We start from the raw sequence: 57,671 nt of genomic DNA on the forward strand, positions 1-57,671 counted from the left end.
GGAAACCGCCAGAACGCCACAGGGCTCTTAAGGGTCTGTGGGATCAGCCAGCAAAAGAACCCAGCGCTGGTTATTATCAGGCCCGGCCTTTGCGATGCCAAAATGCTCAAAATCGGCAAGGTTAATGTTGTTCGACGCCCCATTGTCATTATCGACACTGAAGTCGGCACCGGCACCACCGGCTTCCCACGCGTCCAACAGCTGCTGAAGGGTCAGGTTGTTGCCGCGACCAATGCCCTCGTAAAACACTTTCCAAGTATAGCCTTGGTCCAGCAGACGTTCACCAGCGTCGCAGGGGTCTCCACAATCGGCAAGCGGATCTATCACATCGTCATGACCGAAGTACCCGTCCCTGACCATATCCCGTGCGTGGAAGTCTGCCGCGTTGGCGACACGTATGTCAAAATCAACCTCACCAGCGCCATTGCTCATGCGGGCGCCGTTCAGCAGGGTGCCAAAGTCAGTGTTGAGCTGTGTTGTCGGGGCCGATGGTCCGTCCGACCCGCCACCCATACATGCTGGCAGCAGGCAAAGGGCCACCAAAGAAATTGCGTACTTCATCTATCATCTCCTGGGCCCCCAGACAGAAGTGGTAGACACAACATCATCATCTCGTAAGCGGTCAGCGTTACGCATTGATTTTACGGCGATATTTCGCTCACATCACGCGTTTCACGGCCATGTTTTGGCCACAATTGCGGGATGCCTTGCCCATGTCACAATTGTCGGTAGTTTCGCGCATTCCAGCGGCGTTATGATGTAAAAGGCCTTGCGATTATGAACTTTCTTTGTCGTCTCAGCGGTGCCATCGCGCTGTGTGCCACGACGGCGTTTGCGCAAACCGCGACCGACCAGATCGTGCTGGACGCGGAAACGGCCCTGACCGGGGGTGATCCGGCAACCGCGCTGACGCTGAGCGATGCCGCCCTGGAACAATCCCCCAACAATTTCGCCGCACTCTTCTTGCGGGCTTTAGCCCTATCGGAGCTGGGACAGCATCCAGAGGCCGCCCGAACTGCTGGCCAGGCTTACCGCATCGCGCAAACCCGGGAGGAAAAGCTGCAATCGGCCCGTCTGGCTGGCGGGGCACGGTTTGCGGCACGGCAATATGTGCGGGCCGAATGGTGGCTGCGGCAGGCGGCCAACCACATCAACTCAAGCGAGGACGCGGCGACCATCGTCACCGAATTCAGCCGAATCCGCGAAGAAAACCCGCTTTCCGCACAGTTCAATTTCAACGCAGCACCATCCGATAACATTAATAACGGGGCGGACAGCGACACGTTCAGGCTCGAAGGGCTGGACATCGAATTCGGACTGCCCCCCAGCAGCGTGGCGCTGTCGGGGATCGAGTATTCAGGCGATGCGCAACTCTCGTACAGGATTGCCAGTTCCGACCGGCAACGCACGTCTCTGGGCCTCTACGTGTTCGGGCGGACTTACACCCTGTCGGAAGATACGCAAGATCGGGTGCCTGACCTGTCAGGCAGTGACTATGCCTTGGCGCTGGCCGATATCTCGATCAATCAGGAATGGCTGGTCTCGCCCGAAGGACCGACAAGCCTGTCACTGGGGCTGGGCCGGGTGTGGTATAGCGGGGACCTGTTGTGGAACAACTGGCGGGTGTCACTGCGACAGGATATGAAGATGGGACCGTCCGCCGTCTTAGGTGTCATCGGGCAACTGGAAGAACGCAAACTGATCGACGACAGATTTCCTGACCGGTTCATCTACACGCTCGGGCTGCTATACACCCAGACACTTCCCAATAATGACCGGCTGGATGTATCCGTGACAGGGCTGTTCAACGACGCCAACGATATCGAAGAAAACTTCACCGACACCCAATTGACGCTGGGCTACGGTTTCGATCAGGCGATACTGGGGACCAAATGGTCTTTCTCCCTCGGCGTGGGGCACACCGAATACAAGGAATTCTCGCTCTCACTCGACGGTCGCCGGGACGATTATGCGAGCATCGGCGGCACGGTTATCTTTGAGGATATCAGCTATTTCGGCTTTTCGCCCAGCGTGTCGGTCTCCGCACGGCGAACCAAATCCAATGTGGACCAGTTCACCAGTTCACAACTGCAGGCACGGGTCGGGATTTCATCGAACTTCTAACGCTCGGTCGCCAGCACCAGAACCCAATACTTGTTTGACCCGGACCCGGCCTTGGCCAGACCAAATTCCTCGAAATTCGGGTTTAGATTGTTACGCCGGTGCCCACTGGAATTCTGCCAGGAACGAAAAACATCCGCCTCGGTCTGCTGACCACGGGCGATATTCTCGCCATAGGTCCGCCAGTTATAGCCCTGCGCCCTGATGCGATCGCCAGCGCTCGACCCGTTGCGCCCGGTATGACTGAAATAGTTATTGGCCAGCATGTCATTGGCATGGCCCTGGGCAGCCGCACCCAAACGGGCATCATAGCTGACGGCACCGGCGCCATTGCCGGCCCGGGCATTGTTCAGCAGACCCGCAAAGCTCTGATTGGTGGGCGCGCTGGGCACGGAGGGCGTAGCCTGCAAATTCGATGCACCCATCGTTGACGTGCTGGATCCACCGCTGCTGCTCCCGCAGGCTGCGAGGGCGCAGACCGCCAGGACCGAAAGATGATATTTCATTGTGTCTCTCCAAGCGCCCCGGAGACTCTTGTAGGCAGCCCATGCACCGCGGGCAAAGGGGACTGACGCGGACCCAGTTTCAGGGCGATAAGGCGCTGATCACTGCCAGATCGGCAGGCAAAAAATTGCTACAACCCAAAGGATCAGCCGGTCACAATGAACGCGTGTTCGGCAAACCCACTGGGATAGCCCCCAGAGACCCGTCATCCATCGTCGGCCACCCACCCTTGCGCGCGCCACAGGCTTACCACTATGCACCTCCAATGACAAACAGGTTCGAAATTTTCATGACCGCGACCCCGGGGCTCGAACAGGCCTTGCTGGCAGAGGCGCATGAAAACGGCTTTGCCGATGCGAAAGTCACACCCGGCGGGGTCACGATCACCGGCACATGGGCGGATGTCTGGCAGGCCAACCTGACCATGCGCGGGGCCACACGGGTACTGGCGCGGATCGGGTCCTTCATGGCTTTCCACCTGGCCCAGCTGGATAAGCGGGCGCGTAAATTTCCCTGGGGCGACGTGCTGCGGACGGACGTGCCCGTGCGGGTCGAGGTCGCGACATCCCGCAAATCCAAGATCTACCACGCTGGCGCCGCCACCCAGCGGATTGAAAATGCGCTCAAGGCGCAAGGCTACCAGATCAGCGCCGACGCCCCTATCGCCATCAAGGCGCGGATCGACGACAACCGGGTCACACTCAGCGTCGACACATCCGGCGAAAGCCTGCACAAGCGCGGGCACAAAGAGGCTGTGGGCAAGGCCCCCATGCGCGAAACGCTGGCAGCACTGATGCTGCGCGAATGCGGCTACACCGGGCGCGAACCCGTGCTCGACCCCATGTGCGGCTCCGGCACCTTCGTCATCGAAGCGGCAGAGATCGCGGCAGGCCTGCACCCCGGCCGCACCCGGTCCTTCGCCTTCGAACAGCTCGCCAGCTTCAACGCCGGCACGTGGCAAGACCTGCGTAGGGTGGGTGAAACCCACGCACCGGGCATCCACTTCCACGGCTCCGACCGTGACGCAGGCGCGGTGCGCATGGCGACCGCCAACGCCGAACGGGCGGGCGTCGGCCACCTGATCACCTTCCAGAACCTCAACGCCAGCGACATCCAGCGACCCGAAGGGCCCCCCGGCCTGATCATCTGCAACCCGCCCTACGGCGGACGGATCGGCAATCCGAAAATGCTCTACAGCGTCTATGCGGGGCTGGGGGAAACGCTCAAATCACGGTTCACAGGCTGGCGGGTCGGGATCGTCACCAACGACGCCAGCCTCGCCAAAGCCACCGGCCTCCCCTTCGGCCCCAAAGGTCCAGCCATCCCGCACGGAGGGCTGAAAGTGTGGTTGTTCAAGACCAGGCCATTGTGATGCACTTGTTCGACTACATCCGACCTAGAACAACCAGGAAATGACGGCGATCCGCTGACGTCGTAGATCATGATCATGCTGACGCACATGGAATCGTTAGGAACAACGGAGCCGCAAACCATGCATGGCCCAAAAGAAGGGAAATCATAAATGCCTTGGCAACTGACGGCAGAGATCACTGATAGTCGCGAACTGCACTGGGGGGACATGCTGACGGAAGAAGAACAGAATCAGCTTCCTGAAAAATATAGTCATTTGGGAATGGAGCATGGTGTTCCCTTCCATCCAGATCTTCCGCCAATTCCCTATGGCCTGACGATAAACAACAGAAAAAGACACACAACTGTTCCCGCAATTTGCAGCGGGCGCTTCGCCTATGATATTTTCTTTGATGAGGGCATGAAGGCGCTGATTGAAGAAATGGAGCCTGGCGTACATTTCTTTCATCTGGTCTCGCTGTATTCGCAGTCGGAAGAGTTGTTTGACACCAAGCATTTCCTGTTCCGCGCGGATCAGTTGATTGATGGAATCATCCCCGAACAATCGGAGGTCGTTCCAAAGCACATGAATGGAACCTTGCGTCGCTACCTTGAAACCGCTGTATGGCCAAAGATTACCTGGGCCGAGGACGCTATCGCGGGACGCCATCTTTGGATGGACAAGTATTTCAAACGCAGCCTGTACTGCTCGGATGCATTTCTGGAGCAACTGCAAAAACGCAATGTCGGCCACTATCGCACATTTCCATCATTCACGGCCCACAGACTGCATTAGAACGTTTCCACAAAACATCAGGATTGATGATCTCATCCATGTCGAATCCCTAACACCCGTTAACAAACCCCACCGCACGCACCGTTAACCCCACCAAACGCCGCCAAAAGGTCCGACGTTTTGCCGACGCAAATCCGACGCGATGCCGACCGGGCATTTCACAGCAAAATAAGGCGTTAACCCATGATTCGCGCTTAATCGCGAAAACAACCGAACGGTGAGGGATGAGCGGCGTCTTTGAAACGGTCCACTGGACCGTTTCCGCCTTGAACGGGCGGAGCCCAGGTCAAGCAATCCTCGCGCGACACCCCGTTCCGATTAGTAAGGCTGCCGGTGCGCCACTATCTGACCCGCCAAAATGAAGGAGGTACCATGAGTGTCACCGTCAAAAAAAACACGCCGATGCCGGACGATATCCGCGCCAGCGAGGGCTTCGAGAATTTGCGCGATCTGGGGCGTATCCTTACCCGCGTTTGCGTGATCCTTCTTCAGTCTTATGATGGTTTTTGATCTTATCCTTAGGCTTGCATAGCGCGGAAAGGCGGGAACAAATCCTCTTCTTCGTCCCGCAGATGCAACGGCATTTCATTGGCTAAAACCGCAATGCTGTAGAAAGTCCTGTCGAGCCGGGGGCCTAGCCCTGAGCGATTTGATTAGCCTTTTGACAAATTTGACGCGCGCGCAGTTAGTCTTCGTGGGTGAACTTTAGCGGTTCAGCCAACCGCGAAACCGCTGTTGGTTCAAGGCAATCCCCCCTGTTCAGATGTCATGTATGTTTACCCATTATCTCGCCCTTCTTGGGGCTAGACGGATCGGAGGTCCGCGCCGGTGATTTCGGCAGACGCGACCAGTTTTTGCACGAATTTCTGGGCTTGCCGTGCCCATGATGCTTTTTCCATGGCCTCGGCGATTTTTGGTTTCACTGCCGCAAAAGGAAGCACGGCCCCAAGGGCCACGGCATCCATGCGCACGATATGCCAGCCATGCCGCGTCAGGATCGGTTGGGGTGTGACTTCGCCCTCGTCCAGATGGCGCAGGATCGCCTCGAACTCGGGCACGGTGTCGCCCGGTCCAAGCTGGCCCAGGGTGCCGCCGGATGATTTGGACCCGCAATCGCTTTCACGCGACGCAATCACGGCAAAGCTTTTGGCGTCTTTGCCGACGAGCGGGATCAGAGCTTCGGCCCGGTGCATCGCATCGTGCTTGGCCTTTTCATCGCGAGGATCGCACGCGCACAGGATATGGGAGACCTCCCACAAAGGTGGCGCGCGAAAACGGCTAGGGTCTTTCTTCCACTCCGCATAGATCGCGTCGTCTTCCGGTAATTCCGGATCAACGACCATTTCAAGAAGGCCCCTGATTTGAGCCTCCTCATCTGTTTCGAACTTGTCCGGCGCCACCTCTTTACGCTCAGGTTTCAGTCCGCGCGCCCTTGCCTCTTGCAACAGAAGGGTGCGGATCGCCACGGCGTTTGCGGCCTTGCGCCAGGCGATGCCCGGCTTTCCAGCCGGGGCATCGTGGTTTTGGGTTTCCGCTGCCACCAATGTGTGCGGCACGGTTTCACCATTGACGATCAGATCAGGGAAGAGTGCTGCGTTCATCTGCTTTACTCCGCCGGTGTTGTCTTGGGGGCGCTGCGCTTGGGCAGTGCCTTGCCGCGACGCGACCGCACGATCTGATAGCCGGGACGCGTCAGATACTTCACGGGTGCCGCGAAACCCGAGATCATATGGACCAACCGCGAGAACGGGAAGAGTGCGGTGATGATCAGGCCCAGGAAGATATGCAGCTTATAGAGCCAGTGCACGTCAACCACAGTCACCCAGGCGTTGATGTTCCATGTCACGATGCTTTGCGACCAGCTCATAAAGCGGACCATTTCGGAACCGTCCATATGTTGCAGGGTCTGCGTGATTGTCAGCAGGCCGATGGCCAGTTGCAGCCAGATCAGCACCATGATGGTGATGTCCATCCAGCTGGATGTGGCGCGGATACGTGGCTCAGTCAGGCGGCGGTGCAACAGCAACGTGCCTCCGATCAGCGCAGCGATCCCTGCAGGCCCCCCTATGATCACGGCCATCCACTGCTTGAGCGCATAAGGCACGCCAAGCGCATCAAGCACCCAAACCGGGGTAAACAAGCCCACCAAATGCCCAAAGAAGATGGTGATGATCCCAACATGGAACAGGATGGACCCCCACATCAGCTGCTTGCGGCGCAACAACTGGCTGGAAGAGCTTTTCCACGTGTACTGATCACGGTCGTAGCGGGCGATGGAGCCGATAACCAGAATGGTCAGCGCGGCATAAGGCATGATGCCGAAGATGATGAAGTCGATATCGAAATTCTCAAGCATTTCGGTGTCTCCTTATTCTGCCGCGTGTTGCGGTGGTGGGTTGATGGGCAGGTCCATTTGGGCGAGCATCTCGCGCGCCTGCGGACAACCTGCATTGGGGTCAGGGCCGAACAGCACTTCGCTTTCTTCCCAGACCTCATCAAGGGCTTCCAAGTCCGTTGGATCATCGTCAGGCTGGGCCAGCATTTCTGCGACCGCTTCCTTGTCGGCCTTCACACCTGCCAGCTGAAGAAGGCTGGCGAATACGGCACTGTAAGGGCTTTCCCGCCGGATCAGCCGGGCGTTCAAGGCTTCAAAGATATGTGCCGCATCCGCCAGAGTGTCCTGCGCGACCATAGGGGAGCGGGTGGACAGGAATTCCAGCAAAACAGGCAAGTGATCCGGCAATTCAGATGTCACAGGATCAAAACCACCTTCGCGGTAGGTTTCGACCAGTGACACCATTGCCCCGCCCCTATCCCGGCTTTCGCCGTGAACATGTTCAAACAGGTTCAATGACAGGGTGCGCGATCGGTCGAAGAGCAGCACATACTGCTCTTCAAGGTCATAGATGTCGCGCCCGCTTAGCGCCTCCACCAGCGGGCGCAACGCCCGACGGGCTGTTGCTGTCAATCGCGTGTCCGAGGCCAGAATGGCGCTAATCTCGGGCATGGCATGCTGCAACGCGCAGGTCGGGTAACTGAGAAGAAGTGAGAATGCTTTGAGAGTACGATCTACTATTGGCTGGCCCATATCACATTGCCTCCGTTGGCATTTTCAGGGGTTTTTTGGAGCCGCCGAATAGCGATCCCTTCGATGAACCGCCGCCGCACCCGTTGGTATCGGTAAAGCCGCAGCCGCCGCGCAGGTCGTAAGCTTCCTCGACCTGTTCGCGGTGCGTTGTCGGAATGACAAAGCGGTCCTCATAATCGGCAAGGGCCATGATCTTGTACATGTCCTCGATCACGCGGCCCGACAGGCCGACGCGTGCGGCGATCCCTTCGTCGATAACGCCCTCGATCGTTTTGGAGCGCATGTAAGACCGCATCGCCAGCATCCGTTCCAATGCTGTGACAACCGGGGCTTCATCGCCAGCAGTCAACATATTGGCGAGGTATCTGACCGGAATGCGCAGGTCCTTGACGTCCGGCATGCCTTCGCTAGTGCCAATCGCGCCCGCCTCAGCGGCATTCTGGATTGGCGACAACGGCGGGATATACCAAACCATCGGCAGCGTCCGGTATTCCGGGTGCAGAGGGAAAGCGACTTTCCACTCCATCGCCATCTTCCAGATCGGGCTTTCCTGAGCGGCTTTGATCCAATCCTCTGGGATACCGTCCGCGCGCGCTGTTTCGATCACGACGGGATCATTAGGGTCAAGGAACACACCCAGTTGCGCATCATAGAGGTCCTGTTCATCCTCCATGTTCGCCGCATCTTCGATCTTGTCGGCGTCATAGAGCATGACGCCCAGATAACGGATGCGCCCCACACAGGTTTCCGAACAGACCGTTGGGTTGCCGCTTTCAATCCGGGGATAACACAATGTGCATTTCTCGGATTTGCCGCTTTCCCAGTTGTAGTAGATTTTCTTGTAGGGGCAGCCCGAAACACACATGCGCCAGCCACGGCACTTTTCCTGGTCAATCAGAACGATGCCATCTTCTTCGCGCTTATAGATCGCGCCTGATGGGCAGGACGATGCGCAAGCCGGGTTCAGGCAGTGTTCGCAAAGCCGGGGGAGGTACATCATGAATGTATTCTCGTATTCCCCATAGATTTCTTTCTGGATGCCTTCGAAGTTGTAATCGCCAGAGCGTTTGGAAAATTCGCCGCCAAGAATTTCTTCCCAGTTCGGGCCCTTTTCGATCTTCTCAATCCGCTCGCCGGTGATCTTGGAACGCGGGCGTGCCGTTGGGAACGCCTCCATCTCGGGGGCGGATTTCAGGTGGTCATAGTCGAAATCGAAAGGTTCATAATAGTCGTCGATTTCGGGCATGGAGGGGTTGGCAAAGATGTTGGACAGGATGCGCCATTTGCTGCCCTGTTTAGGCTGCAATTTCCCGGATTTCGTCCGTTCCCAGCCACCTTTCCACCGTTCCTGATTTTCCCAGTCAGTCGGGTAGCCCAAACCGGGTTTGGTTTCCACGTTGTTGAACCAGGCGTATTCAACGCCGTCGCGACTCGTCCAGACATTCTTGCAAGTGACAGAGCATGTATGGCACCCGATGCATTTATCGAGGTTCAGCACCATGCCGATTTGTGCGCGGATTCTCATGTCTCTGCCTCCTGTGCAGGTGCTTTCCAGCTTTCTTCTTTGTCGAGCCAGTCGACCTTCTTCATCTTTCGGACCACGACGAATTCATCCCGGTTCGATCCAACGGTGCCGTAGTAGTTGAAGCCGTAGGATTGTTGGGCGTAGCCGCCGATCATGTGGGTGGGTTTCAGGACCGCGCGGGTGACCGAATTGTGGATGCCGCCCCGGTGTCCGGTCTTTTCCGATCCGGGTGTATTCACGATCTTTTCTTGCGCGTGATACATGAAGGTCGTGCCTTCCTTGATCCGCTGGGACACCACCGCCCGCGCGGTCAGCGCGCCGTTGGTGTTGTAAAGCTCGACCCAGTCGTTATCGACGATGCCCGCGCTTTTGGCGTCCACCTCCGATATCCAGATCACCGGCCCGCCCCGGTTGAGCGTCAGCATCAACAGGTTGTCGGAATAGGTGGAGTGGATGCCCCATTTCTGGTGTGGCGTAATGAAGTTGAGCACAAGGTTGTCGCCATCATCCTGCACGTCCTTGGTGATGGTTTTCAGATCAATCGGCGGACGGTAGGACATGAAGCCTTCGCCAAACGCCAGCATCCACAAATGGTCCTGATAAAGCTGTTGTCGCCCGGTCAGGGTGCGCCACGGGATCAACTCATGCACATTGGTGTAGCCCGCGTTATAGCTGACCTTGTCGCTTTCAATCCCCGACCATGTGGGGCTGGAAATGATCTTGCGTGGCTGCGCGGCAATATCGTGAAAGCGGATTTTCTGGTGATGCTCACCTTCGGCCAGATGCGCGTGTTCACGTCCTGTGGCTTTTTCCAGCGCCTCCCATGCTTTTACGGCGACGTTGCCGTTTGTCTCGGGCGCGAGCATCAGGATGACTTCGCAGGCGTCGATGGCAGTTTCGATCTTGGGCCGGCCGGCCGCAGCGCCATCCAGTTGCACGCCGTTCAGGGCTGAGAGATTGTCGATCTCCTCCTGTGTGTTCCATGTGATGCCTTTACCGCCATTGCCCAGCTTGTCCATGAGCGGACCAAGAGCAGTAAATCGGTCATAGATCGCGGTGTAGTCGCGTTCGACCGCCACATAGGCCGGGGCCGTCTTGCCGGGGATCAGATCGCATTCGCCTTTCTTCCAGTCCTTGACCTGATCCTGCGCAATCTCCGCCGGGGTGTCGTGCAGGATCGGCAATGCGACGATATCGGTTTCCTTCTCCAGATAACCTGGTGTGATCTCCTGGAATTTCTTCGCGATGGATTTGAAGATTTCCCAGTCGGATTTGCTTTCGTACGCCGGATCAACCGCCGCCTGCAGCGGGTGGATGAATGGGTGCATGTCCGACGTGTTCATGTCGTCCTTTTCGTACCAAGACGCTGTTGGCAGAACGATGTCGGAGTAGACCGCAGTGGTCGACATACGGAAGTCGATGGTCACCAGCAGGTCCAGCTTGCCGCGTGGGGCATCGGGGTGCCACTTGGCTTCTTTCGGCAACTGGCCACCATCTTCGCCGAGATCCTTGCCCAGCACGCCGTGATCGGTGCCAAGCAGGTGCTTGAGGAAGTATTCGTGACCCTTGCCCGATGATCCCAACAGGTTAGACCGCCAGACAAACAGGTTGCGCGGCCAGTTGGCGGGGTTGTCGGGGTCCTCGCAGGACATTTCCAGATCGCCGGACTTGAGGTTCTCGGCCACATATGCCGAGATTTCCTTGCCTGCTTCTTTCGCAGCCTTCGCCACCTCCAAGGGGTTTGTTTTCAGCTGCGGAGCAGATGGCAACCAGCCCATGCGTTCGGCACGAATATTATAGTCGATTAGGCTCGCATCCCAATCACCTTCGGGCGCTGTAGGTGACAAAATCTCCTCGGCTTTCAGTGTCTCATAGCGCCACTGATCGGTATGTGCGTACCAAGCGGAAGTGGAGTTCATATGCCGTGGTGGACGGTTCCAATCCAGCGCAAAGGCCAGCGGCTGCCAGCCGGTCTGCGGCCGCAGCTTTTCCTGCCCCACATAGTGCGCCCAGCCACCGCCCGATTTGCCCACGCAGCCGCACATGACCAGCATGTTGATGACCCCACGATAGTTCATATCCATATGGAACCAGTGGTTCATCGCAGCGCCGATGATGATCATCGACTTGCCTTGGGTCTTTTCGGCATTGTCCGCGAACTCACGGGCCACATGGGCGATCTTGTCAGCTGGCACGCCGGTGATCTTCTCGGCCCAGGCAGGTGTACCAGGCATATCGTCGGCGTAGTCGGCTGTGACCCAATCGCCGCCCAGACCCCGGTCAAGGCCGTAGTTGGCGCAGAACAGGTCAAAGACGGTCGCTACTTTGATGTCGCCCTCGGCAGTCTTGATTTTTTTGACAGGAATGTTGCGGGTCAGCACGTCGGGATGGTCGGCATCGGTCGCGAACTGACCGTAGGCCTGACCGCCAAAATAGGGGAAATCGACTCCGACGATATCATCCTGGTCTTCTTCCAGAACGAACGACATCTTCAGCTTGGTGTCAGCCTCTTTCGCCTTTTCCTCAAGGTTCCATTCGCCGTCCTCACCCCAGCGATATCCGACCGAACCGTTGGGCGCGACCAGCCCGTTCGAAATCTCATCAAAGGCGACTGTCTTCCATTCGGGATTGTTGTCTTCGCCCAGCTTGCCGTCCAGATCATCGGCTCGCAGGAAACGGCCGGGCACTAGCTTACCGTCCCTTTTTTCCAGCTTCACCAGCATGGGGAAGTCGGAATACTTGCGCGTGTAGTCCTCAAAATACTCGGCCTGACGATCAAGGTGGAATTCGCGCAGGATCACGTGACCAAAAGCCATGGCGAGCGCGGCGTCCGTCCCTTGTTTGGCATTCAGCCAGACATCGCCGAATTTTGCGGCCTCAGAGTAATCGGGGCAGATGACCGCAGATTTAGTGCCTTTATAGCGGGCCTCTGTATAGAAGTGCGCATCAGGTGTCCGTGTCTGCGGGACGTTGGAGCCCCAAAGCAGCAGGTAACCGGAGTTGTACCAGTCTGCGCTTTCCGGCACGTCGGTCTGTTCGCCCCACGTCATGGGCGATGCTGGAGGAAGGTCGCAATACCAATCATAGAACGACATGCAGACGCCACCCATCAGCGACAGGTAACGCGAGCCTGCGGCGTAAGAGACCATCGACATCGCAGGAATGGGCGAAAAACCAAAGACGCGGTCAGGACCATAGGTCTTGGCGGTGTAAGCATTGGCCGCCGCCGTGATCTCGGTCGCCTCGTCCCATGTGGCGCGCACAAACCCACCCTTGCCGCGCGTCTCCACGTATGACGCACGCAGGATCGGATCGGCTTGCAATTTTGTCCAAGCCTCGATTGGCTCCATGGTCTCGCGCATCTTGCGCCAGACCTTCATCAAACGGCCCCGAACCAGCGGGTTCTTCACGCGGTTGGCACTATACAAATACCAGCTATAGCTTGCACCTCGGGCACAGCCGCGCGGTTCGTGATTTGGCAGGTCAGCGCGGGTGCGTGGGTAATCTGTTTGCTGGGTTTCCCACGTTACGATCCCGGACTTGACGTAGATTTTCCAGCTGCATGAACCTGTGCAATTCACCCCGTGGGTCGACCGCACAACTTTGTCGTGCCGCCAGCGATTGCGATAGGTGTCTTCCCAGTCGCGGCTTTCGTTGGTGGTCTTGCCGAAGCCATCAGAGAACTCTTCAAGGTTCTTTGATTCCAGAAAGTTCAGTTTGTCGAGCAGGTGGCTCATGTCTTTTCTCCTGTCAGGGTGATCCTGCCCCGGCGCGAATGCCGGGACAGGCAGGCATCAGGTTTATGGGTTCTGGACGTAGGCATTGGGCCGCAGATAAAACCACCAGTTGATTGCGATACAGACGGTGTAGAAGACCGCAAAACCATACAGCGCGTATTCCGGGTGCCCTGCGCTCAGCTGTTCGCCGAACACTTTGGGGATAATGAATGCGCCATAGGCAGCAACCGCAGCGGTCCAACCCAAGGCAGGGCCAGCCTGCTCTCTGTTGAAGACCACGGCGATGGTGCGGAATGTCGATCCGTTGCCGATGCCGGTTGCTGCGAACAAGATCAGGAACAGGCCCAGGAATGGGTAGAAATACTGTTCCGGTGTCGCAGAGGCATAGGCCGCTTGAATGAAGTAGGCGACACCCAGGGCAGAGGCGACCATGATGATCGAAATCCACTGCGTCACACGTGCACCGCCCAGTTTGTCGGCCATCATCCCGCCAATCGGACGGATCAGCGCGCCGATGAATGGCCCCATCCAGGCGAACATCAAGGCCGATGGGCCGTTGGGGTTCACGGTGTCATGGGTCATCAAACCATCCACTTCGAGGTGACTGAAGCCGAAGACGACCTTGATGGTAAGTGCCAGAGCAGCCGAATAGCCGATGAACGAACCAAAGGTCATGGTGTAGATCACAGTCATGGCCCAAGTGTGTTTGTTGCCAAAGATCTGGTACTGGCGGCTCAGGTTCTGGCCTACGGCACCGGGGATCATCTTCAGACCCAAGACGGTCAGCGCGATGACGATGGGCAGCACGATCCATTTCGACAGGCCAATGCCGGATGTCGGCAAACCCGCCTCGGTCCCTGGCAGCAGCAACCACAAACCGAAGGCAGCGGTTGCAAAGCCGATCAATAGCATCCCGGTGATGGTCGCAAAGGCACCCAACGGGTTCGGGATGTTTGGCGAGACATGCTCATCACGGATATTGTTCATGCCGAACCAGCCGATGATGACCAGCGGGATCAGGAACACCAGCCAGATCAGGCCCGCGTTTTGAATGTAAGTCTCGGTCCCCGCGGGGATCTTACCGATCAGGGTACCGGATGTGTTGACCAAAGTGCGGCTCTCGCCGCCAAAGATGCCCATTGTCATCGCCAATGGGATCAGGATTTGCATGGTGGTCACGCCAAAGTTACCCAGACCGGCATTCATGCCCAAGGCAAAACCTTGGATCTTCTTTGGGTAAAAGAAGCTGATATTGGACATCGAGGACGAGAAGTTACCGCCGCCGATGCCCGACAGGAATGCAAGGATCTGGAAGTACCACAATGGTGTGTTGGGGTCTTGCAGAGCCAGCCCAGTGCCCAGAGCGGGGATGATCAGCAAGGCGGTGGTAAAGACGATTGTATTACGCCCACCCGCGATGCGAATAAAGAACGTGGATGGAATACGCAGCGTTGCTCCGGTCAGACCGGCGATGGCACCTAGGGTGAAGAGGTCGGATTTTGCGAACTCAAACCCAAGGTTAAGCATCTGCACCGTGATGATGCCCCAATACAACCAAACCGCAAAACCGCACAGCAACGATGGGATCGATATCCACAGGTTGCGCGTGGCAATCGATTTGCCGGTAGAGGACCAGTAACTGTCGTCCTCGATGTTCCAATTTGTCAGATCTTGTCCCACTTGATTTCTCCAAGTTCAGGGGTGGGACGGGCCATGTTCTGGCCCGCCTTGTTCAGCACTATTCGGCAGCCTGTGCGCCATTTTTCTTGGCGACCGCTATCAGGCCCTCTTCAAGTGCCGCATTCGCCTTGAGCGCGCGCAAGCGCAGGGTCTCGATGTTGGCGGCGGCAAAGTTCGCGCGCTCTTCGTCTTCCTGCCGGGTCGAGAACCGGACAAAGAAGGCCAGGAATGATGCGCAAGTCACCACGATGCCAAGGATGAAAAAGGCCTGCGACCAGTCGATGACGTTCTTGAACAGAAAACCCGCCAGAACCGCGCCGGCGTTACCGCCTGCACCGACCACACCGGCAACCGCGCCAAGGGCCTTCTTGTTGATGAACGGCACGACAGAGTAGGTGGCGCCCTCGGCCATCTGGGTGAACAGCGAGAAGACGATCAACGAGGGTAATGCCAAGAACAGCACACTCATCTGGCTGAACACCATCAAGGCGCAGCCTTCAAAGAACAGGCAGATAAAAAGCCAGAATGCCCGTCCCTTCAGACCCCAGAGAGAACCGAAATTGTCACCGAAGAGACCACCCAAAGTACGCGCAAAGAGGTTCATCAGACCAAAGGACGCGGCCACAAAACCGGCTGTCACGAGGTTCAGGTCAAAGTAATCCATGAAGTAAAGCGCGGCGACGTTATTCACCGTCAGCTCAATGCCGAAGCAGGCACCGTAAATCACGAACAGCACCCAGACGCGCGGGTCCTTCAGGGCATGCATATAGTTGCCAGTGACCTTCGCCTTCTCTTCCATCTTGCCCGCAGCACGCAGGTCATCAAAATTGCCGTCAGGCGCATCCTGGGTCAGGAAGTAATAAGCGATACCGGTCAGGAAGATGATGATACCCACCACCACCATCGACAAACGCCAGCCAACTGCTTCGGAAAAGCCAAACCCGATCACCATGACCGAGAAGAGCAGCGGCATGACAAATTGTGTGACACCACCACCAAGGTTCCCCCAGCCGGCAGATGTGGCATTCGCCTGACCCACCACATTGGGCGCGAACATCACGGATGTGTGGTATTGCGTGATGACGAATGCGGCCCCGATCCCACCGATCAGGACGCGGAACAGCAGGAATGTCTCAAAGCTTTGCGCAAGGCCGATGCCCATCACAGGCAATGAGCCGATCAGCAGAAGCCAAGTATAGGCTTTCCGTGGCCCGATCCGGTCACATAACCAACCGATGAACAGGCGCGCAAAGATTGTCATTGAGACCGAGCCGATGATTGCCCAGCCGATTTGATTTGGTGTCAGCCCCAACTCATCCCGGACCACGCTCATCAGCGGTGCGATCCCAAACCAAGCAAAGAAACACGAAAAGAACGCAAACCACGTCATGTGGAAGGTCCTGATCTGCACCATCTTTACATTGAAAAAGTTTGACCACAGGGCGGTGGCCTTGTTTTGTAGTTCCATCAACTGTCCCCTTCGGCTTTTGCGCTCGGACAGAGTTGCGAGCGCCTTGCGAAAAGGGTGACAGCCGCGCGGCACAGTCCTCTTGATGCAGATCAAGAAACCGTAATTTACATAATGAAATAAATTACTTAGCGATTTTTATCAAATGGTACAAATCACGGAATCAAGACCCGGTTGTCCAAGTGTCAAATGGGCAGTTGACAAAAATCAAACGACGAGACGATAACTGGCTGAGGAGTCCAGAATGTCGCACATTATGCCCGAGTCAGATTATCCTGATGTGCGCAGCCTTCATCTGTTTTCGGAGATGGAGGATTTGAACTTCAGCGCGCTAATGCGTGGGTCGTATGTTCAGAACTTCCCTCCGCAGATTGATTTGATCATTGAAGGTGATCCCAGCGATTTCCTGCACGTGATCCTGTCAGGCTCGGTAGAGCTGTCATCCGGTTGGAATGGACGCGAGACGGTGATGGCGACAGTACGTCCCGTGTCTACCTTTATCCTTGCCGCCACGATCAAGGACGCGCCCTATCTGATGTCCGCAAAGACACTCGAGAAAAGCCGCATCGCACTGATCCCTAGCCAACATGTCCGTGACATCTTTGCAACCGACCATGATTTCGCCCGGGCCATCGTGACTGAGTTGGCGCAGTGCTACCGTTCGGTCATTAAATCGCAGAAGGATCTCAAACTTCGCACGTCGCTGGAAAGGCTCGCCAATTATCTGCTACGCCAGCACGAGGGCCTTGATGGGGCCGGTGAATTCGAACTGACGCTCGAAAAGCGTAAGTTGGCCTCATCTCTTGGGATGACCCCCGAAAATCTGAGCCGCGCCTTCAAAGGCCTTCTACCCTATGGTGTCGAGGTGGATGGCAACCGTATTAGGATCACTGACAAAGACGACCTGACGAAATTTGCCAAACCCTCACCTCTCATAGACGACTACTCAATCTAGATATCGTTCGTGTGACCAAAACAAAGCCCGGTGCCGCCGGTGAACCGGCCGAAAGCACCCGGATCTTTGGCGTGCTTATGTCGAAGAGGGGAAAAGCGCGAATGCAACGCCGACTCTAATCGGCAAAAATCGCCACACGAAGCCGTACCTGCCATGTTTCAGAACAAAGCGCGTCCCACTCAGCGCCCATCTGCCGCCTCTTGCGCTGGTTGATGATCCTTTGCCCAAACACCCATTAACAAACCCCACCGCGCGCATCCTTAATCCCACCAAACCCCGCCAAAAGGTCCGACGTTTTGCCGACGCAAATCCGACGCGATGCCGACCGGGCATTTCACAGCAAAATAAGGCGTTAACTCACGATTCGCTCGAATCGCAAAAACCACCGTGCGGTGGGGGCAACGCAACGCCCGCCGCGCGCATATCTTACGCTCCGCTCCGGCGACACATTTGCGCTAGAAACGCACCTCGCCGGCTGGTAATTCCCGCCCAACAGGAAAGGGAAACATCATGAGCGCCACTGCCAAAAAACGTGCCCCCCTCCCCGATGATATTCGCGCCGCCAAGGGTGGCACGCCGCTCGTCAGCCTGACCGCCTATACTACGCCGATGGCGCAGATGATGGATGAACACTGCGACTTTGTGCTGGTGGGCGACAGTGTGGGCATGGTCCTGCACGGGCTGCCATCCACCCTTGGGGTGACGATGGAGATGATGATCCTGCACGGGCAGGCTGTCGCGCGCGGGCTGACCTCGGCCATGATGGTGATCGACATGCCGTTCGGGTCGTACGAGGAAAGCAAGGAGCAGGCGTTTCGCAATGCCGCTCGGCTGATGGCAGAAACCGGGGCGGGGGCCGTGAAGCTGGAAGGCGGCACCCAAATGGCTGAAACCATTGCCTTTCTTGTGGCGCGTGGCATTCCGGTGATGGCTCATATCGGGCTGACGCCGCAATCCATCAACACACTTGGCGGCTACAAGGTGCAGGGGCGCGGCGATGCGCGCGATGCGGCCCTCGCCGATGCGGATGCGGTGACGGCAGCGGGGGCCTTTGCCGTGGTGCTGGAGAAAGTGCCAGAGAGTTTGGCCGACGAAATCACGGCCCGCGCGCCGATCCCGACCATCGGCATCGGCGCGAGCGCAGGATGCGACGGGCAAATCCTTGTGGTCGATGATATGTTGGGCCTGTTCACAGCCTTCAAGGCGAAATTCGTCAAGCGTTACGCACATTTGGGCGATGACGGGGCGGCGGCGATTGCCGCCTATGCAGCCGATGTGCGGGCGCGGGATTTTCCGGGGCCAGAGCATGTGTTTGCGGACGAGGCTCCCAAGTGATCGCGCCCATAAAGCGGACTTTGGCGGACCTGCGCGCGCAGACCGCCATCTGGCGCAAGGCAGACGAAACCATCGGCGTTGTCCCCACTATGGGCGCGCTGCATCAGGGGCATTTGTCACTGGCCCGCGCTGCCCGCGAACGCTGCGACCGGGTGATCGTGACGATCTTCGTGAACCCCAAGCAGTTCAACAATCCCGACGATCTGGATAGCTACCCGCGGACCGAGGAAGACGACGCGCGAAAGCTGGAGTCGATTGGCGTCGATCTGATCTATGTCCCTGATCCGGAACAGATTTATCCCGATGGTTTTGCGACAAACGTCAGTGTGGAGGGGCTAACGGATATGCTTTGCGGGGCTGCCCGCCCCGGTCATTTTGACGGTGTTGCGACCGTGGTATCGAAGCTGTTCCTGCAGACCTCCGCCGACTTCGCGTTCTTTGGCGAGAAAGATTATCAGCAGCTACAGGTCGTCCGCCGCCTCGCCGCCGATCTGGATATCCCGATCGAGGTTGTCGGCTGCCCCACCATTCGGGAAGAGGACGGACTGGCGATGTCCTCGCGCAACTTGCTGCTGTCGGACCGGTCGCGGATCAAGGCGCCTGTGTTGGCCGAAGTGATGGAGGATATGCGCGCGCAATTGCGTGACGGAGACGGGATGAGCGACATCGCGGAGGATGCCAAGACGCGGATACTGGCCGCCGGGTTCAACGATATCGACTATCTGGAACTGCGCGATGGCAGGGATTTATCGCTGTTGGATCAAACGGTTCCGGATGCCCGGTTGTTTGCTGCGGCTTGGCTGGCTGGTGTCCGGCTGATCGATAACATCGCCGTCTAGCGTCACACGTCCCGGGCTTGACCGGGGACCTCAACCAGCACCTTCCTAGAGGCCCCGGGTCAAGCCCGGGACGGGGTCAATAGTATATCCACCAAAGCCCCCGCCATCACCTTGGCGCTGTCGATCATATCCTCCACTCCGACATACTCATCCGGCTTATGCGCCAGTTCCAGGATCCCCGGCCCATAGGCGATGCAGTTTTTCAGTTTGCCGATCCGGTCGATATGTTTCTGGTCGTAGGTCCCGGGCGAGGCCACAAATTCCGCGGGTTTGCCAAGCACTTGCTCGATCTGCGCTGCCACGATCTGCACTACGGGCGCGTCGCGGTCTGTCATGCTGGGCAGGACCACGTTGATCTCACGCAGGTCATAGTCGAACTTGTCGCGGCTTGCCTTGAGGTCTTCGAGCAGCTTTGTCACTTCGCCGCGCACATCGTCGATATTTTCCTCTGCGAGGAACCGGCGGTCGATGACGATCCGGCAACTATCCGGCACGCAATGGGCGGGCAGGCCGGTGTAGTCCGCGTCCTGTTCCGGCTGGCCACCATGGATGGAGTTGATGTTCATTGTTGATGAGCGCGCCCCTTCCGGCACCACCGGCATGTCGGTCGTGCGGGTGGCCATGGCGGGGTAGAGCTTGTCTTCGAATTCGGTCAGCACAGCACCCATATGGCGCACCGCGCAATCGCCCAGAAACGGCATGGAGCCATGGGCGATTTCGCCGAATGTCTCGATCTCTGCCCACCAGCCGCCGCGATGGCCAAGGCACACGCGATCCTTGTTCAGCGGTTCCGGGATGATCACATGCTGAACGCGGGCAGGATCGAAATAGCCTTGTTCGGCCAGATAGGCGACGCCACCATAGCCACCGGATTCCTCGTCAGCCGTGCCCGAGATCTCAATGGCGCCCGCAAAATCAGGATGCGTTGCGATAAAGGCCTCGACAGCGATGATCGAGGCGGCAAGCCCACCCTTCATATCGCAGGCGCCGCGCCCGTAGATTTTCCCGTCGATCAGGTCACCGCCAAACGGGTCCTTGGTCCAGCCATGGCCCACCTCGACCACGTCGATATGGCTATTGAAGTGGACGCAATCGCCTTTTGCGGTGCCTTCCCGTCGCGCCACGATATTCCAGCGTGGATATTTGTCGCTGTCGCCGGGGGTGCCGTGGGCGCGGATCAGCTCGGTCTGAAATCCACTGCCTTGCAAGCGTTTGTCCAGATACTCGCAAATCTCGCGGTAATTGTCGCCAGGCGGGTTCAGCGTGGGAATGCGGATCAGGTCCTGTGTCAGCGCGATCAGATCGTCGCGCCGGTCGGTAATGGCTTGGGCAAGGTCGGTCATGGCCTGACTATTGGCCAAGGAACGCATCGACACAATCGCCAAATCATGCATATCAGGGCGGGCAGGCAGCAGGGTTTTGGCGATGGCGTTTCTTTTGGGTGTGGACACAGGCGGGACCTATACCGATGCCGTCGTGCTGGACGAAGCTGCGGACCGGGTTGTCGCATCGGCAAAGGCGCTGACATCGCGGCCTGATCTGGCAATTGGCGTTGGTGCGGCGATTGATGCAGCACTTGGCCAGGCGGAGGTGTCACCCGACCAGATTGCCATGGTGTCGTTGTCGACCACATTGGCCACCAATGCGCTGGTCGAGGGACAGGGGGGCAAGGTCGCCCTGGTCGCTATCGGGTTCGATACGCCTGAGTTGGGGCGTGCCGGGTTGGCCGAGGCGCTGGGCAGTGATCCGGTGATCACAGTTGCGGGCGGGCATTATCATAGCGGAGATGAAAAGACCCTGCTTGATATGGCCGCTTTGACCACAGCGTTAGAGGCATTGGAGGATGGTGTCACAGGCTTTGCCGTTGCAGGCAGCTTTGCCGCGCGCAACCCGGCGCATGAACTGGCCGCCCGCGATCTGATCCGCGAGGTGACAGGCAAACCGGTGACCTGCGGCCATGAGTTGTCGCAGGCATTGGGTGGCCCGAAACGGGCGCTGACCGCGGTGTTGAATGCGCGCCTGATTGGCATGGTTGATCACCTGATTACAGCCTGCGAAGGGCATCTGGCCCATCTGGGCATCACCGCCCCCCTGATGGTGGTGCGAGGTGATGGGGCGCTGGTGTCTTCTGCCGTGGCTCGGGCGAAGCCAATCGAAACGATCCTGAGTGGCCCTGCCGCCTCTGTCGCCGGGGCCAGTTGGCTGACCGGCATGAAGAACGCCATGGTCAGCGATATCGGTGGCACCACGACCGATATCTGCCTGCTGCGTGATGGCAAACCGCTGATCGACCCACAGGGCGCCCGTGTCGGACCCTACCGCACGATGGTCGAGGCTGTGGCGATGCGCACAACCGGGCTAGGCGGTGATAGCGAGGTGCATCTGACGGACGGTCTGGCAGGCGGGCTGACATTGGGGCCACGTCGCGTCATGCCGATGTCGCTGGCGGCGACGGTGTATCCCGACCTTGTGCATGATGCGTTGGACCGCGCCTTAGCGCAGGACGTGCCGCCGGTGGATGATGGGCAATTTGTGATCCCGGTCTGGGGGGATGCGCCAACCGGGCTGGACCAGCGCGAGGCGCTGATCGTGGATCGGCTGCGCGCCGGGCCGATGCGGTTGGGACAGGCCGCGCAGAAGCGGTTTGAAATGGCGGCGCTGCGCCGATTGGTCAGCCTTGGTCTGGTCATGCTGGCAGGGATCACCCCATCGGATGCGGCCCATGTACTCGGTCGTCTTGATACATGGGATGCTGCGGCAGCGCGCAAGGCGTTAAGCCTGGCCGCCCGTCGCGGGACGGGAGCAGGTCAGCGTCTTGCGGCGGGGCCCGACGCGATGGCCCAGATGATCGTTGATCAATTGACTGCACAGACCGTCGATTGCGTGATGCAGGCGGCCTTTGCCGAGGATGGTTGGGACGATCCGGCCGCCCTTGCCCGGCATCCCTTGACCCACGCGGGGCTGGATCGGCGGCAAGGTTTGGTGAATGTGCAGATGTCGCTGGGCCTGCCGCTGATCGGGCTTGGGGCATCGGCGCACAGCTATTACGGGCCGGTGGGCGACAGGCTGGGAACGCAGACAATCCTGCCCGACCATGCAGGTGTGGCCAATGCGATAGGGGCTGTTGTGGGACAAGTGGCGATGCATGTCAGCGGTTCGGTGACCAGCACGGGACCTGGTACTTTCGTGGCGCATCTGCCGGACGGGCCCGCCCGATATGACACCTCTAACGCCGCCATGGCAGCGCTCGAGGCAGCATTGCATCGAGAAGCCGGACGCAAGGCGCAGGCGTCGGGCGTTGATGAACCCCATTTTCGCGTTGAACGCGACGTGGCCGAGGCTGAAGTTGAAGGCCAGCAGATGTTTGTGTCAGCCCAGATCAAGGTGACAGCGGGAGGTCGCCCGCGCATCGCCAGCACATAGCGATTCGGCGATCCACAGCCTGCGCAAACCTCTAAATTCACTAGATTTATCGCTATTGTTTACGTATAGTAAACACAGCCATATTTTTGTGCTACACTCCGCGCAGCAATTTGAGCGAAGTCATTTTTAACGAGGAAATTGGTCATGACATTACGTGACGCGTATCAGGTATTGACGGCAAATGAGGCTGCAGCAGGCAGCGAGCCTATCATTATTGAGCTGGTCTTTGCCGAACCTCAAAACCCCGCAGAAGTCGAAGCGCAGATAACTGAGCAACTGCCCAACGCGCCCGTATCTGTCACGACAGCCTTTGGCGGCGACACCGATCAGTTTCTGTTTGCGGCCTTTGAAGGCATTCGCGAGCGCGGGCAAGAGCCTGAGATCTTCGCGCTTGCTCGCCAATTGCGCGCGGCACTCGACGCGCTGGAGGCGAACCCGGTTCTGACCGACAGTATCTATGGTGCGGCGGCGGTGGATGCGGCCACAGATGCCGAAAGCTTTGGCAATCTGTGTTCAACCGATCGGACCAACCTGCAGCCCTTTGGCTGGCCGCACAAGATCATCCATACCCCGCAGGCCTGGCGCAAAAGCCGGGGCCAAGGGGCGACCGTCGCCGTGATCGACACTGGTTATTCCACCCATCAGGAGCTGAATGGCGCGATCCGGCAGACCGATCAACTCAATCTGGTCGAGGGAGGTACGGATGCCCATGACAAGTTCAGCAGCGGTTTTCTGAAAAACCCCGGACACGGCACGTTGGTCTGTTCGGTGGTCGCCAGTCGCGGCGATGTGGATGAAGACGGCAATGTGGCCAATAACGGTGCTGTTGTTGGCTCTGCGCCAGAGGCCGAGATCCTGCCCATTCGCGCCATCAAATCCGTTGTCAATTTCCGCCAGTCCACCCTGCCAAAGGCGATTGCCCATGCGATCAATCACGGGGCTGATGTGGTTGCAATGGCGCTGGGCGGCCCTACCCGCGTCGCCTCGACCGAGCGGGCGCTGCGGATGGCCGCGGATGCCGGGCTTGTGGTTGTGTGCGCGGCTGGCAACTGCTGGCCAAAGGTAGTGTTTCCCGCCGCCTATGCCGCCAACGATATATGCACGGCGGTTGCCGCATTGACCCATTCCTTGCGACCATGGGCCAAGTCGGGCCAGGGGCTGCAGGTGACAATCGCGGCCCCGGGTGAAAATGTCTGGGGGGCCGCCAAGAATGCGGCCACCGACCCCGATAACGGGGTGAAGGCGTCGCAAGGGACAACCCTTGCCACGTCGCTGACGGCAGGTGTGGCGGCCTGTTGGGTCGCCCGTCACGGGGGCCGTGCAGCACTGCGGGTCAAGGCGCAGGCGTCGGGAACAACAGTGCAGGCTTTGTTCAACAGCAGCGTCACCCATAACATCCAGAAACCTGCTGTCTGGAATGGATCAAACAAGTTGGGGGCGGGCGTTGTGGACGCAGAAAAGGCGTTGAATGCCCCGCTGGCACCGGGAACCGAGGCAGTGGCGGGCACGGTACCGGGCCCTGCCGGCGTGACATCGACGCTGGGTGTGCTGCAGACCCATTTGGCCAGTCATGATCCTGATGCGCTGGAGGATTTCGGCGCCGAACTGGCGGAATTTGCTGGCGAAATCCTATGGCTGTCACATCGTGCAGGCGCCAAGGCGCGGGCAGCCGAAAGTCTGGATAATGAGGCCGCCGTGGGCGCCAATCGCGCCAGCGATGAACTTGCCGCCGCACTGGCCGATAAACCGGTCCTGAAATCGGTACTTCGGACCCTTTAGGGTGTGCCATGACCAACGCGCTGACAGCTGATGCATTGCGTCCTCACTTGGCGGCCAGGCCAGACCTGATCAAAGAGGCCTTGGCCGTGATCTATGCCGGTGACGCGCGCAATCTGAGCATGGACGCCATTGCCGTGCAGGCCGATCTGACCGGTCAGGATCAGGCCACATTGCTGGTGGCCAGTTTGGAAAAGCACGGGACAGATGGTGAATTCGCCGCTTTCCTACAGGGCCGCGGCGTTGCATTGACATCGTTTGACGATCTGCTGAACGGGCTGGCGCAGGGCCCTGATGACGGTGCGGTGGATCATGCTGATCTGGCCGATTTCGCCACCCGCAGCCATGCTTTTCGCTGCCGGATCAAGGTGGGTGGGCAGGTGATGGGTAGTGGCGCGCTTGTCTCGCCCCGGCTGGTCCTGACGGCGGCCCATGTGATTGAGGCGGCGCTGGACCCGGCGAATGCCACCAAGGTTGAGGTGATCGCGTCTGATGCGCATAGCTATCCCGCGCGCAAGGTCTTTGCACTGCCGTGTCATCCGGATGAACATGGCGGTGCACTGCCCCCGGCTGATCAGGCCGCAGATCATCTGGATGTGGCTTTGCTGCGGGTCGATCCGCCCTTGGGCCGCTGGTACAGCCATGTGAAACTGCCCAACCCGGTGAGCCATTGGAACGGTCATGAACGGTTCTTTCTTGTGCATTTTCCCAATGGGATCGAAAACGGATTGGCCATCGGCGATATCACCCGGAACGATCTGGCCGAGATCCGGGTGCCCCATAATGCGCAGGCTGACGAAGGGTCTTCGGGTGGGCCGGGGTTTAGCGGGAATTTTGAATTTCTGGGCATTCATCAAGGCCGCCTTGGCCCGTTCCGCCGGATCGTCCCTTATGATCTGATTGCCGCAAACGATGCGTTTCAAGAAGCGCTGAAATCCGACCAGCCACCGCAATATCTGTGGTCGTTGGATGGGACACTGGACAGCCATGTGGTGATCGGGCGCGGCAAGTTCTTTGATGCCATCACCGCCATGGTCGAAAACGACCCGCCCAGCCTGCGCGGTATCTGGGTCTGCCGGATGGATCCAGAGGTGACAACCGGGCTGAGTTTCAGCCACGATCTGCTTGACCAGTTTTTGCGCGCCAGCAGCGCCGACTACCGTATTCTGCGTGTCCCGATGGATCTGGGGGTCACCGATCTGGTGACACATATCAACCAGATCGCGGCCGCAGGCGACGCCCCGGTTGCGGCACAGGGTGTCGCCGATGGCCAGACCACCGATGTGGCCCATGACGATGACCGGGTGCGCCGTTTGGTCGACCGGCTGGATGCAGCGGCGGATGCGGCAGGTGAAACCACCTGGGTTTATATCGACAATCCGCCCACCGGATTGCTGGCCGAGACCCAGGTGCAGCTTGAACATTTCGTGCAGGCGGCCATGACCCGCCCGCATCTGCGGCTGGTGATCGCAGGCTATGAAACATTTGGCCTCGTTAACGCGCTGAGCACCGAAGTTGCCGATGCCCGCCGTATGACGCGACCCAATCTGATTGTGGAAGAGTTGAAGAATGTCACAATAGACGACGTCAAGCTGAGCATCGCCGAAATGGCGCGCGCCCTGGGTCTGGCGTGGTCGCCGGACGTCGTTGCCTTTATTGCCAAACGTGCGGTCCAAGGTGTGGAGACGACATTGGGTCATTTCTTTGACCCCAAGCATTTCAGAAAAATCTCGGACGTGATCCGGGACGAAGCGCGGCGGAGTATCGGCCAATGATGCAGGAATTGTCCCTTCAGGTGCAGGCCATGCTGGATATCGCCCGCCTGTCGGCTGCGCTTCAGAAACGGTTTCGCCCGGCCGAGTTGATGGCCGAGGTGACGCAAGGGGCTGATCTGTCTGATCCTGTTCTGATGATCGACGTTCTGTCCTTGTTGCGCGAGGATTGTGTCGTTGACGGCGATCACTGGATCATGCGCCCCAGCCCTCGACGCAAGGTCCTGGCGGCTGAAAAGGGCCGTACAGGGCTTGGGGTTGGCACGACGCTCACACCGGTGCAACAGGCGCTTGAGGGGGTGGGTGACTTTGAACCCGGCAGACTGGACGCCCTGATGGCTGAACCGGGTGATGCTGATCTTGCAGCACTTGCGGCAACGCTGGATCAGGCGGGACCCAACGCGCCAGCCTATGAACAGCTTGTCGCCCTGCGCGCTGCATTGAACGGCCAGAAACAGTCGCGTCGCAATGATGAGATATTGGAAAAAGGCTTCTTCGGCCGCGAAGAAGCCTTGCGCGATCTGGCCGATTGGCTGGCCCATCCGCAACAGAAGCAACCCTTGCGCAGTTGGCACATCTCGGGTCTGCCGGGGATCGGCAAATCCTATCTGTTGGAAAAGGTAATCCAGTCTGCCCGACTTGCCCATAAACCGATCCTGATTCGGCTGGATTTTGATCGCGCAGCACTGGATGTACTGAACCCATACGCGCTGTTTGAAGAGATATCGCGCCAGATAGCCGATGCCGTGCCTGCCGCTGCACCGGAACTACGCCAGCTTCGCCAACAGAGCGCGGCAGAGCGTCTGGAGTCCCGCCCGGCCACCAAGATGCGCCAACTGCCCCGCAAACTGTTGCGCGGATTGGCGGCGGTCGCCAATGACAGCGCCCGGACGGTTCTGTTTGTCCTTGATACGCTTGAAGTGCTGCGCAGCCGGGGCGAGACCCATATCATTACCCTGTTCGAACATCTTGATCTGCTATTGGACTACGGGATGCAGCGGATCACGGTGATTTCGGCCGGCCGTGGTGACGCACTGGCCCCGGCCCCGCGTCGTATGAAAGAACATACCGCGCTCAGCGGGCTGGAAGATTGGGCAGCGGAGGCGTTGCTGAAAAAACGGGGGGTCGATCCTGCGCTTTGGCCGCGCATCCTGCCGCTGGCCAAGGGCAACCCGTTACTTCTGACGCTTGCCGGACGCGCGTTGTCAGAGGAAGGCATCAGCACCGATGACCTGCCGGATGAGGCGGATGTCACAACGGTTGGTGGATACCTTTACCGGGCAATCCTGTCGCGCGTGCCCAAAGACCTACGGGCGGTGGCCAATCAGGGTCTGACATTGCGGGCCATCAACCTCGAAACCCTACAAAACGTTGTCGCACCGCCCTTGGGTCTTGAGATGAACGATGCCGCCGCCGCCGACATGCTGGAGACGCTGGCAACCCATCATTGGCTGGTCGAACGGGATAACGCAGGCTGGATCAGCCACCGCAGCGATGTGCGGGCGGCGTTTCTGCCTTTGATCTATGCCGATGATCCGCAAACAATGGCCGCGATCAACCGGGCCGCTGCGGCGTGGTTTGACAGCCGCGATCCGGTGCAGGCCCTTTATCACCGGCTGCAATTAATGCGCGCAGGCGATCCGGCACCCGAAGTCAACCCAACGGATGCCGCTGCATTCACCCAACCAATGCTGGATGATCTGCCCGATCTGGCCCGCGATCTGGTGCTGCAGGCGCAAGGCAACCGCTCCGATTTCGGGCGGGCAGAGGCGCCGCTTGATTTGGCGCAATTTGATGATGCATTGTTTGAGGATCTGGGTGTGCGGTCCCCTGCGCAAGATGCCCTGTCGACCTTTGATGCGCCAGATCCGTTTGCACCTGTCGCGCCAGAGTCACAAGCGCCAGTCCCGTCGAGTGGCACCATTGCCTGGTCGTCAAAGTTCGACCGACTGATCTTTGACGCGCCCGGGACAGTTCGAACGCCAGATAAGCGCGCCCTGACCGACTTGCAAATGATGCTGGAACGCGGCGATGTGCGCGAGGCGCAGTATATTGTTGAGGAAGGCTTTGGCGCGCCGTTCCCTATTACGTCCGACGCCGCCATCCTTGTGATCTGTCAGCAATGGCTGGCTGGTCGGTGGAGCGCGGTTGAGCGTCTGTGGCCCACAATGGGGTTCGATGTCTTGGCCCGCGTCCTTGGTGATAAGGATCATGTGCGTGGCCGTCTGATGCTTGAAATCGCAGCAGAGTTCGATTTTGACGCTTTGGTCGATACGATCCGCGATCAGGCGCTTTCGGATTTCGGCATCGATCTGATCCAGAACCCGCCCGGCTTTGGGATGGCAAGGGGTGCGCTGGATTTTGCGCTGCTGGTCGCCCGTGGTCGCTTTGTACCCATCGACCGCACCATTGGCCACGTGGCACATCTGATGGAACCATCAGAGCCTGAGGCGGGGCGCGCCGCCGTCTATGGCGCCGACAGATTGCGAAGCCGGACGGGCGTCGACATCGATGAAAGCGCATATTCCCGGATCTATGCCGTCATGCCGCTGAACCCCTATGGCAGTTTTCTGGCCGCCCGGGCCCCGTTGTTCGGGGTGCTGCAGGAGGCTGACGACAGGCCCAACATCGCACAGGTTGCGCGCCTGTTCGCACCGGGTCTGACCCGTTGGGAGTTTCTGTCGGACACGATCCTGCCGGGCATCGCTGACAAGATCGACGTGGCCGAAGGGCTGGGGTTAACTGCCGAATTTGCTGGAGGGCTGACAGCCTATCACCGGTTGCCCGATTTGCCGCTGATCGCTGCCGCAGCGGAGCGCTGGCGGCGGACAGTTGCGGGGGTTTGGTCATATGGGTCCGCTGCGCCAGAGGGTTGGACAGGTCAGGTGGCGGGTATGGATGACGGTGCGGTGGCTCTCATGGACCACCTTCTGGCAGATGCCAATCCGGTCGAACAGGCGCGCGCTGCCTTGACCGCCTGGATGCCCGATGACGGCGATGCAGCCCGACTCGTCCGCAGATATGGCAGGCGATACAATACAGTGATGAGCGCAGAGTTGCCGGAGGCTGCGGACAGCCCGCGCGCCGCAGTGCTGGAGGCGTATAAACATCTGACCAAGGCAGATGTACCCATGGTCGTCGCGGCCCCGCTCGCCATTCTTGCCGCGCACCAATTCAATCTCGACCGTATTTGATCACAAAGGAGATTTCAGATGACCGATGACCGCGCCATTTCCCGGCTGGAACGTCTTGGCACAACAGGTGCGCTGGACAAGGTAAAGGCCGCACTGGACAAGGCCCCGCCCATTCTGGACGAATTCGGGTTCAGCGCCGATGCTGTCCGCGCCGCCCTCGGCACCCGATTTGATCAGTTGGAAAGCGTGGGCATGCGCGCATCGCAACTTGAGGCGATTGTGCGTGCAGTGGGCCGCCCGCCGCTGATCGTGCGTAACGGCAAGATCGAAGGCACGATGGCGCTGGCTGACGATTTTGATGCTGGCATCAGCGGCAGGATCGCCGCGGTTGAACCCTTTGTCGGATCGGTCGGGCGGATAGAATTCATCAACCATGACATGGCCTGGGGCGGGACCGGCTGGGTGATCGAGGATGATGGCACGACGATGCTGATCGCCACCAACAGGCATGTGGCCAAACTTGTCGCCCGGCGCACGGCCAATGGCGACGGGACCTACATGTTCAGCCCGGCTTCTGTCCGCTACGGCGCGCGGATTGATTTCGGGGAAGAGGCTGACGTGCCCCCTGATCCAACCCGCGTCCTGAAGATCGAGAAATTCACTTATCTGGCGGATGATGCCGCCGCTGATGTGGCCATTGCCCGTGTCACACGGCCCGACGCGGGTGTACCCATCGGCGCGCTGCCGCTGGCCGCCAATGATGGCGATGATCAGGAAACCGTGGCGGTCATCGGCTATCCGGCATCCGATCCGTTCCGCAATGATCCGACCGAGATGCAGAACTATTTCAAGGATATCTATGATGTGAAACGCTTTGCCCCCGGGTTCCTGCGGGTGCAGGATACGTTGGGCATTTTGGGCCATGATTGTACGACGCTGGGCGGCAACTCGGGATCGCCGGTGATCAGCCTTGAGCAAAAAGGCGTTGTTGGGCTGCATTTTGCTGGCACCTATGGGGTGGGCAATAGTGCTGTGCGGGTCAGCACGCTGAAAGGGTTGCTGGATCAGACAACAACTGTTGTGCCCGTACCTGATGAGGTGGCGGCGGTTTTCGAGGATCCGACCCATGATGCGGATCATTTCGCGGGTCGCGAAGGGTTTGACCCCAACTTCCTGCGCGTCGTGAACGTGCCGTTACCAACCATTCCGGATGCGCTGGATCTGGCGAAACCCAACGACGCGACGGCAGAGCGCCCGCACGAGCTGCGCTATCAGCATTTTGGTGTGCTTTACAGTCTGGCCAAGAAAAGCCCAGTGATTGCGGCACTCAATATAGACGGGGACCAGACAAGGCGGATCAAGCGGAGCAATTCGCGCTGGTGGAAGGATCTGCGCATCCCGGCGGACAAACAGTTGGGCCGTGACGACTATGATGATCCAGAGATTGATCGGGGGCATATGGTGCGCCGGGCCGCTACGAATTGGGGGTCGGATGTTGAGACGGCCAAGCGGGCGAACCTAGACAGTTTTCATTATACGGCGGCCAGCCCGCAACATGAGGGGCTAAACCAGAACAAGGCGACCTGGCTGGGTCTGGAAGATTACATCATGGATAATGTGCGCACCTTCGGGTTCCGGGCCAATGTATTTACCGGGCCGGTCTTTTCGGATGATGATCCGCCACTGGGCGATAGCGGCGCGCCGATCCCGCTACATTATTTCAAGGTGGTGACGATGCTGGCAGAGGACGAAAACGCCACCCTGCGCCTGCACGCAACGGCCTATGTGCTGAGTCAGGGTCAGCTGATCCAACAACTCTTGCTGGATCAGGGTCTGGCGGCAGCGGTTGAGGGGTTCACGTTCGGCGCATTCCGCACCTTCCAGGTGCGTATCGATGATCTGGAAGCCATGACCGGTTATGATTTTGGACCTCTGCGCGATGCTGATCCATTGGCAAAACCGGACGAGGCGCCAGTGCGGGTGCAACCGCTGGACCGTTTGGAACAGATCAGACTGTAATATGTCAGAATCCCTGGTGACGCTCACTTTCGTGTCACCGGAATTGCTTCGTTACCGCGCATGGGCCACAAGGCTTGAAACCTTGGATACCGCCCCATGCTCGACCGCCATGCCCGCAAGTTGATTGATCCGCCGCTGAACCAGATCGGCAGCGGTCTGGCGGCACGGGGGTTCACGGCCAATGGGGTGACGCTAATTGGTCTGGGGCTGGGCCTGCTTGCTGCTGCGTTCATCGCGCTGGGCTGGCCACTGCTCGCCCTAGTGCCGCTGCTCGCCAGCCGCATTGCGGACGGGCTGGACGGGGCGGTGGCACGCGCCACCCGCAAGACCGACTTTGGCGGCTATCTGGATATCGCCGCTGATTTTCTGTTCTACGGGGCCATCCCGCTGGCCTTTGTGCTGAACGATCCGGTGACCAACGGGGCCGCGGGGGCGTTTCTGCTGGCCTCATTCTATTTCAACGGCACCAGCTTTCTGGGCTACGCCATTCTGGCGGAAAAGCATGGGCTGAAGACGGACGCACAGGGGCAAAAATCGCTCTATTACTCCAACGGCATTCTGGAGGGGACGGAGACCATCGTGTTCTTTGTCATTCTCTGCCTGTTCCCCGCATATTTCGCAGTTCTATCGTGGATCTTTGGCATCTTGTGCTTTGCCACGGCGACGCTGCGGATATATGCCGCAAAACAAATCTATACCGAGTAAAGGAAAGCTCACATGAAACATCTTGCCGTTCTGGCCGCCCTGTTGGCCCCGGTGCCTGCGCTGGCCGATATTGACGTGACCAACTGGGATGCTGTCGTGGCCGAGGCCGACGGACAGACTGTCTACTGGAACGCTTGGGGCGGATCGACGACGACGAATGACTTCATCGCCTGGGTCGGTGACCGGGTGGCCGAGGACTACGGCGTAACCCTTGAACATGTGAAGCTGACCGATACCGCCGATGCTGTCACCCGCGTCCTGTCCGAAAAGCAGGCGGGCGAGGATGAAGACGGCGCCATCGACATGATCTGGATCAACGGTGCCAACTTTGCGGCGATGAAAGAGGCTGATCTGCTGTTTGGCCCTTATGCCGAGCAGCTGCCGAACTGGGCGCTTGTCGATACTGAAGGTAAATCCGTACAAACCGACTTCACCGTGCCGACCGAAGGCTATGAAAGCCCATGGGCCATGGCCCAGGTCGTGTTTGATTACGATACGGCTGATCTGGCAGAGCCGCTTGGTTCCATGCAGGAGATCCTTGAATGGACCGCCGCCAACCCCGGCCGCTTTACCTATCCGCAGCCGCCGGATTTTCTGGGTACGACTTTTCTGAAACAGGTTCTGGTCGATATCCTGCCGGACCCGTCGGTTCTGGCCGAACCGGCCACCGATGAAAACTATGACGAGGTCACCGCCCCGCTTTGGTCCTATCTGGACGCGTTGACGCCCAATCTGTGGCGCGAAGGCAAGGCCTATCCCCCCACCGGAACAGCCATGTTCCCGCTGATCGCCGATGGCGAACTGGACCTGTCGATTTCGTTCAGCCCCGGTGCGGCTTCAACAGCGATTGCCAATAACGAACTTCCCGACACCGTGCGGACCTTTGTGCTGGACAAGGGCACGATCGGAAACGCGTCCTTTGTCGCTGTCCCTTACAACTCTGGTTCCAAGGCTGGTGCCATGGTCGTTGCGAACTTCCTGATGTCGCCAGAGGCTCAGGCCCGTGCGCAGGACCCCGCCATTCTGGGATATGGGACCGTGCTGAACATGGACGCGTTGACGCCAGAGGACCGCGCCCTGTTTGACGCACTGGATCTGGGCATCGCCACATTGACCCCGGCTGAGTTGGGCACCGTTCAGGCAGAACCGCACCCAAGTTGGATGACGCGCATCGCCGATGACTGGATGACGCGCTATGGCGTCGCGCAATAGTCGTTTTAATGCTGGCGAAACGCCGTCCCGGGCTTGACCCGGGACCGCGACCTTCATGAAAACCCGCCGGTTTCCACCCGCCCTGCCGATCCTCACGCTTTTGGCGATGTTGGGTCCGGTCGCCGCAGGGCTTTGGGGCACCCTTCTGCCCGCTTTCGGGCATTTGCCCGCGGCGGGGATCAGCGGCCCGTCGCTTGACCCGTTTCGTGACCTCTTCGGCTGGGCTGGCCTGCCCCGCGCGATGCTTTTGTCCATCAGCACCGGGATCATCGCGACTTCGGTCTCCTTGACCATCGTCATGCTGGTCACCGCAGGCTGGTCAGGCACACGACCCTTTCGGGTGCTGGAGCGGCTGCTGTCGCCCTTGCTGTCCGTGCCTCATGCCGCCGCAGCCTTTGGCCTCGCCTTCCTGATCGCCCCATCCGGCTGGATCGCCCGCCTGCTGTCACCGGGTTTAACAGGATGGGAGCGTCCCCCGGACCTGCTGATTGTGCAGGACAGTTGGGGTCTGACCATGACAGTTGGCCTGATCGTGAAAGAGGTGCCGTTTCTGTTGCTGATCACGCTCGCTGCTTTGGGGCAGGCTGATGCGCAGCGCAGCGTGACCATCTCGCAGGCCCTCGGATATGGCCGTTTGACGGGATGGCTGAAAACCGTGTTCCCGCGCGTCTATGCGCAGATCCGACCGCCGATCTATGTGGTGCTGGCCTATTCGATGTCCGTGGTGGATGTGGCCGTGATCCTTGGCCCGAATACGCCACCCACCCTGTCCGTTCAGATCGTCAAATGGATGTCCGATCCTGATTTGGCCATGCGCCTGACCGGGGCTGCTGGTGCCTTGCTGCAGCTGGCACTGGTCATCGGGGCACTGGCGTTCTGGCGACTGGGTGAAATCGTGGCGGCACATGTCGGCCGTCGATGGATTGCGGCGGGCCGCCGTGGCAGGCTGGATATCGTCACCGCGCATGTGGCATTGGGCCTTGGCGCAGCTTCGGCGCTGGCTGTGCTGCTGGGACTGGTGGTGCTGGCCATCTGGTCCCTTGCCGGCTTCTGGGGTTTCCCCGATGCGTTCCCCGACCAGTTCACATTCCGCAATTGGATGCGCTTTGGGCCCGGTACGCTTGAGGCACTGGGCGAGACCGCTTTGATCGCCATTGTCGTCGCCGGTGTCGCCCTGATCCTGACCATTGGCTGTCTTGAGGCCGAGTATCGCCACGGCCTGCAATTCAGCCAACGAGGTGTGTGGTTGTTGTATCTGCCCTTGCTGATTCCGCAGACGGCATTCTTGCCGGGCCTGCAGACCCTGATGCTGAATATCGGTGCGGATGTCGGGCGGTTGCCCGTGATGCTGGCGCATCTGGTCTTTGTGCTGCCTTACGTATTCTTGTCGCTGGCCGATCCGTTCCGCGCCTGGGACACGCGGATGGGCACCATTGCCGCAGCGTTGCGGGCCAGCCCGAATGGGGTCTTGTGGCGGGTGCGCCTGCCGATGCTGCTGCGTTCGATCCTGACCGCACTGGCCGTCGGGCTGGCGGTGTCTGTGGGGCAGTATCTGGCGACACTGTTGATTGGTGGCGGGCGTGTGGCCACGCTGACGACCGAGGCTGTGGCGCTGGCGTCGGGCGGTGATCGCCGGGCCATCGGAGTTTACGGTTTGATGCAGACAGGTGCCGCGCTGGTGCCCTTTGCCCTGGCGCTGCTGATCCCGGCGGTTGTGTGGCGTAACAGAAAGGGGCTTCGCCATGGATAAGGGTTTGTCGCTGCGCAACGTGACGATTGCAAAGGGTGGGGTTGCTCTCTTGTCGGTCAATCATGACATCGGGCCGGGCGAGGTGCTGACAGTGATGGGGCCATCAGGCGTAGGCAAATCCACCTTGCTCGCCTTCATCACCGGTACTCTTGCGCCGGATTTTGAGGCGACAGGCGAGGTTTGGCTGGATGGGCACGAGATCACACATGCCCCGCCCCACCGGCGCCGCGTCGGCATATTGTTTCAGGATGATCTGCTGTTTCCGCATCTGTCCGTCGGGGCCAATCTGGCCTTTGGTCTGGCCCAAGGCGGGTCGAGCCGAGACCGGTTGGCCAAGGTCGATGAGGCGCTGGACGAGGTGGGGCTGAAAGGTTTTGCCGATCGCGATCCGGCGACACTGTCCGGCGGACAAAAGGCGCGGGTCGCTCTGATGCGGATGCTATTATCCGAGCCCTGCGGTCTGTTGCTGGACGAACCCTTTTCGCGGCTCGATGCGGCGCTGCGGGCGCAGGTGCGCGAGATGGTGTTCGACAGGGCAAGAGTACGGGAATTGCCGGTGCTTATGGTGACGCACGATGCTGAGGACGCGCGCGCGGCGGGTGGGGTGATTGTGACTCTGGGTGGTTAAGTAGTAGGGCTATATCCGTGGGCCGTCTGCGAAACGCAATTTTACATGCAGTGTAAGTCATAGTCGAATTTTTAGCTTGGGGGATCGGTCGAACCATATGCTGATTGCATTAAAGGAGATGACTGCAGAGAATCGACGGATCCTCGAGCAGATGTTTCAATACTATCTGTATGATATCTCCGAATTTGCAGGATGGTCGTTGTCGGACGACGGTTCGTTCTCCTATCCCACAGATCTGCTAACTCCTTATTGGCAAGAACAAGACCACTATCCATATTTTATTATTTGCAATGATGAGGTTGCTGGCTTTTGCCTACTCAGACGTTTGTCTGGCGATCGTATCATTTGGGACATGGGCCAATTCTTTGTTCTACGTAAGTTCCGCGGGCACAAGCTGGGTGAAATGGCCTTTGCAAAGGCGATAACTCTGCATACCGGACAATGGCAGGTCCGTGTGTTGATCGCGAATAAACCTGCATATCAATTCTGGAAAAGAAGCGTCGCCGTTGTGTCCAAGGGGAATTTCGCAGAGACCGTAGGAAGTTATCTTGGGGCGAAGATGACGTATTTCACCTTTCGCAGCGAACCCTAATTTCTTGACAAACTTCGCCGTCTTGGCACCCGAACAGCCAGCATCGGCTTTATCAGCGGCGATGCAAAACGGTTGAGGTCCAGCGCCTCGTGGACCCCGGTCACCACCTCGCCGTTGAGTGTTGTTTGCACCGCAGAGCGGGAATAGAACGGCGCATCCAGCATATTCAGCACTTGTCTGGGCATTGTGCCGGGATCAGCCCGGGTTTCACGCCTCACCTGCCATAGCGATCGTTTAAAGCGTGTGCGTGGGGGTGCTTCTACCTCTTGCGCGTTGCCATCCTTGTCAAAGGCGATGGCAGTGTCGAGCGTGGTGCCATCCCGACGCACGGCATCATAGATGCAAGTCGCCCCCGTCTTGGTCGGATAACGCCCCCAGGTCCAGAAGCTGAAATCCTGCTCCAAAGCGCGGGTCCCGAAGTTTGCATCGAAATAGCCGTGGCCGGACCATTGCCAGCCCTTTGCCTCAAGATCGACGGTGATGGCCGAGGACGGCGCGAAGGGCCGCCAGATATGGGTGCCGTCCGGGGTGAGCGGCAATTCGACCGATGTCATCGCATCGGGGGTGATCCTGATCCGGCCACGTACCCGGCTGATGATTGGCGGGCCTGAGATTTCATTGATGTCGATGATCAATTCGCGGCCTGTCCAATGCATCGAGGAGGGGCCAACCTGCAGTGTGTCCCGTGATGTCACCAGCGCATCGCGCCCCCGATCCGTCATGGTGAACCGCCCGCCGGGCCCATAAGTGGCCACATTGATACAGCAGTGATTGGCGGGGTCACGGCGCCCTGACCACGCATACCAAGGCGAAAAAACTGACCCTATGAACCCGATGACAGAGACCGCTTTGGTCCCGCAATCGCTGATCCCGTCAACATACCACCACGCGTAGCCGTTTGGGGGGACGTCAAGTGCGAAGCAAGGTCCGTCATGATCGCCGCGGCCGCGTGCCGGGCGGAGAGCACAGCCATCGGCACCCCCGCCCCCGGATGCGCCCCGCCCCCGCAAAGGTAAAGGCCCGGCATCTGCGTCCGTGCCGTCGGGCGTTTGAACGCCGCCGTCAGCCCATGCGGGCTCCGCCCGTAAAGGGAACCGCTGCTGCCCGGAAACATCGTGTCGAACCCGTGCGGCGTTGTCAGCGCCTCTGTCCCCGGTTGCGGATCGAAGGTCAGCCCGAATTGCTTGAGCCGGGCGAAAATCAGTGTCTGACATGGGCCTTTTTCCTTTTCCGGCTCGCGCGGGACGGGGGGTGCATTCATGATGATCTCGAACCGCTGGGTGGCGTCCGGGGCAACGGCCCCGTGATCCTGCGCGCAGAGATAGAGCGTGGCATCGGTGGGCATTTCACCTTTGGCAAGGCTGGCGAACTCTGCCTTTGGGGTATGTCCGAAAAACACCGTGTGGTGTGCCAGATCGACGCCCTTGGGTACTGCCGCAAAAGCATGGACATAAGCCGACAGGCTGCGGGGTTCGGTGGCGGTTTGCGGCACCGCCTCTTTCGGGCCGACACCTAACAGGCCGGTGGTCAGCGCGCGTGGATCGCCATTGAACAGGACGACATCGGCTGGGACATGGCCGCCAGCGGTTTCGACACCGGTGACTTTGCCGCCTTGGCGTGTGATCCGCGTTGCCTTGGTGTTGTAGTGAAATTGCGCGCCGCGCGCTGTGGCCAGTGCGGCGATTGTTGTGGCGACGCGATGCATCCCGCCTTTGACGGTCCAAACGCCCCGCGCCTCGGCCTGCCAGATCAGTGACAGAATCGCAGGGGCGGCATAGGGCGATCCGCCAACATAGGTGGCGTAGCGCCCGAAGAGCTGCGCCAGTCGCGGGTCGCTGAAAGACGTGCTCAGCAATCCGGCGAGGGTCCGATGCGGGGCCATATCACGGATCAGGCCGGGCTTGCGCAGTACGGTGCGGGTCATTGCCCGCTGGTTGGGCTCTGCCGTCTGCATCATGGGCACGTCGAATTTATCAAACAGACGCTTGGCGCGGGCAGAAAACCTGGTGAATTGCGCCGCGGCCTTGGCCCCGAAAGCATCTGCGATGTTGGCATGGCTGGCTTCGGCATCCGCCATCAGGTCCAGTCGTGTGCCGTCGTCCCAGTAGTGCCGCGCCAATGTTTGAAGGGGGGTGAGCGTCAGATGATCATCCAGATTTTCGCCGACATCGCTGAACAACGCAGCAAAGACGTGGCGCATTGTCAGGACGGTCGGACCCGCATCAACCGGCCCTGCTTTGGAAGGAACAGTGCGCATTTTGCCGCCCGGCTGGTCATGCATATCCAGCACGGTCACGTCACAGCCGTGATGACTAAGCCGCAGTGCCGCGGCCAGCCCGCCGATGCCTGCACCGACGATGACGACTTTTTGGGCGCTGCCCTTCATCCGATCCTCAGACTCGTCTGTCCTATTTGATTTACATTGACACATGTAAACTAAAATGGACACTATGAAGTGCAAAGGGGACACGCACATGAAAATCTCGGATCGGATTGAAGCGACCATCAATGCAGCGATCAGGCAGGGACAAGGCGGCATTGCACCAGCCAAGCTGGCTGCCGCCCTTGACTATGCTGTGACCCCCGGCGGCGCACGAATCCGGCCCACGATTCTGACATCAGTGGCTATGGCCTGCGGTGACGACAGGCCTGATGTGACGGATGCGGCTGCTGCGGCGCTTGAGCTGATCCATTGTGCGAGCCTTGTCCACGACGATTTACCTTGTTTTGATGACGCCGATCTTCGTCGTGGCAAACCGGCGTTGCACCGTGCTTTTTCCGAACCGCTGGCCGTTTTGACCGGTGACAGCCTGATCATCATGGCGTTTCAGGTACTGGCACGCGCGACCGCAGATGCGCCGACCCGTGCGTTGGACCTGATCGAGATTCTGGGCACCCGCACTGGCATGCCCTTTGGCATTTGCGCGGGCCAGGGGTGGGAAAGTGAAGATCAGATTGATCTCTCTGCCTATCATCAGGCCAAAACAGGTGCGCTATTCATCGCGGCCACCCAGATGGGGGCCGTTGCCGCCGGGCAAGAGGCAGAGCCATGGGGAGAACTGGGGTCGCGCATCGGCGAGGCGTTTCAGGTCGCCGACGATCTGCGTGATGCGTTGTGTGATGAACAAACGCTTGGCAAACCCGCAGGTCAGGACGATCTGCACGGGCGGCCAAATGCGGTCGCATCGCTCGGGGTGCGCGGCGCAATCCAGCGGTTCGACGATATCCTTGGCGGGGCCATTTCGTCGATCCCGGCCTGCCCGGGTGAGGCCGCTTTGGCCCAGATGGTGCGCGCCTATGCCGACAAACTGGTGCCCGCCGGTGCCCGCAACCGGCCGACCGTTCCAGGTGAGTAGTGGCAGATCTCGATCTGCCCGGATCCGGGTTTGCCCCTGATCCCCAAGCGGCGCGCCCCGCGTCGCAGCTCACCCGGCTGATCGCATCGCGCCAGTTTCAGAGATGGGCCGCCCGCTTCCCGCTGACCCGCCGATTGGTGCGCCAGGAAGGCGAGGCGATATTCGATCTTGTCGCGGGATTTTGCCATTCCCAGATCCTGCAGGCGCTGGTCAAACTGGACATCCCAAAGACGCTGTTAGAGGCTGAACGCCCCCTTGATACCTTGGCCAAAGATGCAGCTGTGCCAAAGGACCGGATGCAGGTTCTGCTGTCCGCAGGTATCGCGATTGGCCTGCTGAAACAGCGGCGCAGTGGTCATTATGCGCTGACAACACGGGGCGCGGCGCTCGCCGGTGTGCCCGGACTGGCTGGCATGATCCGTCATCACGACGTGCTTTATCGTGATCTGACAGACCCGGTGGCGTTTTTCAGGGGTGAGGTTCAGACCGAACTGGCAGAATTCTGGCCTTACGTGTTTGGCGCCGGTGGCGCGACTGACCCGGAGGTCACTGCGACCTATTCGCAATTGATGGCGGATAGCCAGCTGCTTGTGGCAGAAGACACGCTTGCTCTGGCTGATCTGGGTGGCGTCAGCCGGCTGATGGATGTGGGGGGCGGTACGGGCACGTTTCTGGCCGCCACTGGGGCGGCATATCCTGAACTGGCCGTTACGTTATTTGACCTGCCCGCAGTCGTCCCCGCAGCGCAGACACGCTTTGCCGATGCCGGGATGTCGGGGCGGGCAACGATCATTGCCGGATCATTCCGCGACGACCCGCTGCCGCAGGGGGCAGACATGATCAGCCTTGTCCGCGTGCTTTATGATCATAGCGACGCGACCGTGGCTGATCTTCTGCGGTCAGCCTGGGATGCCTTGCCGCCGGGCGGATCGGTTCTGATTTCCGAACCGATGACGGGCGGGCAAACGCCCGAGCGGGCAGGTGACGCCTATTTCGCGCTTTATTGCATGGCGATGCGGACTGGACGGGCACGGTCGGCGGAACAAATCGGCGATCTGCTGCGCCACGCTGGTTTCGCCAACATCACGGGGCCGAAGTCACGACGCCCTTTCGTCACCACTGTTTTGCAGGGTGTAAAGTAAAGTTGACACTTTTACTGTCCAAAGTAATTGACACAACGTCACGTCAAGTTAGACTGACACCAAGGACAAAGTGCCGCGGCTGAGTCTTTTCGGGTCTATCGCGGCAGGTGGGAGACGTTTTGGAAAGCAAGGCCGTCATACTCTCAGCACCCGGGAAACTGGCGCTCGATACGGTGGGAATCACATCGCCAGAGGCCGATGATATCGTTGTGGCGATCCGGCATTCCGGCATTTCCACTGGTACGGAAAAGTTGTTCTGGTCGGGTGAAATGCCGCCATTTCCCGGTATGGGCTACCCCCTGATCCCCGGATACGAGGCCGCTGGTGAAGTTGTCGAAGCAGGCGCTGACAGTGGGTACCGCGTGGGCGAACATGTCTTTGTGCCCGGCGCCACTTGCTACGAAGGGGCGCACGGACTGTTCGGGGCCGCCGCCGCAACGCTTGTGACCAAAGCGGCCCGTGTCACCCGGATTGACGCAGGTTGGGGCGCCGCTGGCGCCCTGCTGGCCCTGGCCGCAACCGCCCGGCACGCAATGGCCGGGCCGGGCAAGGCTGTTCCCGATCTGATCGTTGGTCATGGCGTGCTTGGCCGCCTTCTGGCCCGCCTGACCATTGCCGCCGGTGCGCCTGCACCCACGGTCTGGGAAATCGACCCGATCCGGATGGGCGGTGCCGACGGGTACGAGGTAATGACCCCCGAAACCGACACCCGCCGCGATTATACGTCCGTCTATGATGCATCCGGACGTGGCGATCTTTTGAATGACCTGATCGGACGTATCGCCAAAGGCGGCGAGATTGTTCTGGCCGGTTTTTATACCGCACCGCTGCAATTCGCCTTTCCACCCGCGTTCATGAAGGAGGCCCGCTTTCGCATCAGCGCAGAGTGGACGCCTGACGACATGACGGCAACCAAAGCATTGGTCGAGGCCGGCGCGCTGGAGCTGGCCGACCTGATCACCCACCAACAACCGGCTGCCGAGGCGGCCAAGGCCTACCAGACCGCCTTTACCGATCCGGCCTGTCTGAAAATGATCCTGAACTGGGGAACTGCGTGAAAGATGAGATTCCAAACCTGAAGGATTTTGATCAGCGCCTGCGGGACGAAGCGGCTGAAGAACCTTCGCTTGAGGTGCCACAGGGTGAACCCACGTCGAAAACCCAGATCATTGCGATTTATGGCAAGGGCGGCATCGGCAAGTCATTCACTTTGGCAAACCTGTCACACATGATGGCCGAGATGGGCAAACGCGTGCTGCTGATCGGCTGTGATCCAAAATCCGACACCACCAGCCTATTGTTTGGCGGCAAGGCCTGCCCGACGATCATCGAAACCAGCGCCAAAAAGAAGCTGGCCGGTGAAGAGGTTGCTATTGGCGACGTTTGCTTTAAACGGGGCGGTGTTTTTGCCATGGAACTTGGCGGCCCTGAAGTGGGTCGCGGCTGTGGTGGCCGTGGGATCATTCACGGTTTCGAACTTCTCGAAAAGTTGGGGTTCCACGACTGGGACTTTGATTATGTGCTCCTCGACTTTCTCGGGGATGTTGTCTGTGGTGGCTTCGGCCTGCCCATCGCGCGCGATATGGCGCAGAAGGTAATACTTGTCGGATCGAACGATCTCCAATCGCTTTATGTTGCTAACAATGTCTGCTCCGCGGTCGAATACTTCCGCAAGCTTGGTGGCAATGTTGGGGTCGCCGGACTTGTCATTAACAAAGATGACGGGACAGGAGAGGCCCAGGCCTTCGCCGAGGCAGTTAGTATTCCTGTCCTTGCTGCAATCCCACAAGACGACGACCTAAGGAAGAAATCCGCGAATTATCAGATCGTCGGCACCCACCAAAGCAAGTGGGGCCCGATGTTCGAAGGTTTGGCAGAGGCGGTCGGCCTTGCGCCACCGGTCCGTCCGACACCGCTGGACCAGGACGGTCTGCTGGGCCTGTTTGACGCCAAGGACACTGGCGGCGATTATCAGTTGGTCCCCGCAACAGATACCGACATGCGCGGCAAAAATGCCAAGCCCAAGGAAAGCCTGGAGGTCATCTATGATGACGCCTGATGCTGACAAAACCCAATGGGCGCAAGTGTATCAGATAATGGCCAAGGCCTGCCCCGAGCAGACCAAACACCTGCTGGACGATATCCGCCGCAGCGCCCCGATCATCGTCAAGGAACGCCAACACCATGACGCATGAGTCCGGAAAAAAAGGCTATGAGGTCGGCTATGATGAGGCTGGCAAAGTCCAGATCATCGAAGGCGTTGCCCGTGCCGCGGTGGAGGTCCCGGATCAGGTCCGGGACGCTGTCGCGCTTGAGGGCGACTGTACTGCCGGGGCAGCCACGATGGAGGCTGCAGCGCGGGCTGCGGGCAAATCGGACATCCTGGATCAATACGCCAAGGACTATCCGCAAGGACCCCACGACCAGCCGCAAAGCATGTGCCCGGCTTTCGGGTCTTTGCGCGTGGGCCTTCGCATGAAGCGGGTCGCCACCGTTCTATCTGGCTCCGCCTGCTGTGTTTATGGTCTGACATTCGTGTCCCATTTCTACGGCGCCCGCCGGTCGGTGGGTTATGTGCCGTTCAACTCTGAAACACTGGTCACCGGTAAGCTGTTCGAAGATATCCGCGAGAGCGTCCACGATATGGCCGATCCTGATCGCTATGACGCGATTGTGGTGACGAACCTGTGCGTACCGACCGCCTCTGGCGTGCCGCTGCGTTTGCTGCCCAAAGAAATCAACGGCGTGCGCATCGTCGGGATCGACGTACCCGGTTTTGGTATCCCGACCCATGCGGAGGCCAAGGATGTCCTCGCCGGTGCGATGCTGAACTATGCCCGTGAAGAGATTGCGGCAGGTCCGGTGCAGGCGCCCGTGGGCGGCAAGTCAGATCGTCCGACCGTCGCGCTTTTGGGCGAGATGTTCCCGGCCGATCCAATGATGATCGGCGCCATGCTGGGCCCAATGGGGTTGGCTGCTGGTCCTGTTGTTCCCACGCGCGAGTGGCGCGAGCTTTATGCGGCCCTTGATTGCGGTGCAGTTGCAGCGATCCATCCGTTCTATACCGCATCCATCCGAGAGTTTGAGGCCGCCGGTCGTCCAATCGTGGGTTCCGCCCCGGTGGGCTATAACGGCACGGCGGCTTGGCTGATGAATATCGGCGAGGCGTTCAACGTGCCGCCAGCACAGATTGCGGCGGCGCAGAATGCGTTTTTGCCTGCAATCAGCGAGGCACTAAAAGGCGCTCAGATCAACGGCACCGTGACGCTGTCGGGTTATGAAGGGTCCGAGTTGCTGGTCGCCCGCCTGCTGATCGAAAGCGGCGCGGATGTCCCTTATGTCGGCACGGCCTGTCCAAAGACGCCGTGGTCAGCGCTGGATGCCGAATGGCTTGCCTCGCGTGGTGTGAAAGTGACCTATCGCGCTTCGCTCGAGGATGATTTGGCCGCTGTTGACGCGATCAAACCAGACCTTGCCATTGGCACAACACCCGTTGTGCAGCACGCCAAGGAACACGGCATTCCGGCGCTTTACTTCACCAACCTGATTTCTGCACGGCCACTCATGGGGCCAGCGGGTGCGGGCTCGCTGGCTCAGGTCGTGAATGCGGCAATTGCCGGGAAAGAAAAGATGGACGCGATGCGCGCTTTTTTCGAAGGCGTCGGCAATGGGGACACCGCAGGTGTCTGGGAGGGGTCGCCGAACCTGCGGCCGGACTTCCGTGCGCAGCATCAAAAGAAACTCGACAAGATGGCGCGGGCCGCGAAAGCGGAGCAAATGATATGAAGAATTTTCTCCAAAATTCTTCTGTCGGGCAAAATCTTCGTCATGAAGATTTTGCGGCCCCGCAAGGAGGCGCGCCATGTTAGTCACCGATCATGATCGTGCCGGGGGCTACTGGGGTGCAGTCTATGCATTCTGCGCCGTCAAGGGCCTGCAAGTTGTGATCGACGGCCCCGTAGGTTGCGAAAACCTGCCCGTGACCTCCGTTCTGCACTACACCGATGGCCTGCCTCCGCATGAACTGCCCATCGTCGTCACCGGCCTTGGCGAAAGCGAAATGGGCGAAGGCACCGAAGAGGCGATGAAGCGCGCTTGGGGAGTGCTTGATCCCGCACTGCCCGCAGTCGTTGTGACCGGATCAATCGCGGAGATGATCGGCGGCGGTGTCACCCCGCAAGGCACCAATATCCAGCGGTTCCTGCCACGCACCATTGATGAGGATCAGTGGGAATGCGCGGACCGGGCCATGACCTGGATCTTCACCGAATTCGGTATGACCAAGGGGCGCATGCCACCCGAGAAGAAGCGCGAGGAAGACGCCAAGCCGCGCGTGAACATTCTTGGGCCGATGTATGGCGCCTTCAACATGCCGTCCGATCTGGCCGAAATCCGGCGTCTGGTCGAAGGGATCGGGGCCGAGGTCAACATGGTGATGCCCCTGGGCGCTCATGTGGCTGAGATGCGCAATCTGGTGAATGCGGATGTGAATATCACAATGTATCGCGAATTCGGGCGCGGGCTTTGCGAGGTTCTGGGCAAGCCCTACCTGCAAGCGCCGTTTGGGATCGACTCAACCACAAAATTCCTGCGTAAACTGGGTGAGTTGACGGGTCTCGACCCGGAGCCGTTCATCGAACGTGAGAAGCATTCGACCATCAAACCCGTTTGGGATTTGTGGCGTTCGGTCACGCAGGACTTCTTTGCGACTGCGGAGTTTGGGATCGTCGCGAACGAAACCTATGCCCGAGGCGTGCGTCATTTCCTTGAAGGTGACCTGGGTTTCCCCTGCGCCTTCGCCGTGGCCCGCTGCCGTGGCAAGAAGACCAACAATGACGAAGTGCGCAGCCTGATCCACACTAAACGCCCGCTCATCGTGCTGGGGTCGATCAACGAAAAAATGTACATGGCCGAGATGAAGGCGGGACATGGCCCATCGCCGGTGTTTATCCCCGCCAGCTTCCCCGGTGCCGCGATCCGGCGCGCTACGGGCACGCCGTTCATGGGCTATGCAGGGGCGACTTACCTGCTGCAAGAGGTCTGCAATGGCCTGTTCGATGCGCTGTTCCATATCCTGCCGCTGGCCACCGATATGGATGCAACCGACGCCACCCTGACACCGCTGCGCCGCGATTTCCCTTGGGATGCCGACGCGCAGGCCAAGCTGGATGAGATCGTGGCGACCCATCCGATCCTGACACGTATTTCTGCCGCCAAAACGCTGCGGGACGCAGCCGAACGCGCGGCCCTCGACGCCGGAGCCGACCGGGTTGTTCTGGAAACCGTCGAGACCCTGCAATCATCCTCGGGAGGACGCAAATGACTGATTTCACAACAGATGCACTGGTGCTTCGGAGCCGAACCGCACCCCCGAAACGCGAATACTATGCCTATTTCACGCTGATCTTTCTGGCGACCCTGCCTTTGGCATTTCTGACCTGGGGGCTGTCGGCAGCCCGCCGGATGGAACTGCCTGAAAAGGGACCGCTGGCCAAGGCCTGGACACAGGCCCGGATCATTACGCCGCATATCTTCAACGCATGAAGATACGGCAAGACATTTGCCCAGCGATGGGCATTCACAGGTTCATCATTCCCCCCCGGGATGGTGGATTGGGGCAGAGGAAGAGCTTCTGTCGTAACCCGGCCGCGGGGGGTGCGCGGCGTCAGACCCCAATTTTGGAGACAAAACATGGCTGACAAATCAGACCTGTCTTTCACAGGTCTTACTGACGAGCAGGCCCAGGAGCTGCACTCAGTTTATATGAGCGGGTTTGCGATCTTCACGATCGTCGCCCTGATTGCTCATTTTCTGACGTACATCAAGCTTCCTTGGTTCAGCTGGTAGGAAAGGAATAGCACATGGCACAGTTCTACAAGATCTGGCTGGTATTCGACCCGCGCCGCGTCTTCGTGGCTCAGGGCGTATTCCTGTTCCTGCTCGCAGCGATGATTCACCTCGTCCTGCTGAGCAACCCAGCGACAAACTGGTTCCAGCTCGCCTTTGGCGCGCAGTAACCGGCTTCGCCGCACAAGATAGCTACGGGCAGGGCCACGCGTTCTGCCCGTAGCAAACACCGACATTGACGATGACAGGGCGCGCCCGAACGGGGACGCAGGGCCTGTCCATGAATGGAGTAGGAAGATGGCGCAGCTCAGCTTCGAAAGAAAATACCGGGTCCGTGGCGGGACATTGGTAGGCGGTGATCTGTTCGACTTTTGGGTGGGGCCATTTTACGTTGGCTTCTTCGGGGTCACGACGTTCTTTTTTGCCGTCCTAGGCACGATCTTGATCTTTTACGGGGCCAGCCAAGGCCCCACATGGAACCCCTGGCTGATCTCGATTGATCCGCCGCCTTTGGAATACGGCCTGGGTGCAGCGCCGCTACTGGAAGGCGGGCTGTGGCAGATTATCACGATCTGCGCCATCGGTGCCTTTGTCAGCTGGATGATGCGCGAAGTCGAGATTTGCCGCAAACTCGGCATCGGCTACCATGTGCCGTTCGCGTTCGGGGTTGCCATCTTTGCTTATGTCACGCTGGTGGTGATCCGCCCGGTCCTGCTGGGCGCGTGGGGGCACGGCTTCCCTTATGGTATCTTCAGCCACCTCGATTGGGTGAACAATGTGGGCTACGCCTATGGCAACTTCCACTACAATCCTGCCCATATGGTGGCGATCACCTTCTTCTTTACCACCTGTCTGGCGCTGGCGCTTCATGGCTCACTTGTGCTGTCCGCGGTCAACCCTGGCAAGGGCAAGGAAATCGCTTCGCCTGACCACGAAGACACCTATTTTCGCGATCTGATCGGCTATTCCATCGGGCCATTGGGCATCCACCGGCTGGGCCTGTTCCTGGCGCTGAATGCTGGCTTCTGGAGTGCGATCTGCATCGTAATCTCGGGCACCATCTGGTTCGAGGAATGGATCGTCTGGTGGGATTGGTATTACGAACTGCCCTGGTGGCGGGATCTGTAGGAGGACATGAACAATGGCTGAATATCAAAACATCTTCACCCAGGTTCAGGTTCAGGGACCGCCCGAACTGGGGATCAACCCCGCTGACACCAACCCCGCGTCAGAGCGGATCGGCAAAGGCCGGTTCTCCAAGCTGGCCGGCTGGTTCGGCAACGCCCAGCTTGGACCGCTCTACCTTGGGTCCTTCGGGGTCATCTCGCTGGCGACCGGTCTGATCTGGTTTGTCATGGTCGGCATGTCTTTCTGGGCGCAGGCCGATTACAACCCGGCGATTTTCCTGCGGGATCTGTTCTGGCTATCGCTGGATCCGCCATCGCCCGGCTATGGTCTGGGCATGCCACCTATGGATGACGGCGGCTATTTCATGATCGCCTCGTTCTTCCTGCTTGTTTCAGTGCTGACCTGGTGGGTCCGGACCTATCTGCGGGCCGAAGCATTGGGCATGGGCAAACATGTGGCTTGGGCCTTCGCGTCGGCCATCTGGCTGTTCCTCGTGCTGGGCCTGTTCCGGCCGATCCTGATGGGCGACTGGTCTGAAATGGTGCCTTACGGCGTCTTCAGCCATCTGGATTGGACCAACCTGTTCTCGATCACCTATGGCAACCTGTTCTACAATCCGTTCCACGCGCTGAGCATCGTATTCCTCTATGGATCCGCGTTGCTGTTCGCGATGCATGGTGCCACGATTCTTGCCGTCAGCCGCTTTGGCGGTGAGCGCGAGATCGAACAGATCGTGGATCGGGGTACGGCCACGGAACGGGCCGCCCTGTTCTGGCGCTGGACCATGGGCTTTAACGCCACGATGGAAGGTATCCACCGCTGGGCCTGGTGGTTTGCGGTTCTGACGACCCTGACAGGTGGTATCGGCATCCTGCTGACCGGAACAGTTGTCGATAACTGGTTCGTCTGGGCGCAAGACCACGGCTACGCCCCGCTGGATTAAGGAGAGAGATGATGAAAAACGATAACATCCTTAACCTGAACGAAAAGAGCAGGCTGACCGCCGATATCACGCTCTTGATGCTCAAAGGGGCAGGTTATGCTGCGGCCTTCATCCTGGCGGTATGGCTGATCATCGCGGTCATCGCGCTCATTGGTCGGGCCTTGCCCGCCGAAAGCCGGGACACACCTGATCCGATTATCCGGTCGTCACTCACGGTTGATGCACCTCTGGTGCAGACACTCTGACCACCTTGGGGCGGGCGGCGCGCGACGCTGCCGCCCGCCTCTTCGCCGTCGAACCTCCCTCCCTGGCTGGTTCGTCTTGGGGCATTGCGCCCCGTTCCCTTCCTGTTGGCTACAGGAGACTGGCGTCGCAAGCGGGGCAAACCCCTTGCGGCGCCTTTTTATACCTCAAGAGGTAACGCTATGACCGATCGCCCCGATACCCCGTTTCTTGACAGTGTTGCCGGCCCTGCTGATCTGCGACGGCTGAATGACACGGCGCTAGCGAACCTCGCCGATGACCTGCGGGCCGAGGTGATTTCGGCCGTGTCCCAGACCGGCGGGCATCTGGGGTCATCGCTGGGTGTGGTGGAACTGACCGTTGCCATTCATGCGGTTTTCGACACGCCCCGGGACAAGCTGATCTGGGATGTCAGCCACCAATGCTATCCGCACAAGGTACTGACCGGGCGGCGTGACCGGATCCGCACGTTGCGGCAAGAGGGTGGGCTGTCAGGCTTTACCAAGCGTGCCGAAAGCGAATACGACCCGTTCGGTGCGGCCCATTCCAGCACATCCATTTCCGCTGCTTTGGGCTTTACCGTCGGTCGCGATATGGGTCAGCCGACGGGTGATGCGATTGCCGTGATCGGTGACGGGTCGATCAGCGCAGGCATGGCCTATGAGGCAATGAACAATGCCGGGCACGAGGGGCGCCGGCTGTTTGTGATCCTCAACGACAACGAAATGTCGATTGCACCGCCCGTGGGGGCGATGTCGAAGTATTTGTCCAGCCTCTATGCCTCGCCCATGGGCGAGCTGCACAAGATGGCCGAAGGGTTCGAAGCGGCCTTGCCCGGCCCCCTGCGCGACCACGCCCGCCGCGCACGGCAGCTGGTGACAGGGGTGCAGACAGGCGGGTCCGGCACGCTGTTCGAGGAGCTGGGGTTCAGCTATATCGGCCCGATTGACGGACATGATATGTCACAGCTTTTGCCAGTCTTGCGGGCGGCAAAAACACGGGCGACAGGCCCCGTCCTGATCCATGTTTGCACAACAAAAGGAAAGGGTTACGCCCCTGCAGAGGGGAGTGCCGATTGCGGGCACGGTGTGTCAGAATTCGATGTGGCCACCGGCGCGCAAGCCAAGGGAAAATCCAACACGCCCGCCTATACCAAGGTGTTCGGATCGGCGCTGACGAAAGAGGCCGAGCTTGACCCGAAAGTCGTCGCCGTCACGGCGGCCATGCCGTCAGGCACCGGGGTCAACATCATGGGTGAGCGGTTTCCGAACCGTGTGTTTGATGTGGGCATCGCCGAACAGCACGGTGTTACATTCAGCGCGGGTATGGCCGCATCAGGGTTGAAACCGTTTTGCGCCATTTACTCGACCTTCCTACAACGCGGCTATGACCAGGTTGTGCATGATGTTGCCCTGCAAAACTTACCGGTTCGTTTCGCGATCGACCGCGCTGGCCTTGTGGGCGCCGATGGTCCGACCCATGCGGGCGCGTTCGACATCGGCTATATGGCGGCTCTGCCCAATATGGTGGTGATGGCCGCCGGGGATGAATTGGAACTGATGCATATGGTTCGTACAGCCGCTGCGCATGATGCAGGACCAATTGCTTTCCGCTATCCGCGGGGCGAGGGGGTCGGAGTAGACCTGCCCGAACGGGGCGAGATCATCGCTATCGGCAAGGGCCGTGTGGTACGCGAAGGCACTGATATCGCTTTGCTTTCCTTTGGTGCGCATCTGGCGGAATGCCACAAGGCGGCTGACGCGATGGCGGGTCAGGGCGTGTCAGTGACGATTGCCGATGCACGCTTTGCCAAGCCGCTGGACCGCGATTTGATCCGGCAGTTGTTGCGCAATCACAAGGCGCTGGTGACAGTCGAGCAGGGCGCGCGCGGCGGGTTCGGCGCCATGGTGCTGCATGATCTCGCCAATGACGGGCTACTGGACGGGCGGTGCCAGATCAGAACGATGACACTGCCGGACCGGTACATCGATCAGGCCTCACCGGCAGCGATGTATGCCGATGCCGGGCTGACGGCGGTGGACATCGCAGCAACCGCCATGCAGGCCGCCGGGGTCAGGCTGAAGCGGTCACCCCAGGGCGTTGCGTGACCCCCCACCGTACGGTGGTTTTCGCCATTTGCAGCGAATCGTGGGTTAACGCCTTATTTTGCTGGGAAATGGCCGGTCGGCATCGCGTCGGATCTGCGTCGGCAAAACGTCGGACCTTTTTGCAGCGTTTGGTGGGGTTAAGGGTGCGCGCGGTGGGGTTTGTTAAGGCGCGTTAAGGATTGGGTGAAGGTTCCAGCGGGCTACTGCCATCCCATCAATAGCTGACCATTTTCTTCAAAATAAGAAAAGTCGTCACGCCACACTAAGCGATATCTGCAAATTCTTCGAGAACGTCTACGCCGGGCGTATTTCGCAGGAAATCGAAAACGGTTTCGGAGAACTCCCCAACCTCACTTCCAATGTCTTTCTTCCACCAAAGCATGCCTTTCGTTCGCTTCTGCGGCTGAATGGCGATCATAACTTCCATGACCGCATCTCTGTCGTCCTCGGGCTCGGCGAGTGAAGAGAGTGTTACGCCAAACTCAACACCCGATGAACGATGAAATGCTACAACGAGCCAGCCGTAGTCTTCGCCGACGATTTCAAGTCGATCGTATCCATGTTCCTTGAGTTCAGACTTAATGGCTTCGGCAAGTGAAAACCCTGACATGAAGTCATTTACCAATTCATCATCTTTAATATGTCGCCGGAAGCCCGGTGCTTTGACATGCATGTGACTGGTGATCATCCGATTGAGTTCCACGCTAGGTTGAGCAATGCCTCGCCTTCAGATGAGCTTAGGTTAAGCAGCTCGGAGGCGAAAGCGTGAATACAGGGCTGACAATCCGCTGAAGGGCCTCAAAACGTAGTAACGCCTTGCTGATCGCTAACAACGCCTACTCCGCCTGTCGCAGGACTTGATTTGCCCAGACGTTAGGTCAACACTCATCCCGACAACAGGGGGATATCATGTATCATTTCAAACGCTTTGCCGCTTCGGCTGTTATCGGTCTTTGGGCCACGACCGCGCTGGCGCAGGACAGCATCACCGTGGCCATTCAGTTGGAGCCGCCGAACCTTGACCCCACGGGCGGGGCCGCGCAGGCGATTGATAGTGTGCTTTATGCCAATGTGTTTGAAGGGCTGACCCGGTTTGATGCTGATGGCGCGATTATCCGGGGGCTGGCGCAAAGCTGGGATATCTCGGATGACGGGCTGGTCTATACCTTCAACCTGGCTGCCGGGGTGACGTTTCATGACGGCACGGCGATGGATGCGGAGGATGTGAAGTTCAGCCTTGATCGCGCCCGGGCCGAGGATAGCACCAACGCGCAGAAGGGTCTGTTTGCTGGGATTGCGGATGTGACCGTAGTGGACCCGCTGACCGTGCAGGTGACGCTGGACCAACCGAACGGGAATTTTCTGTTCAACATGGCGTGGGGGGATGCGGTGATTGTGGCGCCCGAAAGCATCGAGAACATCGCGAGCAATCCGATTGGCACGGGTCCATTCACATTCACCGATTGGGTGCAGGGTGACCGGATCGAGCTGACGCGCAATGCCGACTACTGGGGTCCCGCACCGGCACTGGAAACTGCGACCTTCCGCTTCATCAGCGATCCGACCGCTGCCTTTGCTGCTGTGATGGCCGAGGATGTGGATGCATTCATCGGCTTCCCAGCGCCAGAGAACCTGCCGCAGTTCGAGGCTGATCCAAGGTTCCAGGTGCTGGTCGGCAATACCGAGGGCGAGACGATCCTGTCGACCAACAACAAGATGCCGCCGTTTGACAATGTGCTGGTCCGGCAGGCTGTGGCCCATGCCATTGACCGGCAGGCGATCATTGACGGGGCGATGTTTGGCCTTGGTACGCCGATCGGTACCCATTTCGCACCGCATCATCCCGATTATGTCGATCTGCTGGCCAATTCGCCGCATGATCCGGATCGCGCGCGGGCATTGCTGGCCGAGGCGGGCTTGGCCGATGGTTTTACTACCACGCTGAAGTTGCCGCCGCCCTCCTATGCCCGCCGCGGGGGAGAGATTATCGCGGCCCAGCTGCGCGAGGTGGGGATCGAGACCGAGATCACGAACCTCGAATGGGCGCAGTGGATCGAGGAGGTTTTCACAAACAAGGATTTCGGCTTGAGCATCGTCAGCCATACCGAGCCGATGGATATCGGGATCTATGCCAATCCGGACTACTATTTCCAGTATGACAACCCGGAATTTCAGGCGCTGATGGAAGAGCTGAACGCGACCACCGACCCGGCGGGGCGGAGTGCGTTGCTGGCCCGGGCGCAGACGATCATTTCGGAGGATTACGTGAACGGGTATCTGTTCGAGCTGGCGGTGGCGACGGTGGCCAAGGTGGGTGTGCAGGGCTTGTGGGTGAACCAGCCGACGGCGGCGGTTGATCTGACCGGGGTGAGTTGGTCTGAATAGCAACATTCCCATAGAGAAACGAGGGCATCGCCCGACCTGGAGGGCGTTTGTAACATGTTGAATTCGAACGGCATCGCAACAGGCGAAACGATGTGTCTGTTGATACGTTGCAAAATCGCCCTCCAGGGGGAGGTGTCGCCATTGTCGCTCGGACCAATGGCACGAAATGGCGACCGATGCCCGGTCTGTCGACCGGGCGTGACGTCTTAGATGCTCTGCATTTCATCACAATGATCCGCTATGCCCTTGGCCGTCTGACATCGCTGATCATCAGCCTTTTTGTGGCGTCTTTGGTAATCTTTGCGGTGATCGAGGTGATCCCGGGCGATCCCGCCGCCTTCATGCTGGGGGTGAATGCAAGGCCCGATACGATTGCGGCCTTGCGGGCGGAAATGGGCCTCGATCAGTCTGTGGTCACCCGGTATTTCGACTGGGTGACGGGGCTGTTGCGCGGGGATTTCGGGCAAAGCTGGACCTACAAGACACCGGTGGCTGACCTGATCGCGGATCGCATCTGGGTGTCGCTGCCGCTGGCGATCTATGCGCTGATCCTGTCGACCCTCATCGCCTTTCCCGCCGGTATTTATGCCGCCAGCCGGCGCGGTGGCCCTGGTGACATCACGATCATGGGGGCGACGCAACTGGGCGTGGCGATCCCGAATTTCTGGTTCGCGATGATCCTTGTGCTGATCTTCGCGATCAATCTGCGCTGGTTCAGTGCAGGGGGCTTTCCGGGGTGGGGTGATCCGTTGCAGGCGATCAAGGCGCTGACGCTGCCTGCCATTGCGCTGGCCCTGCCGCAGGCCGCGATCCTTGCGCGTGTCATGCGGTCATCGCTTTTGGACATGCTGGGCGAGGATTTTATCCGCACCGCCCGTGCGAAGGGGTTGAGCCGCAGGCAGGCCCTGTGGCGTCATGCCGTGCGCAACGCGCTGATCCCGGTGCTGACGATCATCGGGTTGCAGTTTTCGTTTCTGCTGGCCGGTGGGATCATCATTGAACAGGTGTTTTTCCTGCCCGGGCTGGGTCGCTTGATTTTCCAATCCATCAGCGCCCGCGACCTGATCGTGGTGGAAAGCGTGGTGATGCTGCTGGTCTTTACCGTGATTGTGGTGAATTTCGCGGTCGATCTGGCCTATGCCGCTGTTGACCCTCGACTGAGGGCGCGGGCATGAGCCGGAACCTGATCATCGGTATCGCGCTGACTGTGGTTTTTCTGGCGCTCGCGGCGGTGTCGTTTCTGTGGACGCCCTACGATATCGAGGCGCTGGACATTCCGAACAAGCTGCAAGGCCCGGGCGGGGCAAATCTGCTGGGGACCGATCATTTCGGGCGCGATATCCTGTCGATGATCATGATGGGTGCGCGCACGTCGATTGCGGTGGCGCTGGTTGCCGTGGGCATCGGGATGGCGATTGGTATTCCGTTGGGGCTGCTGGCCGCGGCACGGCGCGGATCGCTGCTGGATGAGCTGATCATGCGCGGCAATGATCTGGTGTTCGCGTTTCCGTCGTTGGTGATCGCGATCCTGATCACGGCGGTGTTTGGGGCGTCGGCGGTGAATGCGATTATCGCCATCGGCATTTTCAACATTCCGGTTTTTGCCCGGCTGACGCGGGGGGCAGCCCTGCCGCTCTGGGAGCGGGATTTCATTCTGGCCGCCCGTGTCTGCGGCAAGTCGGCGGCGCGGATTTCGGTCGAACATATCCTGCCCAACATCACTAATCTGATGATCGTGCAGGGGACGATCCAGTTTTCGCTGGGGATATTGGCCGAGGCGGCGCTGTCCTATATCGGGCTGGGTGCGCAGCCGCCAACGGCGAGTTGGGGCCGGATGCTGGCGGATGCGCAGACGCTGGTCAGCATCGCGCCACATACCGCGCTGGTGCCAGGCTTTGCGATCCTCTTGATGGTGCTGGGGCTGAACCTGCTGGGGGACGGGTTGCGCGATTGGCTGGACCCGCGGATCAGGGTGGCGCGGGTATGAGCATTCTGGCGATCAATGGCCTGTCGCTGCGGATTGGTCAGACGGAGATCCTGCAGGATGTGAACCTGTCGATGCAGCATGGCGAGATTGTCGCGATCACGGGCGAAAGCGGATCGGGCAAATCCATGACAGCGCTGTCGGTCATGGGGCTGCTGCCGCGCGGGGCGGTGGCAGGGGGGCAAATCCTGCTTGATGGTGTGGACATCCTGCAAACGGCAGAGCCGGACCTGTGCCAGATGCGCGGCAATGCGATGGGGATGGTGTTTCAGGAGCCGATGACGGCACTGAACCCGGTGCAGACGATTGGCGCGCAGGTAGCGGAGACGATCCTGATCCATGAAAAGACCACGAAAGCCGAAGCGCATCAGCGCGCGGCGGCGATGCTGGAACGGGTCGGGCTGAAGGTTGCCCCGACGCGGTATCCGCATGAGTTGTCAGGCGGGCAACGCCAGCGCGTCGTGATCGCGATGGCGATTGCGCTGCGCCCTAAGCTGCTGATCGCGGATGAACCGACAACTGCGCTGGATGTGACCACGCAGGCGCGCATTCTGGACCTGCTGCAAGACCTCGTGCGTGAATTCGATATGGGGCTTTTGCTGATCACCCATGATCTGGCCGTGGTGGCCGATGTCGCCGATCATATCGTGGTCATGCAGAAGGGCCGCGTGGTCGAGGCCGCGCCGACGGCGGAGTTGCTGACCAATATGCAGCATCCCTATACGCGGGCCTTGTTTGCGGCGTCTGGCCATGCTGTCCAACTGCCGGAACGCGGGGGTGTCGGGCAGCTTTTGTCGGTGCGCAATGTTGTGCGTGATTATCCAGCGCGCCGGAAAGCCCTGTTTGGTCCGCGCCCGATGGTCAGGGCGCTGGACGATGTGAGTTTTCAGATGGACCATGGCGAGCGTGTTGGGCTGGTGGGCGAAAGTGGGTGTGGGAAATCCACCGTGACGCGCGCGATTCTGGGGCTTGAGGAGGTGCAGGGCGGGGAAATCCGACTGGATGGCGAACCGGTCTTTACCCATCATCGCCCGAACCTTGCTGTGCGGCGTCGGATGCAGGTTGTGTTTCAGGACCCTTACAGCAGCTTCAACCCGCGTCACCGGGTGGACCGGCTGATCACCGAGCCGTTTCATCTGCTGGATGATCCGCCCCAAGGCAATGCGCGGGCGGCAGCGATTGCCAAGGCGCTTGGCGATGTCGGGTTGTCGCCGGGTGATGCGGGCAAGTACATCCACGAATTTTCCGGGGGTCAGCGCCAGCGGATCGCGATTGCGCGTGCCCTGATTATTGAGCCGGAACTGATCATCTTTGATGAGGCGGTGTCGGCTTTGGATGTCTCTGTCCGGGCGCAGGTGCTGGACCTGATTGCCGATCTTTGCCGCAAGCGCCCGCTGGCGTATCTGTTCATCAGCCATGATCTGTCTGTCGTGCGCACCGTCACGGACCGGGTCATGGTGATGCAGGCAGGCAAGATCGTGGAGCAGGGTGAGACGGAAAAGGTGTTCACCACTCCGCAGCACCCCTACACGCAGACCCTGATTGCCGCTGCACCGAAACTGCCGGAGTTGTCCCATGCCGTTGAAACAGTTTGATATTCCCGAAGCCTCGCATCTGATCGCGGGGGCTTGGATTCGGGGACATGCCCCGATCCAAGTCACGAACCCGTCTGACGGTGAATTGCTCACCACCATCGCGCGCGGCACCGCTGATGACGTTGATGCGGCTGTTGCGGCGGCGCAAAAGGCCCGCGATGGGGATTGGGGCCGGATGACCGCGTTGGAGCGTGGCCGCATCCTGACCCGGCTGGGTATTCTGGTGCTGAACCATCGCGAGGCGCTGGCGAAGCTGGAAGCGATGGATGTGGGCAAGCCGCTGACGCAAGCCCTGGCGGATGTGGTGGCGCTGGCTCGATATATGGAGTTTTATGGCGGGGCGGCGGACAAGATCACGGGCGAGACGATCCCGTATCTGGACGGCTACACCGTCTATACGCTGCGCGAGCCACATGGGGTGACGGGCCATATCATTCCGTGGAACTATCCGATGCAGATCATTGGCCGGTCGGTCGGGGCCGCGCTGGCGATGGGCAATGCCTGCGTGCTGAAGCCGGCAGAGGATGCGTG

Annotated in this window: 50 protein-coding genes (2 of these 50 only partly in view); 37 read left to right on the forward strand and 13 right to left on the reverse strand. The window is 59.5% G+C overall.

Features of this window, described 5'->3' with window-relative positions:
• A protein-coding gene (locus ACFWW4_RS12920) for a class I SAM-dependent methyltransferase (RefSeq protein WP_411891232.1) crosses the window boundary here: on the forward strand, positions 1 to 31 show its 3' end. It extends 740 nt beyond the left edge of the window; only the last 31 of its 771 coding nucleotides appear in the window; its start codon lies beyond the left edge, outside the window; it ends in the stop codon at positions 29 to 31.
• Here the strand turns inward: ACFWW4_RS12920 and ACFWW4_RS12925 are convergent.
• Entirely contained in the window at positions 28 to 561 is a 534-nt protein-coding gene (locus ACFWW4_RS12925) for a CAP domain-containing protein (RefSeq protein WP_411891233.1), read from the reverse strand. The genes ACFWW4_RS12920 and ACFWW4_RS12925 overlap by 4 nt on opposite strands.
• Before the next feature lie 216 nt (positions 562 to 777).
• Here ACFWW4_RS12925 and ACFWW4_RS12930 point away from each other — a divergent pair, with 216 nt between their 5' ends.
• A complete protein-coding gene (locus ACFWW4_RS12930) occupies positions 778 to 2,124 on the forward strand; it encodes a hypothetical protein (RefSeq protein WP_411891234.1) in 1,347 nt (448 codons plus the stop codon).
• Here the strand turns inward: ACFWW4_RS12930 and ACFWW4_RS12935 are convergent.
• Positions 2,121 to 2,627, reverse strand: coding sequence for a CAP domain-containing protein (locus ACFWW4_RS12935; protein ID WP_411891235.1), 507 nt, complete (start codon positions 2,625 to 2,627; stop codon positions 2,121 to 2,123). The two genes, ACFWW4_RS12930 and ACFWW4_RS12935, sit on opposite strands and share 4 nt — an antisense overlap.
• Before the next feature lie 263 nt (positions 2,628 to 2,890).
• Here ACFWW4_RS12935 and ACFWW4_RS12940 point away from each other — a divergent pair, with 263 nt between their 5' ends.
• The 3 genes from ACFWW4_RS12940 (at position 2,891) to ACFWW4_RS12950 (ending at position 5,281) form a co-directional block, all read left to right on the forward strand.
• Positions 2,891 to 3,997 (forward strand): THUMP domain-containing class I SAM-dependent RNA methyltransferase, encoded by a 1,107-nt coding sequence (locus ACFWW4_RS12940; RefSeq protein ID WP_411891236.1) that lies wholly within the window; start codon positions 2,891 to 2,893, stop codon positions 3,995 to 3,997.
• 150 nt (positions 3,998 to 4,147) lie between these two features.
• Positions 4,148 to 4,771 (forward strand): imm11 family protein, encoded by a 624-nt coding sequence (locus ACFWW4_RS12945; RefSeq protein WP_411891237.1) that lies wholly within the window; start codon positions 4,148 to 4,150, stop codon positions 4,769 to 4,771.
• Between the two features lie 372 nt (positions 4,772 to 5,143).
• Complete coding sequence (locus ACFWW4_RS12950) at positions 5,144 to 5,281, forward strand: hypothetical protein (RefSeq protein ID WP_411891238.1); 138 nt, start codon at positions 5,144 to 5,146, stop codon at positions 5,279 to 5,281.
• A 293-nt stretch (positions 5,282 to 5,574) separates the two neighbouring features.
• Here ACFWW4_RS12950 and ACFWW4_RS12955 read toward each other — a convergent pair whose 3' ends face one another.
• From ACFWW4_RS12955 to ACFWW4_RS12985, 7 genes are all read right to left on the reverse strand, one after another.
• Positions 5,575 to 6,372, reverse strand: a complete 798-nt coding sequence (locus ACFWW4_RS12955; RefSeq protein ID WP_411891239.1) for a peptidylprolyl isomerase — start codon at positions 6,370 to 6,372, stop codon at positions 5,575 to 5,577.
• A gap of 5 nt (positions 6,373 to 6,377) precedes the next feature.
• Positions 6,378 to 7,127 carry a respiratory nitrate reductase subunit gamma gene (gene narI / locus ACFWW4_RS12960; protein WP_393927214.1) on the reverse strand — a complete coding sequence of 250 codons (750 nt, stop codon included), beginning with the start codon at positions 7,125 to 7,127 and terminating at the stop codon, positions 6,378 to 6,380.
• Positions 7,128 to 7,139: 12 nt separating this feature from the next.
• A complete protein-coding gene (narJ, locus tag ACFWW4_RS12965; protein WP_411891240.1) occupies positions 7,140 to 7,859 on the reverse strand; it encodes a nitrate reductase molybdenum cofactor assembly chaperone in 720 nt (239 codons plus the stop codon).
• Between the two features lies 1 nt (position 7,860).
• A complete protein-coding gene (gene narH, locus ACFWW4_RS12970; protein WP_411891241.1) occupies positions 7,861 to 9,384 on the reverse strand; it encodes a nitrate reductase subunit beta in 1,524 nt (507 codons plus the stop codon).
• Positions 9,381 to 13,121 carry a nitrate reductase subunit alpha gene (locus ACFWW4_RS12975; RefSeq protein ID WP_411891242.1) on the reverse strand — a complete coding sequence of 1,247 codons (3,741 nt, stop codon included), beginning with the start codon at positions 13,119 to 13,121 and terminating at the stop codon, positions 9,381 to 9,383. The genes narH and ACFWW4_RS12975 overlap by 4 nt, the downstream gene beginning before the upstream one ends.
• A 63-nt stretch (positions 13,122 to 13,184) precedes the next feature.
• The gene (locus tag ACFWW4_RS12980; RefSeq protein ID WP_411891243.1) at positions 13,185 to 14,801 is read right to left on the reverse strand and encodes an antiporter; all 1,617 of its coding nucleotides are present in this window, start codon (positions 14,799 to 14,801) and stop codon (positions 13,185 to 13,187) included.
• A 58-nt stretch (positions 14,802 to 14,859) separates the two neighbouring features.
• A complete protein-coding gene (locus tag ACFWW4_RS12985; RefSeq protein WP_411891244.1) occupies positions 14,860 to 16,269 on the reverse strand; it encodes an MFS transporter in 1,410 nt (469 codons plus the stop codon).
• Positions 16,270 to 16,513: 244 nt separating this feature from the next.
• Between ACFWW4_RS12985 and ACFWW4_RS12990 the strand changes: the two genes are divergently transcribed.
• From ACFWW4_RS12990 to panC, 3 genes are all read left to right on the forward strand, one after another.
• Positions 16,514 to 17,224 carry a cyclic nucleotide-binding domain-containing protein gene (locus tag ACFWW4_RS12990; RefSeq protein WP_411891245.1) on the forward strand — a complete coding sequence of 237 codons (711 nt, stop codon included), beginning with the start codon at positions 16,514 to 16,516 and terminating at the stop codon, positions 17,222 to 17,224.
• 510 nt (positions 17,225 to 17,734) lie between these two features.
• Positions 17,735 to 18,559 (forward strand): 3-methyl-2-oxobutanoate hydroxymethyltransferase, encoded by an 825-nt coding sequence (gene panB, locus ACFWW4_RS12995; RefSeq protein WP_411891246.1) that lies wholly within the window; start codon positions 17,735 to 17,737, stop codon positions 18,557 to 18,559.
• A complete protein-coding gene (gene panC, locus ACFWW4_RS13000; RefSeq protein WP_411891247.1) occupies positions 18,556 to 19,398 on the forward strand; it encodes a pantoate--beta-alanine ligase in 843 nt (280 codons plus the stop codon). Before panB ends, panC begins: the two co-directional genes overlap by 4 nt.
• Positions 19,399 to 19,457: 59 nt before the next feature.
• Here panC and ACFWW4_RS13005 read toward each other — a convergent pair whose 3' ends face one another.
• The gene (locus tag ACFWW4_RS13005) at positions 19,458 to 20,741 is read right to left on the reverse strand and encodes an acetylornithine deacetylase/succinyl-diaminopimelate desuccinylase family protein (RefSeq protein ID WP_411891366.1); all 1,284 of its coding nucleotides are present in this window, start codon (positions 20,739 to 20,741) and stop codon (positions 19,458 to 19,460) included.
• Between the two features lie 82 nt (positions 20,742 to 20,823).
• On the opposite strand from ACFWW4_RS13005, the gene ACFWW4_RS13010 reads away from it, so the two are divergent.
• The 10 genes from ACFWW4_RS13010 (at position 20,824) to ACFWW4_RS13055 (ending at position 36,409) form a co-directional block, all read left to right on the forward strand.
• Positions 20,824 to 22,821 (forward strand): hydantoinase/oxoprolinase N-terminal domain-containing protein, encoded by a 1,998-nt coding sequence (locus ACFWW4_RS13010; protein WP_411891248.1) that lies wholly within the window; start codon positions 20,824 to 20,826, stop codon positions 22,819 to 22,821.
• A gap of 144 nt (positions 22,822 to 22,965) precedes the next feature.
• Positions 22,966 to 24,600 (forward strand): S8 family peptidase, encoded by a 1,635-nt coding sequence (locus ACFWW4_RS13015; RefSeq protein ID WP_411891249.1) that lies wholly within the window; start codon positions 22,966 to 22,968, stop codon positions 24,598 to 24,600.
• Between the two features lie 8 nt (positions 24,601 to 24,608).
• Positions 24,609 to 26,372: a trypsin-like serine peptidase gene (locus ACFWW4_RS13020; RefSeq protein ID WP_411891250.1), complete on the forward strand. Its 1,764-nt coding sequence runs from the start codon at positions 24,609 to 24,611 to the stop codon at positions 26,370 to 26,372.
• Positions 26,369 to 29,563, forward strand: coding sequence for an ATP-binding protein (locus ACFWW4_RS13025; protein WP_411891251.1), 3,195 nt, complete (start codon positions 26,369 to 26,371; stop codon positions 29,561 to 29,563). Before ACFWW4_RS13020 ends, ACFWW4_RS13025 begins: the two co-directional genes overlap by 4 nt.
• Positions 29,564 to 29,581: 18 nt before the next feature.
• Positions 29,582 to 31,522, forward strand: a complete 1,941-nt coding sequence (locus tag ACFWW4_RS13030; protein WP_411891252.1) for a DNA/RNA non-specific endonuclease — start codon at positions 29,582 to 29,584, stop codon at positions 31,520 to 31,522.
• A gap of 96 nt (positions 31,523 to 31,618) precedes the next feature.
• A complete protein-coding gene (locus ACFWW4_RS13035) occupies positions 31,619 to 32,227 on the forward strand; it encodes a CDP-alcohol phosphatidyltransferase family protein (protein WP_411891253.1) in 609 nt (202 codons plus the stop codon).
• 12 nt (positions 32,228 to 32,239) lie between these two features.
• Positions 32,240 to 33,439, forward strand: a complete 1,200-nt coding sequence (locus ACFWW4_RS13040) for an ABC transporter substrate-binding protein (RefSeq protein WP_411891254.1) — start codon at positions 32,240 to 32,242, stop codon at positions 33,437 to 33,439.
• A 55-nt stretch (positions 33,440 to 33,494) separates the two neighbouring features.
• Positions 33,495 to 35,189 carry an ABC transporter permease gene (locus ACFWW4_RS13045; protein WP_411891255.1) on the forward strand — a complete coding sequence of 565 codons (1,695 nt, stop codon included), beginning with the start codon at positions 33,495 to 33,497 and terminating at the stop codon, positions 35,187 to 35,189.
• Entirely contained in the window at positions 35,182 to 35,817 is a 636-nt protein-coding gene (locus ACFWW4_RS13050; RefSeq protein ID WP_411891256.1) for an ATP-binding cassette domain-containing protein, read from the forward strand. Before ACFWW4_RS13045 ends, ACFWW4_RS13050 begins: the two co-directional genes overlap by 8 nt.
• A gap of 97 nt (positions 35,818 to 35,914) precedes the next feature.
• A complete protein-coding gene (locus ACFWW4_RS13055) occupies positions 35,915 to 36,409 on the forward strand; it encodes a GNAT family N-acetyltransferase (RefSeq protein WP_411891257.1) in 495 nt (164 codons plus the stop codon).
• Here the strand turns inward: ACFWW4_RS13055 and crtC are convergent.
• Both crtC and crtD read right to left on the reverse strand, forming a co-directional pair.
• Positions 36,406 to 37,278, reverse strand: coding sequence for a carotenoid 1,2-hydratase (crtC, locus tag ACFWW4_RS13060; RefSeq protein WP_411891367.1), 873 nt, complete (start codon positions 37,276 to 37,278; stop codon positions 36,406 to 36,408). The two genes, ACFWW4_RS13055 and crtC, sit on opposite strands and share 4 nt — an antisense overlap.
• Positions 37,233 to 38,795: a 1-hydroxycarotenoid 3,4-desaturase CrtD gene (gene crtD / locus ACFWW4_RS13065; protein ID WP_411891258.1), complete on the reverse strand. Its 1,563-nt coding sequence runs from the start codon at positions 38,793 to 38,795 to the stop codon at positions 37,233 to 37,235. Before crtD ends, crtC begins: the two co-directional genes overlap by 46 nt.
• An 88-nt stretch (positions 38,796 to 38,883) precedes the next feature.
• Between crtD and ACFWW4_RS13070 the strand changes: the two genes are divergently transcribed.
• From ACFWW4_RS13070 to dxs, 14 genes are all read left to right on the forward strand, one after another.
• The gene (locus tag ACFWW4_RS13070) at positions 38,884 to 39,765 is read left to right on the forward strand and encodes a polyprenyl synthetase family protein (RefSeq protein ID WP_411891259.1); all 882 of its coding nucleotides are present in this window, start codon (positions 38,884 to 38,886) and stop codon (positions 39,763 to 39,765) included.
• Positions 39,765 to 40,907 (forward strand): methyltransferase, encoded by a 1,143-nt coding sequence (locus ACFWW4_RS13075; protein ID WP_411891260.1) that lies wholly within the window; start codon positions 39,765 to 39,767, stop codon positions 40,905 to 40,907. Before ACFWW4_RS13070 ends, ACFWW4_RS13075 begins: the two co-directional genes overlap by 1 nt.
• Before the next feature lie 119 nt (positions 40,908 to 41,026).
• Entirely contained in the window at positions 41,027 to 41,965 is a 939-nt protein-coding gene (gene bchC / locus ACFWW4_RS13080) for a chlorophyll synthesis pathway protein BchC (protein ID WP_411891261.1), read from the forward strand.
• Positions 41,962 to 42,966, forward strand: a complete 1,005-nt coding sequence (locus ACFWW4_RS13085) for a chlorophyllide a reductase iron protein subunit X (protein WP_411891262.1) — start codon at positions 41,962 to 41,964, stop codon at positions 42,964 to 42,966. The genes bchC and ACFWW4_RS13085 overlap by 4 nt, the downstream gene beginning before the upstream one ends.
• Positions 42,953 to 43,102 carry a hypothetical protein gene (locus tag ACFWW4_RS13090; RefSeq protein ID WP_411891263.1) on the forward strand — a complete coding sequence of 50 codons (150 nt, stop codon included), beginning with the start codon at positions 42,953 to 42,955 and terminating at the stop codon, positions 43,100 to 43,102. The genes ACFWW4_RS13085 and ACFWW4_RS13090 overlap by 14 nt, the downstream gene beginning before the upstream one ends.
• Entirely contained in the window at positions 43,092 to 44,693 is a 1,602-nt protein-coding gene (gene bchY / locus ACFWW4_RS13095) for a chlorophyllide a reductase subunit Y (RefSeq protein ID WP_411891264.1), read from the forward strand. The genes ACFWW4_RS13090 and bchY overlap by 11 nt, the downstream gene beginning before the upstream one ends.
• A gap of 76 nt (positions 44,694 to 44,769) precedes the next feature.
• Entirely contained in the window at positions 44,770 to 46,230 is a 1,461-nt protein-coding gene (bchZ, locus tag ACFWW4_RS13100; protein ID WP_411891265.1) for a chlorophyllide a reductase subunit Z, read from the forward strand.
• On the forward strand, positions 46,227 to 46,451 hold the full coding sequence (pufQ, locus tag ACFWW4_RS13105) for a cytochrome PufQ (RefSeq protein ID WP_411891266.1): 225 nt from the start codon (positions 46,227 to 46,229) through the stop codon (positions 46,449 to 46,451). Before bchZ ends, pufQ begins: the two co-directional genes overlap by 4 nt.
• Positions 46,452 to 46,598: 147 nt before the next feature.
• Entirely contained in the window at positions 46,599 to 46,754 is a 156-nt protein-coding gene (pufB, locus tag ACFWW4_RS13110) for a light-harvesting antenna LH1, beta subunit (protein WP_393933440.1), read from the forward strand.
• A 14-nt stretch (positions 46,755 to 46,768) separates the two neighbouring features.
• Positions 46,769 to 46,924, forward strand: a complete 156-nt coding sequence (pufA, locus tag ACFWW4_RS13115; RefSeq protein WP_393933438.1) for a light-harvesting antenna LH1, alpha subunit — start codon at positions 46,769 to 46,771, stop codon at positions 46,922 to 46,924.
• Positions 46,925 to 47,051: 127 nt separating this feature from the next.
• The gene (gene pufL, locus ACFWW4_RS13120) at positions 47,052 to 47,882 is read left to right on the forward strand and encodes a photosynthetic reaction center subunit L (protein ID WP_393933436.1); all 831 of its coding nucleotides are present in this window, start codon (positions 47,052 to 47,054) and stop codon (positions 47,880 to 47,882) included.
• A 13-nt stretch (positions 47,883 to 47,895) separates the two neighbouring features.
• Complete coding sequence (gene pufM, locus ACFWW4_RS13125) at positions 47,896 to 48,825, forward strand: photosynthetic reaction center subunit M (protein WP_393933434.1); 930 nt, start codon at positions 47,896 to 47,898, stop codon at positions 48,823 to 48,825.
• 11 nt (positions 48,826 to 48,836) lie between these two features.
• Positions 48,837 to 49,070 carry an RC-LH1 core complex protein PufX gene (gene pufX, locus ACFWW4_RS13130; protein WP_393933432.1) on the forward strand — a complete coding sequence of 78 codons (234 nt, stop codon included), beginning with the start codon at positions 48,837 to 48,839 and terminating at the stop codon, positions 49,068 to 49,070.
• 180 nt (positions 49,071 to 49,250) lie between these two features.
• The gene (gene dxs, locus ACFWW4_RS13135; protein WP_411891267.1) at positions 49,251 to 51,176 is read left to right on the forward strand and encodes a 1-deoxy-D-xylulose-5-phosphate synthase; all 1,926 of its coding nucleotides are present in this window, start codon (positions 49,251 to 49,253) and stop codon (positions 51,174 to 51,176) included.
• A gap of 262 nt (positions 51,177 to 51,438) precedes the next feature.
• Here dxs and ACFWW4_RS13140 read toward each other — a convergent pair whose 3' ends face one another.
• Entirely contained in the window at positions 51,439 to 51,864 is a 426-nt protein-coding gene (locus tag ACFWW4_RS13140; protein WP_411891268.1) for a hypothetical protein, read from the reverse strand.
• A gap of 221 nt (positions 51,865 to 52,085) precedes the next feature.
• Here ACFWW4_RS13140 and ACFWW4_RS13145 point away from each other — a divergent pair, with 221 nt between their 5' ends.
• The 5 genes from ACFWW4_RS13145 to ACFWW4_RS13165 all read left to right on the forward strand — a co-directional run.
• Positions 52,086 to 53,561: an ABC transporter substrate-binding protein gene (locus ACFWW4_RS13145; RefSeq protein ID WP_411891269.1), complete on the forward strand. Its 1,476-nt coding sequence runs from the start codon at positions 52,086 to 52,088 to the stop codon at positions 53,559 to 53,561.
• A 230-nt stretch (positions 53,562 to 53,791) separates the two neighbouring features.
• A complete protein-coding gene (locus tag ACFWW4_RS13150) occupies positions 53,792 to 54,736 on the forward strand; it encodes an ABC transporter permease (RefSeq protein ID WP_411891368.1) in 945 nt (314 codons plus the stop codon).
• A complete protein-coding gene (locus ACFWW4_RS13155; RefSeq protein WP_411891270.1) occupies positions 54,733 to 55,548 on the forward strand; it encodes an ABC transporter permease in 816 nt (271 codons plus the stop codon). The genes ACFWW4_RS13150 and ACFWW4_RS13155 overlap by 4 nt, the downstream gene beginning before the upstream one ends.
• Complete coding sequence (locus tag ACFWW4_RS13160; protein WP_411891369.1) at positions 55,545 to 57,140, forward strand: ABC transporter ATP-binding protein; 1,596 nt, start codon at positions 55,545 to 55,547, stop codon at positions 57,138 to 57,140. The genes ACFWW4_RS13155 and ACFWW4_RS13160 overlap by 4 nt, the downstream gene beginning before the upstream one ends.
• Positions 57,121 to 57,671: the start of an aldehyde dehydrogenase family protein gene (locus ACFWW4_RS13165; protein WP_411891271.1), read on the forward strand. The gene runs 892 nt beyond the window's last position; 551 of the gene's 1,443 nt are visible here — the first part of the coding sequence; it begins with the start codon at positions 57,121 to 57,123; the stop codon falls past the right edge of the window. Before ACFWW4_RS13160 ends, ACFWW4_RS13165 begins: the two co-directional genes overlap by 20 nt.

It is taken from the genome of Yoonia sp. SDW83-1, assembly GCF_046762885.1.
Classification (GTDB): Bacteria; Pseudomonadota; Alphaproteobacteria; order Rhodobacterales; family Rhodobacteraceae; genus Yoonia.

What these genes read in the sequence shown, in the direction of transcription:
- ACFWW4_RS12925 (WP_411891233.1), bottom strand. Translation starts at nt 561, where the DNA reads ATGAAGTACGCAATTTCTTTGGTGGCCCTTTGCCTGCTGCCAGCATGT.
- ACFWW4_RS12930 (WP_411891234.1), top strand. Translation starts at nt 778, where the DNA reads ATGAACTTTCTTTGTCGTCTCAGCGGTGCCATCGCGCTGTGTGCCACG.
- ACFWW4_RS12935 (WP_411891235.1), bottom strand. Translation starts at nt 2,627, where the DNA reads ATGAAATATCATCTTTCGGTCCTGGCGGTCTGCGCCCTCGCAGCCTGC.
- ACFWW4_RS12940 (WP_411891236.1), top strand. Translation starts at nt 2,891, where the DNA reads ATGACAAACAGGTTCGAAATTTTCATGACCGCGACCCCGGGGCTCGAA.
- ACFWW4_RS12945 (WP_411891237.1), top strand. Translation starts at nt 4,148, where the DNA reads ATGCCTTGGCAACTGACGGCAGAGATCACTGATAGTCGCGAACTGCAC.
- ACFWW4_RS12950 (WP_411891238.1), top strand. Translation starts at nt 5,144, where the DNA reads ATGAGTGTCACCGTCAAAAAAAACACGCCGATGCCGGACGATATCCGC.
- ACFWW4_RS12955 (WP_411891239.1), bottom strand. Translation starts at nt 6,372, where the DNA reads ATGAACGCAGCACTCTTCCCTGATCTGATCGTCAATGGTGAAACCGTG.
- narI (WP_393927214.1), bottom strand. Translation starts at nt 7,127, where the DNA reads ATGCTTGAGAATTTCGATATCGACTTCATCATCTTCGGCATCATGCCT.
- narJ (WP_411891240.1), bottom strand. Translation starts at nt 7,859, where the DNA reads ATGGGCCAGCCAATAGTAGATCGTACTCTCAAAGCATTCTCACTTCTT.
- narH (WP_411891241.1), bottom strand. Translation starts at nt 9,384, where the DNA reads ATGAGAATCCGCGCACAAATCGGCATGGTGCTGAACCTCGATAAATGC.
- ACFWW4_RS12975 (WP_411891242.1), bottom strand. Translation starts at nt 13,121, where the DNA reads ATGAGCCACCTGCTCGACAAACTGAACTTTCTGGAATCAAAGAACCTT.
- ACFWW4_RS12985 (WP_411891244.1), bottom strand. Translation starts at nt 16,269, where the DNA reads ATGGAACTACAAAACAAGGCCACCGCCCTGTGGTCAAACTTTTTCAAT.
- ACFWW4_RS12990 (WP_411891245.1), top strand. Translation starts at nt 16,514, where the DNA reads ATGTCGCACATTATGCCCGAGTCAGATTATCCTGATGTGCGCAGCCTT.
- panB (WP_411891246.1), top strand. Translation starts at nt 17,735, where the DNA reads ATGAGCGCCACTGCCAAAAAACGTGCCCCCCTCCCCGATGATATTCGC.
- ACFWW4_RS13005 (WP_411891366.1), bottom strand. Translation starts at nt 20,741, where the DNA reads ATGACCGACCTTGCCCAAGCCATTACCGACCGGCGCGACGATCTGATC.
- ACFWW4_RS13010 (WP_411891248.1), top strand. Translation starts at nt 20,824, where the DNA reads ATGGCGTTTCTTTTGGGTGTGGACACAGGCGGGACCTATACCGATGCC.
- ACFWW4_RS13015 (WP_411891249.1), top strand. Translation starts at nt 22,966, where the DNA reads ATGACATTACGTGACGCGTATCAGGTATTGACGGCAAATGAGGCTGCA.
- ACFWW4_RS13020 (WP_411891250.1), top strand. Translation starts at nt 24,609, where the DNA reads ATGACCAACGCGCTGACAGCTGATGCATTGCGTCCTCACTTGGCGGCC.
- ACFWW4_RS13025 (WP_411891251.1), top strand. Translation starts at nt 26,369, where the DNA reads ATGATGCAGGAATTGTCCCTTCAGGTGCAGGCCATGCTGGATATCGCC.
- ACFWW4_RS13030 (WP_411891252.1), top strand. Translation starts at nt 29,582, where the DNA reads ATGACCGATGACCGCGCCATTTCCCGGCTGGAACGTCTTGGCACAACA.
- ACFWW4_RS13035 (WP_411891253.1), top strand. Translation starts at nt 31,619, where the DNA reads ATGCTCGACCGCCATGCCCGCAAGTTGATTGATCCGCCGCTGAACCAG.
- ACFWW4_RS13040 (WP_411891254.1), top strand. Translation starts at nt 32,240, where the DNA reads ATGAAACATCTTGCCGTTCTGGCCGCCCTGTTGGCCCCGGTGCCTGCG.
- ACFWW4_RS13045 (WP_411891255.1), top strand. Translation starts at nt 33,495, where the DNA reads ATGAAAACCCGCCGGTTTCCACCCGCCCTGCCGATCCTCACGCTTTTG.
- ACFWW4_RS13050 (WP_411891256.1), top strand. Translation starts at nt 35,182, where the DNA reads ATGGATAAGGGTTTGTCGCTGCGCAACGTGACGATTGCAAAGGGTGGG.
- ACFWW4_RS13055 (WP_411891257.1), top strand. Translation starts at nt 35,915, where the DNA reads ATGCTGATTGCATTAAAGGAGATGACTGCAGAGAATCGACGGATCCTC.
- crtD (WP_411891258.1), bottom strand. Translation starts at nt 38,795, where the DNA reads ATGAAGGGCAGCGCCCAAAAAGTCGTCATCGTCGGTGCAGGCATCGGC.
- ACFWW4_RS13070 (WP_411891259.1), top strand. Translation starts at nt 38,884, where the DNA reads ATGAAAATCTCGGATCGGATTGAAGCGACCATCAATGCAGCGATCAGG.
- ACFWW4_RS13090 (WP_411891263.1), top strand. Translation starts at nt 42,953, where the DNA reads ATGATGACGCCTGATGCTGACAAAACCCAATGGGCGCAAGTGTATCAG.
- bchY (WP_411891264.1), top strand. Translation starts at nt 43,092, where the DNA reads ATGACGCATGAGTCCGGAAAAAAAGGCTATGAGGTCGGCTATGATGAG.
- bchZ (WP_411891265.1), top strand. Translation starts at nt 44,770, where the DNA reads ATGTTAGTCACCGATCATGATCGTGCCGGGGGCTACTGGGGTGCAGTC.
- pufQ (WP_411891266.1), top strand. Translation starts at nt 46,227, where the DNA reads ATGACTGATTTCACAACAGATGCACTGGTGCTTCGGAGCCGAACCGCA.
- pufB (WP_393933440.1), top strand. Translation starts at nt 46,599, where the DNA reads ATGGCTGACAAATCAGACCTGTCTTTCACAGGTCTTACTGACGAGCAG.
- pufA (WP_393933438.1), top strand. Translation starts at nt 46,769, where the DNA reads ATGGCACAGTTCTACAAGATCTGGCTGGTATTCGACCCGCGCCGCGTC.
- pufL (WP_393933436.1), top strand. Translation starts at nt 47,052, where the DNA reads ATGGCGCAGCTCAGCTTCGAAAGAAAATACCGGGTCCGTGGCGGGACA.
- pufM (WP_393933434.1), top strand. Translation starts at nt 47,896, where the DNA reads ATGGCTGAATATCAAAACATCTTCACCCAGGTTCAGGTTCAGGGACCG.
- pufX (WP_393933432.1), top strand. Translation starts at nt 48,837, where the DNA reads ATGAAAAACGATAACATCCTTAACCTGAACGAAAAGAGCAGGCTGACC.
- dxs (WP_411891267.1), top strand. Translation starts at nt 49,251, where the DNA reads ATGACCGATCGCCCCGATACCCCGTTTCTTGACAGTGTTGCCGGCCCT.
- ACFWW4_RS13140 (WP_411891268.1), bottom strand. Translation starts at nt 51,864, where the DNA reads ATGATCACCAGTCACATGCATGTCAAAGCACCGGGCTTCCGGCGACAT.
- ACFWW4_RS13145 (WP_411891269.1), top strand. Translation starts at nt 52,086, where the DNA reads ATGTATCATTTCAAACGCTTTGCCGCTTCGGCTGTTATCGGTCTTTGG.
- ACFWW4_RS13150 (WP_411891368.1), top strand. Translation starts at nt 53,792, where the DNA reads ATGATCCGCTATGCCCTTGGCCGTCTGACATCGCTGATCATCAGCCTT.
- ACFWW4_RS13155 (WP_411891270.1), top strand. Translation starts at nt 54,733, where the DNA reads ATGAGCCGGAACCTGATCATCGGTATCGCGCTGACTGTGGTTTTTCTG.
- ACFWW4_RS13160 (WP_411891369.1), top strand. Translation starts at nt 55,545, where the DNA reads ATGAGCATTCTGGCGATCAATGGCCTGTCGCTGCGGATTGGTCAGACG.